Origin of the sequence: Pseudomonas sp. PS02290, assembly GCF_029960075.1 — a bacterium.
Classification (GTDB): Bacteria; Pseudomonadota; Gammaproteobacteria; order Pseudomonadales; family Pseudomonadaceae; genus Aquipseudomonas.
The window spans coordinates 1-55,790 of the sequence record NZ_JASCOY010000030.1 but is presented as its reverse complement, the minus strand read 5'-3'; the positions used below and the strand labels follow the sequence as shown (position 1 = coordinate 55,790).

At 62.3% G+C, this 55,790-nt stretch carries 51 protein-coding genes and 3 pseudogenes (1 of these 54 running past the window's edge); 17 read left to right on the top strand and 37 right to left on the bottom strand.

Features of this window, described 5'->3' with window-relative positions:
* Both QMX88_RS15290 and QMX88_RS15285 read right to left on the bottom strand, forming a co-directional pair.
* On the bottom strand, positions 1-341 hold the 5' portion of the coding sequence (locus tag QMX88_RS15290; RefSeq protein ID WP_282370703.1) for a dTMP kinase. It extends 316 nt beyond the left edge of the window; only the first 341 of its 657 coding nucleotides appear in the window; the start codon lies at positions 339-341; its stop codon lies off the left edge, out of view.
* 122 nt (positions 342-463) lie between these two features.
* Positions 464-1,009, bottom strand: a complete 546-nt coding sequence (locus QMX88_RS15285; protein WP_282370701.1) for a glutathione peroxidase — start codon at positions 1,007-1,009, stop codon at positions 464-466.
* Positions 1,010-1,291: 282 nt separating this feature from the next.
* On the opposite strand from QMX88_RS15285, the gene QMX88_RS15280 reads away from it, so the two are divergent.
* The 3 genes from QMX88_RS15280 to QMX88_RS15270 all read left to right on the top strand — a co-directional run bounded on the left by QMX88_RS15280 (position 1,292) and on the right by QMX88_RS15270 (position 3,796).
* The gene (locus QMX88_RS15280) at positions 1,292-2,875 is read left to right on the top strand and encodes a putative bifunctional diguanylate cyclase/phosphodiesterase (protein WP_282370699.1); all 1,584 of its coding nucleotides are present in this window, start codon (positions 1,292-1,294) and stop codon (positions 2,873-2,875) included.
* A 197-nt stretch (positions 2,876-3,072) separates the two neighbouring features.
* Entirely contained in the window at positions 3,073-3,234 is a 162-nt protein-coding gene (locus tag QMX88_RS15275) for a hypothetical protein (protein ID WP_282370697.1), read from the top strand.
* 265 nt (positions 3,235-3,499) lie between these two features.
* A complete protein-coding gene (locus QMX88_RS15270) occupies positions 3,500-3,796 on the top strand; it encodes a phosphate-starvation-inducible PsiE family protein (RefSeq protein ID WP_442969462.1) in 297 nt (98 codons plus the stop codon).
* A gap of 144 nt (positions 3,797-3,940) precedes the next feature.
* Here QMX88_RS15270 and QMX88_RS15265 read toward each other — a convergent pair whose 3' ends face one another.
* The 3 genes from QMX88_RS15265 to QMX88_RS15255 all read right to left on the bottom strand — a co-directional run bounded on the left by QMX88_RS15265 (position 3,941) and on the right by QMX88_RS15255 (position 7,119).
* Positions 3,941-5,026 carry a Gfo/Idh/MocA family protein gene (locus tag QMX88_RS15265; RefSeq protein WP_282370695.1) on the bottom strand — a complete coding sequence of 362 codons (1,086 nt, stop codon included), beginning with the start codon at positions 5,024-5,026 and terminating at the stop codon, positions 3,941-3,943.
* 196 nt (positions 5,027-5,222) lie between these two features.
* Entirely contained in the window at positions 5,223-6,134 is a 912-nt protein-coding gene (locus QMX88_RS15260) for a LysR family transcriptional regulator (protein ID WP_282370693.1), read from the bottom strand.
* A gap of 55 nt (positions 6,135-6,189) precedes the next feature.
* Positions 6,190-7,119, bottom strand: coding sequence for an AraC family transcriptional regulator (locus QMX88_RS15255; protein WP_282370691.1), 930 nt, complete (start codon positions 7,117-7,119; stop codon positions 6,190-6,192).
* Between the two features lie 291 nt (positions 7,120-7,410).
* Here QMX88_RS15255 and QMX88_RS15250 point away from each other — a divergent pair, with 291 nt between their 5' ends.
* The 3 genes from QMX88_RS15250 to QMX88_RS15240 all read left to right on the top strand — a co-directional run bounded on the left by QMX88_RS15250 (position 7,411) and on the right by QMX88_RS15240 (position 10,507).
* Positions 7,411-8,724: an ABC transporter substrate-binding protein gene (locus QMX88_RS15250; RefSeq protein WP_282370689.1), complete on the top strand. Its 1,314-nt coding sequence runs from the start codon at positions 7,411-7,413 to the stop codon at positions 8,722-8,724.
* A gap of 55 nt (positions 8,725-8,779) precedes the next feature.
* Positions 8,780-9,553 carry an L-iditol 2-dehydrogenase gene (locus QMX88_RS15245; protein ID WP_282370687.1) on the top strand — a complete coding sequence of 258 codons (774 nt, stop codon included), beginning with the start codon at positions 8,780-8,782 and terminating at the stop codon, positions 9,551-9,553.
* A 171-nt stretch (positions 9,554-9,724) separates the two neighbouring features.
* On the top strand, positions 9,725-10,507 hold the full coding sequence (locus QMX88_RS15240; protein ID WP_282370685.1) for a YkgJ family cysteine cluster protein: 783 nt from the start codon (positions 9,725-9,727) through the stop codon (positions 10,505-10,507).
* A 34-nt stretch (positions 10,508-10,541) separates the two neighbouring features.
* On the opposite strand, the gene QMX88_RS15235 is transcribed toward QMX88_RS15240, so the two are convergent.
* A complete protein-coding gene (locus tag QMX88_RS15235; RefSeq protein WP_282370683.1) occupies positions 10,542-11,498 on the bottom strand; it encodes a threonine dehydratase in 957 nt (318 codons plus the stop codon).
* Positions 11,499-11,595: 97 nt separating this feature from the next.
* On the opposite strand from QMX88_RS15235, the gene QMX88_RS15230 reads away from it, so the two are divergent.
* Positions 11,596-12,414 (top strand): helix-turn-helix transcriptional regulator, encoded by an 819-nt coding sequence (locus tag QMX88_RS15230; protein ID WP_442969461.1) that lies wholly within the window; start codon positions 11,596-11,598, stop codon positions 12,412-12,414.
* Between the two features lie 22 nt (positions 12,415-12,436).
* Here the strand turns inward: QMX88_RS15230 and QMX88_RS15225 are convergent, their stop codons facing one another.
* Both QMX88_RS15225 and QMX88_RS15220 read right to left on the bottom strand, forming a co-directional pair.
* Entirely contained in the window at positions 12,437-13,063 is a 627-nt protein-coding gene (locus QMX88_RS15225) for a glutathione S-transferase family protein (protein WP_282370680.1), read from the bottom strand.
* 17 nt (positions 13,064-13,080) lie between these two features.
* Entirely contained in the window at positions 13,081-13,296 is a 216-nt protein-coding gene (locus QMX88_RS15220) for a DUF6434 domain-containing protein (RefSeq protein ID WP_282370678.1), read from the bottom strand.
* Positions 13,297-13,484: 188 nt separating this feature from the next.
* On the opposite strand from QMX88_RS15220, the gene QMX88_RS15215 reads away from it, so the two are divergent.
* The 3 genes from QMX88_RS15215 to moaA all read left to right on the top strand — a co-directional run bounded on the left by QMX88_RS15215 (position 13,485) and on the right by moaA (position 17,054).
* Positions 13,485-14,834, top strand: coding sequence for a cation:proton antiporter (locus QMX88_RS15215; protein ID WP_192174651.1), 1,350 nt, complete (start codon positions 13,485-13,487; stop codon positions 14,832-14,834).
* A gap of 319 nt (positions 14,835-15,153) precedes the next feature.
* Positions 15,154-15,981 carry a formate/nitrite transporter family protein gene (locus tag QMX88_RS15210; RefSeq protein ID WP_282370676.1) on the top strand — a complete coding sequence of 276 codons (828 nt, stop codon included), beginning with the start codon at positions 15,154-15,156 and terminating at the stop codon, positions 15,979-15,981.
* A 74-nt stretch (positions 15,982-16,055) separates the two neighbouring features.
* The gene (gene moaA, locus QMX88_RS15205) at positions 16,056-17,054 is read left to right on the top strand and encodes a GTP 3',8-cyclase MoaA (RefSeq protein ID WP_192174649.1); all 999 of its coding nucleotides are present in this window, start codon (positions 16,056-16,058) and stop codon (positions 17,052-17,054) included.
* Positions 17,055-17,143: 89 nt separating this feature from the next.
* Here moaA and QMX88_RS15200 read toward each other — a convergent pair whose 3' ends face one another.
* The 20 genes and pseudogenes from QMX88_RS15200 to QMX88_RS15115 form a co-directional block, all read right to left on the bottom strand.
* Entirely contained in the window at positions 17,144-17,965 is an 822-nt protein-coding gene (locus QMX88_RS15200) for an alpha/beta fold hydrolase (protein WP_282370673.1), read from the bottom strand.
* A gap of 774 nt (positions 17,966-18,739) precedes the next feature.
* Positions 18,740-19,339, bottom strand: a pseudogene (locus QMX88_RS29735) (methyl-accepting chemotaxis protein); the annotation flags it as partial.
* 525 nt (positions 19,340-19,864) lie between these two features.
* Positions 19,865-20,488, bottom strand: a pseudogene (locus QMX88_RS29730) (PDC sensor domain-containing protein); the annotation flags it as partial.
* A 397-nt stretch (positions 20,489-20,885) separates the two neighbouring features.
* Positions 20,886-21,635, bottom strand: coding sequence for a phosphonate metabolism protein PhnP (gene phnP, locus QMX88_RS15190; protein ID WP_282370669.1), 750 nt, complete (start codon positions 21,633-21,635; stop codon positions 20,886-20,888).
* The gene (phnN, locus tag QMX88_RS15185; protein WP_282370667.1) at positions 21,626-22,192 is read right to left on the bottom strand and encodes a phosphonate metabolism protein/1,5-bisphosphokinase (PRPP-forming) PhnN; all 567 of its coding nucleotides are present in this window, start codon (positions 22,190-22,192) and stop codon (positions 21,626-21,628) included. Before phnN ends, phnP begins: the two co-directional genes overlap by 10 nt.
* Positions 22,192-23,355, bottom strand: a complete 1,164-nt coding sequence (locus QMX88_RS15180) for an alpha-D-ribose 1-methylphosphonate 5-triphosphate diphosphatase (protein ID WP_282370665.1) — start codon at positions 23,353-23,355, stop codon at positions 22,192-22,194. The genes phnN and QMX88_RS15180 overlap by 1 nt, the downstream gene beginning before the upstream one ends.
* Positions 23,349-24,098: a phosphonate C-P lyase system protein PhnL gene (gene phnL / locus QMX88_RS15175; RefSeq protein WP_282370663.1), complete on the bottom strand. Its 750-nt coding sequence runs from the start codon at positions 24,096-24,098 to the stop codon at positions 23,349-23,351. The genes QMX88_RS15180 and phnL overlap by 7 nt, the downstream gene beginning before the upstream one ends.
* A gap of 22 nt (positions 24,099-24,120) precedes the next feature.
* A complete protein-coding gene (gene phnK / locus QMX88_RS15170; RefSeq protein ID WP_133775369.1) occupies positions 24,121-24,951 on the bottom strand; it encodes a phosphonate C-P lyase system protein PhnK in 831 nt (276 codons plus the stop codon).
* The gene (locus QMX88_RS15165) at positions 24,948-25,841 is read right to left on the bottom strand and encodes an alpha-D-ribose 1-methylphosphonate 5-phosphate C-P-lyase PhnJ (RefSeq protein ID WP_282370660.1); all 894 of its coding nucleotides are present in this window, start codon (positions 25,839-25,841) and stop codon (positions 24,948-24,950) included. The genes phnK and QMX88_RS15165 overlap by 4 nt, the downstream gene beginning before the upstream one ends.
* Entirely contained in the window at positions 25,838-26,911 is a 1,074-nt protein-coding gene (locus QMX88_RS15160) for a carbon-phosphorus lyase complex subunit PhnI (RefSeq protein ID WP_282370658.1), read from the bottom strand. Before QMX88_RS15160 ends, QMX88_RS15165 begins: the two co-directional genes overlap by 4 nt.
* A complete protein-coding gene (gene phnH, locus QMX88_RS15155; RefSeq protein WP_282370716.1) occupies positions 26,911-27,528 on the bottom strand; it encodes a phosphonate C-P lyase system protein PhnH in 618 nt (205 codons plus the stop codon). The genes QMX88_RS15160 and phnH overlap by 1 nt, the downstream gene beginning before the upstream one ends.
* Before the next feature lie 26 nt (positions 27,529-27,554).
* On the bottom strand, positions 27,555-28,037 hold the full coding sequence (phnG, locus tag QMX88_RS15150; protein WP_282370656.1) for a phosphonate C-P lyase system protein PhnG: 483 nt from the start codon (positions 28,035-28,037) through the stop codon (positions 27,555-27,557).
* 14 nt (positions 28,038-28,051) lie between these two features.
* Positions 28,052-28,771 (bottom strand): phosphonate metabolism transcriptional regulator PhnF, encoded by a 720-nt coding sequence (gene phnF, locus QMX88_RS15145; protein ID WP_282370654.1) that lies wholly within the window; start codon positions 28,769-28,771, stop codon positions 28,052-28,054.
* A gap of 38 nt (positions 28,772-28,809) precedes the next feature.
* Entirely contained in the window at positions 28,810-29,598 is a 789-nt protein-coding gene (phnE, locus tag QMX88_RS15140) for a phosphonate ABC transporter, permease protein PhnE (protein WP_122535792.1), read from the bottom strand.
* A 90-nt stretch (positions 29,599-29,688) separates the two neighbouring features.
* On the bottom strand, positions 29,689-30,693 hold the full coding sequence (gene phnD / locus QMX88_RS15135) for a phosphonate ABC transporter substrate-binding protein (protein ID WP_282370651.1): 1,005 nt from the start codon (positions 30,691-30,693) through the stop codon (positions 29,689-29,691).
* Positions 30,694-30,760: 67 nt separating this feature from the next.
* The gene (gene phnC / locus QMX88_RS15130) at positions 30,761-31,594 is read right to left on the bottom strand and encodes a phosphonate ABC transporter ATP-binding protein (protein ID WP_282370649.1); all 834 of its coding nucleotides are present in this window, start codon (positions 31,592-31,594) and stop codon (positions 30,761-30,763) included.
* An 837-nt stretch (positions 31,595-32,431) separates the two neighbouring features.
* Positions 32,432-33,196 (bottom strand): methyl-accepting chemotaxis protein, encoded by a 765-nt coding sequence (locus tag QMX88_RS29725; protein ID WP_407073227.1) that lies wholly within the window; start codon positions 33,194-33,196, stop codon positions 32,432-32,434.
* A 93-nt stretch (positions 33,197-33,289) separates the two neighbouring features.
* Positions 33,290-34,324 (bottom strand): annotated as a pseudogene (locus QMX88_RS29720) (HAMP domain-containing protein); the annotation flags it as partial.
* A gap of 365 nt (positions 34,325-34,689) precedes the next feature.
* Positions 34,690-35,361, bottom strand: a complete 672-nt coding sequence (locus tag QMX88_RS15120; protein ID WP_192172203.1) for a response regulator — start codon at positions 35,359-35,361, stop codon at positions 34,690-34,692.
* Positions 35,336-38,737, bottom strand: coding sequence for an ATP-binding protein (locus QMX88_RS15115; RefSeq protein WP_282370643.1), 3,402 nt, complete (start codon positions 38,735-38,737; stop codon positions 35,336-35,338). Before QMX88_RS15115 ends, QMX88_RS15120 begins: the two co-directional genes overlap by 26 nt.
* A 261-nt stretch (positions 38,738-38,998) precedes the next feature.
* Between QMX88_RS15115 and urtA the strand changes: the two genes are divergently transcribed.
* The 7 genes from urtA to QMX88_RS15080 all read left to right on the top strand — a co-directional run bounded on the left by urtA (position 38,999) and on the right by QMX88_RS15080 (position 45,692).
* Positions 38,999-40,243 (top strand): urea ABC transporter substrate-binding protein, encoded by a 1,245-nt coding sequence (urtA, locus tag QMX88_RS15110; protein WP_282370641.1) that lies wholly within the window; start codon positions 38,999-39,001, stop codon positions 40,241-40,243.
* A gap of 154 nt (positions 40,244-40,397) precedes the next feature.
* On the top strand, positions 40,398-41,315 hold the full coding sequence (gene urtB / locus QMX88_RS15105) for an urea ABC transporter permease subunit UrtB (RefSeq protein WP_282370640.1): 918 nt from the start codon (positions 40,398-40,400) through the stop codon (positions 41,313-41,315).
* A gap of 23 nt (positions 41,316-41,338) precedes the next feature.
* Positions 41,339-42,520 carry an urea ABC transporter permease subunit UrtC gene (urtC, locus tag QMX88_RS15100; protein ID WP_282370638.1) on the top strand — a complete coding sequence of 394 codons (1,182 nt, stop codon included), beginning with the start codon at positions 41,339-41,341 and terminating at the stop codon, positions 42,518-42,520.
* Positions 42,517-43,278, top strand: coding sequence for an urea ABC transporter ATP-binding protein UrtD (gene urtD / locus QMX88_RS15095; protein WP_192172207.1), 762 nt, complete (start codon positions 42,517-42,519; stop codon positions 43,276-43,278). The genes urtC and urtD overlap by 4 nt, the downstream gene beginning before the upstream one ends.
* A gap of 10 nt (positions 43,279-43,288) precedes the next feature.
* Positions 43,289-43,978: an urea ABC transporter ATP-binding subunit UrtE gene (gene urtE / locus QMX88_RS15090; protein ID WP_282370635.1), complete on the top strand. Its 690-nt coding sequence runs from the start codon at positions 43,289-43,291 to the stop codon at positions 43,976-43,978.
* Between the two features lie 59 nt (positions 43,979-44,037).
* Entirely contained in the window at positions 44,038-45,267 is a 1,230-nt protein-coding gene (gene fmdA / locus QMX88_RS15085) for a formamidase (protein WP_282370633.1), read from the top strand.
* A gap of 77 nt (positions 45,268-45,344) precedes the next feature.
* Positions 45,345-45,692, top strand: coding sequence for an FmdB family zinc ribbon protein (locus tag QMX88_RS15080; RefSeq protein WP_192172210.1), 348 nt, complete (start codon positions 45,345-45,347; stop codon positions 45,690-45,692).
* A gap of 70 nt (positions 45,693-45,762) precedes the next feature.
* Here the strand turns inward: QMX88_RS15080 and QMX88_RS15075 are convergent, their stop codons facing one another.
* The 9 genes from QMX88_RS15075 to QMX88_RS15035 form a co-directional block, all read right to left on the bottom strand.
* Complete coding sequence (locus QMX88_RS15075; RefSeq protein WP_282370630.1) at positions 45,763-46,746, bottom strand: oligopeptide/dipeptide ABC transporter ATP-binding protein; 984 nt, start codon at positions 46,744-46,746, stop codon at positions 45,763-45,765.
* Positions 46,743-47,783, bottom strand: a complete 1,041-nt coding sequence (locus tag QMX88_RS15070; protein WP_442969460.1) for an ABC transporter ATP-binding protein — start codon at positions 47,781-47,783, stop codon at positions 46,743-46,745. Before QMX88_RS15070 ends, QMX88_RS15075 begins: the two co-directional genes overlap by 4 nt.
* The gene (ddpC, locus tag QMX88_RS15065; protein ID WP_192172213.1) at positions 47,780-48,679 is read right to left on the bottom strand and encodes a D,D-dipeptide ABC transporter permease; all 900 of its coding nucleotides are present in this window, start codon (positions 48,677-48,679) and stop codon (positions 47,780-47,782) included. Before ddpC ends, QMX88_RS15070 begins: the two co-directional genes overlap by 4 nt.
* 1 nt (position 48,680) lies before the next feature.
* A complete protein-coding gene (locus QMX88_RS15060; protein ID WP_282370624.1) occupies positions 48,681-49,697 on the bottom strand; it encodes an ABC transporter permease in 1,017 nt (338 codons plus the stop codon).
* Positions 49,698-49,820: 123 nt separating this feature from the next.
* Positions 49,821-51,377, bottom strand: coding sequence for an ABC transporter substrate-binding protein (locus QMX88_RS15055; protein WP_282370622.1), 1,557 nt, complete (start codon positions 51,375-51,377; stop codon positions 49,821-49,823).
* Positions 51,378-51,586: 209 nt separating this feature from the next.
* Entirely contained in the window at positions 51,587-52,141 is a 555-nt protein-coding gene (gene ddpX / locus QMX88_RS15050) for a D-alanyl-D-alanine dipeptidase (protein ID WP_282370621.1), read from the bottom strand.
* Between the two features lie 89 nt (positions 52,142-52,230).
* A complete protein-coding gene (locus QMX88_RS15045; RefSeq protein WP_282370620.1) occupies positions 52,231-53,082 on the bottom strand; it encodes a MurR/RpiR family transcriptional regulator in 852 nt (283 codons plus the stop codon).
* 283 nt (positions 53,083-53,365) lie between these two features.
* Positions 53,366-54,679, bottom strand: a complete 1,314-nt coding sequence (locus QMX88_RS15040; RefSeq protein ID WP_282370618.1) for a hypothetical protein — start codon at positions 54,677-54,679, stop codon at positions 53,366-53,368.
* A 277-nt stretch (positions 54,680-54,956) separates the two neighbouring features.
* A partial coding sequence (locus QMX88_RS15035) for a thiamine pyrophosphate-dependent enzyme (RefSeq protein ID WP_282370616.1) occupies positions 54,957-55,790 on the bottom strand: 834 nt, incomplete at its 5' end.

Below are 55,790 nucleotides of genomic sequence, written 5' to 3'. Positions count from 1 at the left end.
TCGGCAAACGGGACGAGCCGGCGAAACGCGGCGTCCGACGGATACCAGCGATCGATCAGGATGATGCTGTCGGCGGGCTGCTGGGTCAGGACGTGCCGGGAGATCCAGGCACGGCTGTCGGCGAGGCGCTCACACACCTCAAACTCCAGATCGCGGTCGGGATGCCTGGCGAGTTGGTTGACGAGGGCCATTATTTCACCCCGGTGGGGATCACTTTTGCTCTCGCTCAGCCGGATCACCTTCTTGCCATCGGCCCTCAGCGATTTCGTGACGGCCTCCAGCAGCGTGGTTTTCCCGACGCCCTTGGGCCCATCCAGAGATACAAAAAGCGCAGGGTTCATGCTTCACACAACAATTCGATAGACAGCCTTGTTTGCCCTGCCCGCTCACAGCGGCCGCTGCATGCGCCGCTGTGACTCGGGTGCTGGACGCTGGCGCTCAGGCTGGGCGCCCGGCTAAATCCTCAGGCGCTCAGGGCTTCGTCAATGGCCGCGGTCAGCCGTGGATCATCCGCCGTCACATCCGGCGCAAAGCGGCCAATCACCTTGCCGTCTCGCCCGATCAGGAATTTCTCGAAATTCCACAGCACGTCGGTGCCTGCGCCGCTTTCAATGCCGTAGCCCTTGAGGCGTTCACGGAACGGCCCGTCGCCGGTGGCAGCGGGCTGGGCGGCGGTCAGTTCGCGGTAGAGCGGGTGAGTGTCGTCGCCGGCAACCGAGATTTTCGAGAACAGCGGGAAGTGCACGTCATAGGTGGTCGAGCAAAACGACTGGATGTCGCTGTCACTGCCCGGCTCCTGTTCCTTGAAGTTGTTGGCCGGAAAGCCCAGCACTTCAAGTCCGGCGTCCTTCTTGCTCTGATACAGGCTTTCAAGCCCTTCGTATTGCGGCGTCAGCCCGCATTTGGACGCCACGTTCACCACCACCAGCACTTTGCCCTTGTACTGGCCCAGAGTGGCCGGCGTGCCATCGATTTGCTTGAGGGGAATGTCGTACAGAGAATCCGTCATGGGTGGCTCCTGCTTGCTGGGTCGGGATGTCTGGACCAACCTCATCGGTCAGCCTTTAGGGACACCTTAAAGCATGCTGCCGATGATTCGTTGATGTTTTTCGCCCTCCTCCCAAGGCTTTGTCAGAGAGGCAGTACATGGTTCGGCCCTTTCCTCGTTTCCGGTCGAGCGGAGATACCGTTCAGCGTCCCGGGCGTAATTCTTCGATCAACGGTCAGAACCTATGTGAAAGTATGGCAGTCTGACATCACATATTATTTTCTCGGCCCTGCGAGGCCTGACATGAATGACCTGCACCGCCGCAACCCGTGTCGCCTGCCTGTACTGCTGTTGATCACGCTGTCCACGGTGATCGCACTTTCCATCGTGTGGGAATTCGAGCTCGAAGCCTGGGTGATGCGCTGGCTCGCCTTGCCCTATGACGCTGACTTTGAAGACGCCGAAAGATGGCGATTCGTCCTCACTGTCACAGGGTTTTCCCTGATCTCGTTGATCATCCCGACGATCCTGCTCAAACGCCTGATCGCCAACGCCCAGTCCAGCTTCCGCGGACTGAAACAGGCACAGGCGCAGACTGAAACCCTGGCCACCTATGACTCGCTCAGTGGGCTGATCAACCGGCGCATCTTCATGGACATGGTTCGCAATCAGCTCGGTTTGAAGCGGCCTGCGGCAGTCATGCTCATCGATCTGGACCACTTCAAGGCGGTCAATGATCAGCACGGCCACGCCGCCGGCGATACGGTGCTCGTGGAAATAGCGCGCAGGCTCGAAGCCATCGCCGACGATAACGGCGGCGTGGCGGTGCGCCTGGGCGGTGATGAGTTCTGCCTGCTGTTTCTCACGTTCAAACACCAGGCCGAGCTCTGCCAGATCGCCGAGGCGGCTGTGTCCGGGCTTGGCGCGCCATTGTCCGGCGCCGTCGAACCTTCAGCGTTGGGCGCCACCATTGGCATTGCACGCTCGTGGACCGACGCACAGGAGGCTTCGGCGTTGCTGCACTGCGCCGACACGGCGATGTACCGAGGCAAGAAGGACGGGCGTTCCACCTACAACTTCTACGACAGCGAATACGAAAAGCAGCGCCGGGCCCAGGCCGACCTTGAACTGGCACTGAGACGGGCGGTTGAAGCAGACGAAATCGTGCCCTACTTCCAGCCCATCGTGGCGCTCCCTTCTCAGGAGGTTGTGGGGTTTGAAGTCCTCGCACGCTGGCTCAAGCCCGACGGCAGCGCCGCCACACCGGCCGAGTTCATTCCGGTGCTGGAGCGCCTGGGATTGATCCCGGCCATGACCCGCTCGCTGATCAGCCAGGCCTGTCGCGCCGCGAATCGCTGGGACGATCACCTGCGCTTGTCCATGAACGTCAGCGCCGCCATGGTGACCGACGCGCTGTTTCCCGATCAGTTGCTGGAGCAACTGCGGCAAGAGCAGTTTGCGTTTCACCGCTTCGAAGTCGAAATCACCGAGGAAGCCCTGGTCGGCAATCTGGACGTGGCGCGGCAGAACCTGAGCAAATTGCACGAGCACGGCATTACGGTGGCGCTGGATGACTTCGGTATCGGTTATTCCAGCCTGTATCACCTGACCCGCCTGTCCATCGACAAGATCAAAATAGACCGGTCGTTCTTTGAACCCGGGCAAACCGATCACCTGCCCATGGTCGAAGCTATCCTGGGCATGGCGCGCAGCCTGAAAATGCAGGTCACGGCCGAAGGCGTCGAGGAGTTCCACCTGCCCCATCTGCCGTCCTGGCTGGCCAACAGCGGATGCGATTATGCCCAGGGCTACCTCTACGGCCGCCCGAAGCCTGCTTCGAGTCTGTTCTGCTACAACCACCCATCGTTTGCCCAGCTGGCAGGCTGAGGCATCGTCGGCACGTGCGCGGGTCTTAGCGTCTGCGCTTCCGGGTCTTCGCGGGTCAGTCGGCGCGGCTCAGTCAATGCGGTTTGAAATGCACTGAACGCTGGCGCCGGCCTTGACTCCAAATCTTGCCCCGACGCTCACGGCCAACGTGTCGCGTCGGCGAGCATTCGAATCATCTGCCAGATCAAGGAATTCCCATGACCGATCCACGCAACGTCGCCCACGACAAAAAAGTCCAGCAAGAAAAGAAGAACCACGGCGAAGAAGTCGCGCCGGATGCCGTGCGCGCACCGCAGCCAGGCATGAAGCCCGCGCTCAAGCACGACGATGATGCTGCAGAGCAAGACGAACAGGCGTGAATCAGGCGTTGAACCGAGCTTGATATCAGCGTTTGGCGGCGCTGACTGACGTCAGTTGCCGCTGTATTTCCTCTTCCCCTTGTCATTATTCGTAAGTTCCCCCGCACAGCCCCTGCACTTGGCTATCATCTGCCTGAAAGCATGACAGGGCACCACCTCCTCTTGAAAGCATCGGCGCGGTCCCTATCTTGGGCTTCTGTATTCGGTTTGAACCGGACAGGAGCCAGTCTCCTGCTGCCTGCGAGAGAGAGAAGGAGGCCAGATCATGCGCGGCAATGCCGTCAACCACCCAAAATCCGACTCATCTTCCGTCAAGCATTCGGGCGCCCAGTGGCGGTTGATGAGTGCCTACGAGCGCTTCGAGCAACTGGTGGTCATCGCCCTCAGTTTGATCATCGCCGTGGTGATTCTCATCGCGCTACTGGCGCTGAGCCGCAAGTTCGTCATTCTCGACACCCTGACCACGCCGGCGTCGACCATTGCCGCGCTGGGCTTCGCGACCCTGGTGCTTGGCGTGGTCTGCTGGTTGCTGGGCAAACGAGACCTGTCGGCGCAGGATTAGCGGCCTGGCATCCCGGCAGGACTGCCCTCCCATGCCTTTGCCGATGGGTTGCGTGAACACTTCCCCGCGTTGCACCCCAGGTGGTTCAAAGCTGACTGACACAACCGACTGGCCGGAAGGCGCCGATGAGTAGCGGCCTTGGGTTCACCCGTTGAAGAACGTCCGGTACGCTTCGGTGATCCGGTCGATCAGGCGATGCTGGCGGAGGGCGTCTTCAAAGCGGGTCGCGTTGCTGGAACCCGTGGCTTTGTCCTCGGCATAGGCGGCGTAGAGGTAGGCCACGTCCTGCGCACTGGCATCGAGGTGCGTCACGTCAAGGGTCTGGTACCGCGCAGGGATCGGCAATTCCACGAACCTTTCGCTGCCGCCGGTCATCGACGCAATAGCATTGTCGTGAGTGTTCTGGAAACCGCGCGGATTGGTGATCCGCAGCGCGCCCTCCGTGCCGGTGATGTCGATCTGCAGGCCGGTTTTGTGGTCCTGGCCTCCCTCAAGCTGAACCGAGAACAAGCCGCCCCCAGGCAGCGTGCCGATGATCATGACTTCGTTCGGGGCGTCATAGGGAATCTGCTCGCCGGTTTCCTCAATCGTGGTGACCGGGAATTGAGTCTGCGCAACCGCCGCGAGCATTTGTGGGAAGCCAACGCCATGAAACAGCATGTCGTGAAAGTGCCCGCCGTAGATCGACAACAGGTGGGTGAAGTTTTCGGTGTTGACCGCCCACTTGGCAAATGCCGGCATGACCGCACCGAATGCGTCCACGCCCACCGACATTCGCACCGCCCTGATGCTGCCGATGTGACCCTGCCGGATCAGGTCGTGCCAATACCGCGAGCTCGGCGAGAAGCGGCGCTGCAGGCCGATGATATGGCTGATGCCCCTGGCGTTGGCCATTTCCAGGATCTGCTCCGATTGCGCGGTGGTCGTGGACAGTGGCCATTCGCAGTACACGTCTTTGCCCGCCTCGATCACCTTTTGGGTAAGCCGACCGTGTTCGGGCGTGGGCGCCAGCACCACCACAAGGTCAACGTCGGGGTGGCTGACCAGTTCATCGGCGTTGTCGAACGCGTGGCGGATCTTGAAATCATCGGCATAGCCGCGCACCTTTTGCAGGTCACGACCGGAAAGCGCCACCACCTCGAATGCGTCAAGGGATTGCAGGGCAGGAATGTGTCCGTAGCGCCCCCACCCGCCGGTGCCGATGATGCCGACGCGGATTTTATGAGTCATTGAGCGTTCCTCTGTTCATGAAAGTGACGAGCGAGGCACCTCGCGAGTCCTGCATTGCCGGAGCGAGCGGGAGATCGCGCAGAGGTACACCGCGCTGGTGAAACAGAGTAGGCGTTCTCAAATAGACGATTAAGAGGGTCAAGCGTCCATGCATAGGTGACGAATGTGTCCGCAATGGGTAAAGAAACGGCCGGGCTTAGCCAGCCTTTTCAATCACCAGGCCGCGGGCAAAATGAGCGACGACGAAGTCCACGAAAACCCTGACCCTGGGCGCCATTTGCCGGCTGCTCGGCCAGACAATATGAAAGGTGCTCGCGCCTGTCAGGTGCGTTGTCAGCAACGTCTGAAGCTGCCCGTCTGCCAATGCGTCCCGGACCGCGAAATCGGGCAGACACGCAATCCCGCGACCCGCTTTGGCCATGTACAGCAAGGCAGCGACATCGCTGCAGATCATGGCGACGGGCAGTTGACCGACGGTTGACCGGGCGGCGGTCTGCTTGAAAGGCCATTGATACAGCTTTCCCGAATTCTGCCAGCGGTAGTGAAGGCACGCATGGTCCAGCAGGTCTGCGGGGCTGGACGGCACACCGTGAGCGTTGAGGTACCCAGGCGCGGCGACGATGCAGGCGCGGTACGGGCCCAAAGGCCGGGATTTGAGCCGGGAGTCGCTTAGATCGGTGCCCCGGATGACGACGTCGAACCCCTCCTCGATCACATCCACCATCCGGTCAGTAAAGTCCAGGTCCAGCTCGATCTCAGGGTAGGCCTGCATGAAATCGGCGATAACCGGCAGCGGCAGCCCTCCCGCCAGGGCCAGCCCGACGCGCAACCGACCTCGCGGGCGCCCGGTCATCGCGGACATGTGGTCTTCGGCGGCCTGGACTTCGTCGAGGATGCGCCGGCACCGCTGCAGAAACTCCTCGCCTTCCGAGGTGAGGCGAACGGTGCGAGTGCTCCGCTGAAACAGCCGCACTCCCATCCGCGCCTCCAGCCTGGAGATGCTTTTACTCACCGCAGAAGCAGAAATGCCCAAACTGCGTCCGGTGGCAACAAAGCTCTGGCTTTGTGCTGTCTGGACAAAAATTTCCAGCCCGCCCAATGCGTTCAATCTGTCCAACAGTGCCTCGCTTGCGACATTCGATAGAAGGTGTGATGAAGAATAACTAAGACGCCTTCGACGTGTTCAAGTTGAACAACGTCGCCGCCGTGCCTCTTCGGTAGTCGGTCGGCGTCTGGTTCATCTCGTAACGGAAGTGTCGATTGAAGTTGGACAGGTTGATGTAACCCACTTCAAAACAGACATCGGCGATGGACATCTGTGTCTGCAGCAACAACCGGCAGGCCTTCTGAATGCGCAGCTTGCGCATCAGGTCGATAAACCCGTGGCCCGTCGCGCGCTTGAAGAACCGCGAGAACCCCGGTTCGCTCATGTGCAGTCGCTCGGCGATCACCGACAGCCTGATATCCCCCGTCAGCTCCCGTTGCAGGTAGTCGAATGCCCGGTGAACGCGCTCGGCACTTTTGGCATCCAGAGCAGGCGCGTAGCACGAACTCGCCAGCGTGCGAGCTTCACGGGCAGGCGCCGTGCTCAGGGTGTTGAGCAGATCGAGAAACAGCAGCAGGCGCGGCAACCCCTGCGCCATGCCGATGCGTTCAAGCAGCTCGGCCGCCTGAATTGCTGTACCGTCGGTAAATTCCAGCCCGCGGCGGGCGCGGTCAAACAACCCCTGCAATTCACCCAGTTCAGGCAGCGTTTCGCGCAGCGCCAGCAACGTAGCACCGTCGAATTGCAGCACGACGTCCCGGCCTTGCAGGTGCTCCCCCGGCGCCAGATCGCCCATCCAGTCATGGGGCAGATCAGGGCCGATCAGCGCGACATGGCCGGGGCCGAAAGCGCCGATGTAATCGCCCGCCACCAGTTTGCCGCTGCCTTTGCGGATCAGATGGATTTCGTACTCGGGGTGATGATTCCAGCGCGCGAGCGGATAGGGATAGTCGTGCTCGTACCAGCGAAAACTCTGCTGGGGCGCCGGCAGGATGATTTCCAGCTCGGCAGGCAGCTGCTCGAATAAGGCGGTTCGGCTTTCAGGCATGTCTGCCCCTTTTTTGTCGTTGTTGGCGCCAGCGTCCACACACCATACCCCTCTTGCTTCCCCCTGCTCCACCTCGCCTGTCACTGCGCGCTGATACTTTTTTAGCCGGGCGCACGGCTGGGCTGCACGGTTAAAAAAGCATCAGTGGGACATCCTCAGCGTGTTTGTTGCAGGGCGTGCGAGCTGCTGTAATCGGCACGCCACTGCCCCTAAGTGAGACGTCAGAGGGACCGGCAGTGCTCAAAAACAACAATAACGATTCCGCGCCACCGGCGTGGAATGGAGATCACCATGAAGATCACCCAACACGCGCTGCTGTTGTCTGCCGGTCTGTCCCTGGCGGGCGTCAGTCAGGCTGCCGAGACGATCACCATCGCCACCGTCAACAACAACGACATGATCCGCATGCAGCGGCTCTCCAGGGTATTCGAAGAGCAGCACCCGGACATCAAGCTCAATTGGGTGGTGCTCGAAGAAAACGTCCTGCGCCAGCGGCTGACCACCGACATCGCCACCCAGGGCGGCCAGTTCGATGTGTTGACCATCGGCACCTATGAGACGCCGTTGTGGGGCGCAAAAGGCTGGCTGGAGCCGATGAAGGATTTACCGGCCAGCTACGACCTGGACGACATCATCCCGTCCGTGCGCCAGGGCCTGTCGGTCAACGACACCCTGTATGCATTGCCCTTCTATGGCGAGAGCACGGTGACCTATTACCGCACCGATCTGTTCAAACAGGCCGGGCTGAGCATGCCCGAGCGCCCGACCTGGACCCAGCTCGGCGAGTTCGCCGCCAAACTGCATCACCCCGATCAAGGTCAGTACGGCATGTGCCTGAGGGGCAAGGCCGGCTGGGGCGAGAACATGGCCTTGCTGACGACGATGGCCAACGCCTTTGGCGCCCGCTGGTTCGACGAACAATGGCAACCTCAGCTGACCCGCCCCGAGTGGACGGCCGCTGCCAACTTCTACGTCAATACGCTGAAAAACTACGGCCCGCCCGGCGTCTCCAGCAACGGCTTCAATGAAACCCTGGCGCTGTTCAACAGCGGCAAATGCGCAATCTGGGTCGATGCCAGCGTGGCAGGCTCGTTCACCACCGACAAAGAACAGAGCCGGGTCGTGGACAGCGTGGGTTTCGCCCCGGCGCCCGTCGAAGTGACCGACAAGGGTTCGTCCTGGCTGTACGCCTGGTCCCTGGCGATCCCCGCGACCTCCAAGCACAAAGATGCCGCCAAGACGTTCACCACGTGGGCCACCTCCAAGGAATACATCCAGCTGGTCGCGCAGAAGGATGGCATCACCAACGTACCGCCTGGCACCCGCACCTCCACCTACAGCGACGCGTACCTCAAGGCCGCGCCGTTCGCCAAAGTGACACTGGAAATGATGAAGCACGCCGACCCGACGCACCCGTCGGCCCAGCCTGTGCCCTACGTCGGCATCCAGTACGTGACCATCGCGGAATTCCAGGCGATCGGCACGTCCGTGGGCAAACTCTTCTCGGCCGCGCTCACCGGCCAGACCACTGTCGAGCAAGCCCTGGCGGCCGCGCAGTCGACGACGGAGCGGGAAATGAAACGCGCCGGTTACCCGAAAAAATAAATGCCCTGTCGGCAGCCCCCTGCCGCCTCTTTCTGGATGACGGATGACTCTTTCAATGAAACGACTCGAAGGTAAAAGCGCACTGATCACAGGTTCAGCCCGGGGTATCGGGCGGGCCTACGCCGAAGCCTACATTCGCGAAGGCGCGACGGTGGCCATCGCCGACATCAATCTGGAGCGTGCGACCCAGACGGCCAGCGAACTGGGCGCCAGTGCCTACGCGGTGAGAATGGATGTCACCGATCAATCGTCCATCGACGCGGCCATTGCGGCAGTCGTCGCCACCACCGGCAAGCTGGATATCCTGATCAACAACGCTGCATTGTTTGATCTGGCACCAATAACCGAGATCACTCGCGAGAGTTACGAGCGCTTGTTCTCGATCAATGTGGCCGGCACGTTGTTCACCCTTCAGGCGGCGGCCAGGCAGATGATCGCCCAGGGTCATGGCGGCAAGATCATCAATATGGCGAGCCAGGCCGGCCGGCGCGGCGAGGCACTGGTGGGCGTTTATTGCGCGACCAAGGCCGCGGTCATCAGCCTGACCCAGTCAGCGGGACTGAACCTCATCAAGTACCGGATCAACGTCAATGCGATCGCCCCGGGCGTCGTCGACGGCGAGCACTGGGATGGTGTGGACGCGCTGTTCGCCAAACACGAGGGCCGGCCGCTGGGCGAGAAGAAGCGGCTCGTCGGCGCCGAAGTGCCCTACGGCCGCATGGGCACTGCCCAGGACCTGACCGGCATGGCGATCTTTCTGGCGTCGGCTGAGAGCGATTATGTCGTCGCCCAGACCTACAACGTTGATGGCGGTAACTGGATGAGTTGAGCCCAAGGAGTGACCTCCAGGATATCGGGCATTGCTTTGCATCGGGCCTTACGCGACCCGGTGGAATTGAATATACCGAGACCGGCCTCTTCCCGGCTGAAGCCGACTCCACTGACTGATCGCGCACATCCCGTTATGATTGACCGCTCAATGAAAAGGGACGCAGGTCACATGGACATCAGAGAATCAGGCGTCATCGCCACAGCCAATGGCCTCGCGATAGACGCCGACGTGCGCTTCGAATGCGTCGGCTGTGGGGGGTGCTGTCGCGGCCGCTTCGTGCCCTTGACCCTTGGCGAAGCCGTGACCTGGCTGAAACGCGGCGATCCTGTGGGGGTATTGCTTGAGGCATTCGACGATTCACTCTGGCCGGTCGACTCACCCGAATATGCCTACAACGCCGGGCGATCCGCGCCGGTCAACGGCGGTTCGGGTACGCTGCGGGTGACGGTGATTCTGGCGGCAAACGCGATTCCTGAATGCCCGAACCTTCAAAAAGACGGGCTCTGCTCGGTGTATCTTGAGCGGCCGCTGGTGTGCCGGATCTACCCGATGGAGATCAGTCCTTTCATTGAGCTGAAACCTGAAGCCAAGGACTGCCCGCCGGAAAGCTGGCAACAGGGCAGCCTGCTGGCCTCGGATCAGGGGTTGGCGATGCTGGTCCAGCAATCCCGCCAGACCGACCGCGAGGATGCGCGGCGCAAAGTGGCAGTGTGCGAAAGCCTGGGCCTGACCGTCGCCGGCTGGAAAGGCAACGGTCTGGTGATTCACCAGCCCTCGGTCGAAACACTGCTCGCCGCCTGCGAAAGCGCTGAGGTCAATGCCGGCCCCGCTGCTCAAGCCTGGCAGATCAAGGCAGAAGACCCGGCGTTGAGGGCTTATCTCCACGCTCAGTCCGTCCCCTTGGCCGACTCACCCAGCGACGATTACATCTTCCACCCACTGCCCCGCTGAACGGCCGCCGCTGAACCGCTTGCAGCTTGCCGCCTCAGCCTATTACCCGCGCATACACCGCCCGGTCCACATTCCCCCCGGACAGAATGACCCCGACCTTCTTCCCTGCCATGGCCCGGCGTTCCTGGATGAGCGCCGCCAGTGCAGCGGCCCCTGCGCCCTCCGCGAGGTTATGGGTGTCGGTGTAATAGACGCGCATGGCCTCGGCGATTTCTTCCTCGCTGACGGCGACAATGCGCTCCGCCCCGGTTCGATAGATCGCGAAGGCCGCAGGAATGGGTCGGCGCACGGCGAGGCCGTCGGCGAAGGTGTTCGCCGACGGGGTCTGCAAAATAGTGCCTTCCTCGAACGACCATTTGGCGGCCGCTGCCTCGGTGGAGACCACACCGACCACCTGGGTCTGCAGGCCCAGCGCGTCACGGGCGGCAATGACGCCGCAAATGCCCGACCCACAGCCGATCGGCACGTAAACCGTGTGCAGATCCGGCGCGGCCATGAACAACTCCAGCCCATAGGTGGCCACGCCCTTGAGCAACTCGATGTGGAATGGCGGGACCAGGTAGTGCCCATGCAGATCCGCCAGCCGCGCGGCCTCTTCCCGGGCTTCGTCGAAATCCCGGCCGCATTCGATGACGGTGCCGCCAAGTGCACGCATGGCGTTGTTCTTCTCCGGCGAGTTGCCTTCTGGCACCACAATCGACGCACGCAAGCCCAGCGCGGTGGCGGCCAGCGCCAGGCTCTGACCGTGGTTGCCCCGCGTCGCCGTGACGATGCCTCTGACGGTCGGGTACGTGCGCTTGAGCCAGTGCATGAACGTAATTCCGCCGCGCACCTTGAACGCTCCGGTGGGCGTGTGGTTTTCGTGCTTGACCCACACCGTGCTGTTCAGCCGCTCGGCCAGTAACGGCCACGGGTATTGGGCGGTGGGCGGCATGACCTCGTACACCTGGCGAGCGGCCTGTTCGATATCGTCCCGTGTCAGTCCGTGCATGGGCTGTCTCCTCGAAAATGTGGCCCAGTCTAGGCAGACGCTCACCCCGCCGGCTTTCAAAAAACTGACCTGACTTTTGCTGAATCACTTGATTACTATGAGGGCCATGAACCCGACAAAACGCCCGCCTCACCCGCTCCCGTCTGAACCGGTTCGCCGTGTCGAAGCAGGCCCGTGGATGATCGAATTGCTGCCTGCCGCCGGTTATGCCACGCGCTATGTGGCGACCCAGGCGGCGATCGGCTTTGCCTTCGAAAGCCAGCGTGGTCTGCACGCCATCGGCAGCGACCGGGTGCAGCCCTTCGACGCAGTGCCCAACGGCCTGGCGTTCGTGCCCGCCGGGTGCGACGTGTTATCGGAGTCGCCCGCGGGCGGTGAATACCTGCGGCTGCTGCGCACCGACGGGCTCGCTCTGAAGGGGGATCACGCTTTCAACAACCGCATTGATGCTCAGTCGATCACCCTGGCCATGAGGATGCGCGCGGCATTGTTGCAGCGCTCGGCGGCGGATGACTGGGAGGGCTGGGCGCTGGCCCTTGCTGAACGGGCCGAGAACAAGAGCGGTTTCGACGCGCCGCTGCAAGGCTCGATCAACGGCAGCCGGATGCGCAGACTCGATGAGTTCATTGACGCCGGCATCGACGGCCCGCTGGGGGTGCAGGCCATGGCGCAGATGCTGGGGTTGTCCGAGGGTTATTTCATTCGAGCGTTCAAGCACACCACGGGCAAGAGCCCGCACAGTTACTTGATCGACCGGCGTCTGGCGAAGGCCCGGGCCCTGATGCGCGATTCAAGCGCGCGACTGGCGGAGATCGCCCACGCCTGCGGCTTCAGCTCCCAGGCGCATATGGCAACGGCGTTTCGGCTGCGCATGGGCATCAGCCCGGCGAAGCTGCGCAACCAGTCGTCGTTGTGATTCATCACCCGCTGATCTCACCTCACCAGCCGTGCCGCTGCAGCACCGCCTTGATAACGGGGTGATGATCGACGACTTCCAGGGACCCATAAAACTCGGGGCGGGATGCCCGGAGGTGTTCCCGCGCCCCACTCCACTGGCTGACCACGCAGGCGAGGATTTCGACGGCGCCAGGCGCATGGGGATGCCAGGCTACCGAGTTGTAAAACACATCGGCGAGCACGTCCCACTGGCTGTGCAGCTTGCTCCGGGTGCCTGCGACCAATCGGTCTAATTGGCCAGGCTCGGCGTCAGGCAGCCACCGCTCCGGATAATCGATCAGGCCGATGGACGCATAACAATTGGTGGTGAGGTACGCCAGGGCCCGGAGTTGCTGGGCACGCTCAAGGGTCTCTGAAGACAACAGGCCGGACAGCGGAAAGGCCAGGCCCAGGTGCGTGAGGATGGCCGCGCTCTCCGTCATCACTTCGCCGCCGGGGATGACCAGCGTCGGCACCTGCATCAACGGGTTCAGACGCTTCAGTTCGTCCTGCCCTGCACCGGCTTCCCATGAACTTGCGCCCATCAAGCGGTAATCGGCGCCGCACAGCGTGAGCGCGATCTCAATAGCGGCCGAGCCGGATCTGTCGGCCCCGAATAATCTGAACATGCTGTCTCCCGCTCTCATCAGGCTTTATTGCCGTGGCGCCGCTGCCATTCATCCGCAACATCGCCCAGGGTCTTGGCGCTGTCGTTGCGTATCCAGGCCATGAAGTCGCGGTCGAACTTGAAGGCCGGCCCACACTGCGCGGTCATGAACCGGCGCACGTTCTGGGTGTTGCGGTAATCCTGGGTGACAGGGGTGTCTCGGGAAAGGGATTCGCTGTGCCAATCGAAGGCCATGGGGACTTGGTCCAAGTAAGGGGGGGCGCCGCACAGTCTAGTCGGGAAATACGTATGGGTCAGACCGAGCGACAGGCGCCAGGCAAGGCAGTGCGCCGGTCGCGGGATCCATTCCACATTTATTTCAACTATCCCCCCCTCTCACAGTCACACAGTCATTCCCGCCCATTGACTGATGATGTATCCGCATGAGTTTCATTCTTTGCATGACCGTCTTCGGTGTCCTCCTGATGCTGCTGGCGCTGACTTCTTCTTACCTGCGCTGGCTGCCGGTCACGACGTCGGCGGTGTGCCTGGCGTTTGGCGCCGCGATCGGGCCCTGGGGCCTGGACATCGCGCAGCTCGACGTTCGCGACGCACGCCACTGGCTTGAACGCCTGACTGAAATCGCCGTGCTGTTTTCCCTGTTCAACACCGGCATCAAGCTGCGCCTGCCCCTGCACCGTGGCGCCTGGCATTCGGCGTATTTGCTGGCCGGACCGGTGATGCTGGCGACCATTGCCGGCGTCAGCCTGACCGCCCATTACCTGTTCGGCCTGTCATGGCCGATCGCGCTGTTGCTCGGCGCCATGCTCTCGCCCACCGACCCGGTGCTGGCGGGGCTGGTCCAGGTCAACAGCGCCCAGGACCTGGACCGGGTGCGCTTCGGCCTGTCCGGTGAGGCCGGGCTCAACGACGGCACCGCGTTCCCCTTCGTGATTTTCGCGCTGATGTTCATCACCCACGGTTTTTCGGATTTCGACTGGACCCAGGGCTGGCTGCTGAAAAACATCATCTGGGGAGTGCCCGTCGGGCTGATGCTGGGTTACGGCTTGGGCCGTGGCGTCGGCCATTTGATGATCTACCTGCGCATCAAGAACGCCGACAGCACCCTGTCGCCGAATGACTTCCTCGCCCTGGCGCTGATTGCGATTGCCTACGTCACTGCCGAAGGCCTGGGCGCCTACGGATTCCTGGCGGTGTTCGCGGCGGGCATTGGCGTGCGTCACGCCGAGTCCAACACCACCCAGTCGGAAGTGCCGTCGGAACACGTGGCCATTCCGGTGGTGGGACACACCCACAGCGATCCGGAGTCGGCGATCATGGGTGACCGTGATTCACTGTCCGACAGTCAACTCGCCGCCGGCGTGATGATGGGCGACATGATGGTGTTCGGCAGCCTGGTGGAGCGCGCCATGGAGGTGCTGCTGATCACCCTTCTCGGCGCGGCCCTCGCCAGTTACTGGGACTGGCGCGCCGTCGGTCTGGGCCTGGCGTTGTTCTGCGTGATCCGGCCCTTGAGCGTGTGGCTGCTGATCAGTGGCAAATTGCTCACTCGGCCGCAGAAAGCGCTGGTGGGCTGGTTCGGCATTCGCGGCATCGGCACGCTGTATTACCTGTGCTATGCGCTGACCCATGGCCTGCCGACCGAGGCGGTCCACACCACCATCAGCCTGACGCTGTCGGTGGTTGCGCTGAGCATTCTTTTGCACGGGATCAGCATTCAGCCGCTGCTGGAGCGCTACGAGCGCAGCATCACCAAAGACAGCAAAGACTAGCGCAGGGATCGCGACCGCATTGATTTGCAGAGCTGGCCTTGTGACTAAAACCCTCGTGATAGACAGCGTCGATCACCCTATCGGAACAAGCGATTGGACGCTCAAGACCCCGATCGGTAGCGTGCTCACTAATTGATCAGGCCTTTTGGGCGCCCTCTGCCATGCGGTTTAACGTCGCAGCGGCACGCCCATCAGAGATCGGCGCCGTGTCGGCTGACACCCCCGCGCACCAAGACTGGATGCTTGAACCCCTCCTTCGTTTTCGCGTCACGGCTCACTCAGTCGTGGCGCGGTTCATTGCTTGCGAGCCTGAAAGCCTATGTCCATCAATACACCGCAGCAGATCGCCGAAATCACCATCGAGGCTGGCGTCAAGAAGTCCCATCTGCCGACCCCGGCGATCTTGGTGCTGGGCTTTCTCGCCGGGGCGTTCATCGCCCTGGGCTTTTTGCTGGACATCCACGTCAGCACGATGATCCCGCCGCAGTGGGCCTCATTGGGCAACCTGCTGGGCGCGGCGGTGTTTCCGCTGGGTCTGATTCTGGTGATCCTCGCCGGCGGCGAGCTGCTCACGGGCAACATGATGAGCCTGCCGACGGCGATGTTTGCCGGTCGGGTGCCGCTGTCGGCGGTGGCTCGGAACTGGGCGCTGGTCACCTTCGCCAACCTGCTGGGCGCGCTGTTCGTCGCCTACTTCTTCGGCCATGTGCTGGGCCTGACGGAAGGTGCGTACCTGGCCAAGACCCTGGCCATCGCCAAGGCCAAGGCCAGCGCAGATTTCAGTCAGGCGTTTATTTCCGGCATTGGTTGCAACTGGCTGGTGTGCCTGGCGGTCTGGTTGTCATACGCCAGCAAAGATGTGACCGGAAAGGTCGTTGCCATGTGGTTCCCGATCATGGCCTTCGTCGCCATCGGCTTCCAGCACGTCGTCGCCAATATGTTCGTGATCCCGGCGGCGATCTTTGCCGACGCCCTGAGCTGGACCGATTTCGTTGAAAACTTCGTCGCGGTGTTCCTGGGCAACGCCGTGGGGGGTGCAATTTTCGTCGGGCTCGCGTATTACGTGTCCTATTCGAAAGCCATTCAGGCTTCGGCCACCGGCGTCGCTGCAGCGAGTATCGAGCAGCAGACCGGTCGCCAGATTTAACGCTGCAGCCGCGCGCTTCGTTGCTGCAGGCGCGCACCCTGTTTCTGCCACGCGTCACGTTGTGAGAGTAATCAATGTCAGATCGAGTCCTGATGGACAGCTATTCACGCAAGGTCGATTACGTCCGCATGTCGGTCACGGATCGCTGCGATTTTCGCTGCGTGTATTGCATGGCCGAGGACATGACGTTCCTGCCGCGTCAGCAGATTCTTTCCCTCGAAGAAATCCATCAACTGGCCGAGCGCTTCGTGGCGCTGGGCACCAAAAAGATTCGTCTGACCGGCGGTGAGCCACTGGTGCGCTCCGGCATCGTCGGGCTGGTTCGCAGCATCGCCGCCCTGCCCGGCCTGCGCGAACTGTGCATGACCACCAACGGCTCGCAGCTGGACAAACTCGCCGTGCCGCTGTTCGAAGCTGGCCTCAAGCGCCTCAACATCAGCCTCGACAGCCTGGACCCGGCGCGCTTCAAGGAATTGACCCGCACCGGTGATCTGAGCAAGGTCATCGCCGGGATCGACGCTGCCAATGCGGCGGGTTTCGAGCGCACCAAGCTCAATTGCGTGGTGATGCAGGGTCGCAACGACCACGAGATTAATGATCTAGTCGCCTTCGCCATCGATCGCGGCGTCGATATCACCTTCATCGAAGAGATGCCGCTGGGCACGATCAGCGAGCACAGCCGCGCCGAGTCGTTCTACTCCAGCGAGCAGGTGCGCGAACGCATCGCCGAGCGCTACACCCTGGTGCACTCGACTGAAACCACGTCCGGGCCTTCGCGTTACTGGCGCGTGGCTGAAGCGCCCCACATCCGCATCGGCTTCATCTCGCCCCACAGCCACAACTTCTGCGCAACCTGCAACCGTGTGCGCGTTACGGTGGAAGGTCGTTTGCTGTTGTGTCTGGGCAACGAGCATTCGGCTGATCTGAAAGCCGTGCTGCGGGCCAATCCGGGTCAGCCGGACAAGCTCGAGAAAGCCATCGTCAACGCCATGCAATTGAAGCCGTGGAAGCACAACTTCGAGCTCAACGATGACGTGCAGGTGGTGCGCTTCATGAACATGACCGGCGGCTGAATACGCCCTTGGTGCTGAGCTGTCAGCGCCTCATGAAACGCCTGGCAGCCTCCAGCCCCGAGACTGCCAGTCCTTGCCGGACAGGCTGATCAGCCCTTGATGAAGCCCAGCAGGATCTCGTTGATTTCTTCCGCCTGAACCGTGCACATGCCGTGGGACCCGCCCTTGACCACGTGCAATGTCGAGCCTTCTACCAACTCGTGACTCTTGTAGCCGGACGCGACGATCGGGACGATCTGGTCGTCATCGCCGTGCAGGATCAGGGTTGGCACGTCGATCTTTTTCAGGTCTTCGGTGAAGTCGGTTTCCGAGAATGCCTTGATGCAATCGAATTCGCCTTTGACGCCGCCGAGCATGCCGATGGACCAGAACGAGTCGATGGCGCCCTGAGAGGTTTTGACGCCGTCGCGGTTGAAGCCGAAGAACGGCACGGCCAGATCCTTGAAGAATTGCGAGCGGTCGGCGGTGAAGCCGGCGCGGATGCCATCAAACACGTCGATGGGCAGGCCTTCGGGGTTTGCGTCGGTTTTGAGCATGAGCGGTGGCACGGCGCCGATGAGGACGGCTTTGGCAACGCGGGCGGTGCCGTGGCGGCCGATGTAGCGGGCGACTTCACCGCCGCCGGTGGAGTGGCCGATCATGATGGCGTCTTTGAGGTCGAGGGCGTCGAACAGTTGGGCGAGGTCGTCGGCGTATGTGTCCATGTCGTTGCCGTCCCAGGTCTGGCCGGAGCGGCCGTGGCCACGGCGGTCGTGGGCGATGACGCGGTAGCCGTGCTGGCCGAGGAAGAGCATTTGTGCATCCCATGCGTCGCCGTCGAGGGGCCAGCCATGGGAGAAGACGATCGGCTGGCCGGTGCCCCAGTCTTTGTAGAAGAATTCGGTGCCGTCTTTCAGGGTCAGGGTGGTCATGGGATGCGGTCCTCGGGATAGGGTGCGGGGGAAGGTTGAGCGTAGTCGCTCGTGGCGGGGCTGGATTGGAGATATGTGCTTAATTGCCGCGGCCAGACTTGAAACCAAATCGAGATCTAGAGCCAGATCAAGATCAAGGGCGTCTGCCTGGGGGCAGACTATTTCGCCTTCGGCGAGTTACTTGGAAAAGCACCCCAAGTAACCAAGGGTGCCTGCTCCTGGTTGGGTTCCTCCTTCGTCGGAATACCCTCACTCCGGTCTCGCTCCGTGGGCCCGCGCCGAACGGACATCCATGTCCTGACGGCGCTCTCGCCGCATCCATGCGGCTCGGCCCACTCCACGAGACCTGCGTTCAGCCTGCACCCAAGTCGCGATTGGCGGTGACTGGGCTTTTTGCGTACGAAGATCAAAAGCAGATCAGACGCAGATAGATGGCGCTGTTGGTAGGACACGCTTTAGCCGGGAAAGCCCAAGGCGTCACGCAGCAAATCTTGTGGTGTTCAAACTGGCCTCTTCCCGGCTAAAGCCGGTCCTACAGGCCGCATCTCTGATCGTGCCTACGCTCTGCGTTCAGACCCGGTTAAAACCGGTCTCACTGACTGTACGCGCTGCTGTTAGTGGGACCGGCTTTAGCCGGGAAGAGGCCGGTTTGGACGCCGTCTATTTCCTGGCAAACACAATCCCTGTGGGAGTGAGCTTGCTCACGAAGACGGCGTGTCGGACGCCGAAGATTTGATCGTGCTCGCGCCCGGCCTAACCAGCGCGCAAGATGCCTCAGCCCTGGCTGCCTCCGCGGCTCAACGCACCCAGACGACCGGAGATCGACTGCATGCCTTTGCCCAGTTCGCGCAAGGTGCCGGCATCCCGGGCGCCTTGTTCGCTGGAGGCGTGGATGCGCACCGCCAGCTCATTGATTTCGTGAGTGACGTGGCTCTGCTCCTGGGCGGCCACGGCGATTTGATGGGCGCGCTGGACGATGTCGTCGAAGCTGAAGACGGTGGTGCCCAGTGTGGCGGCAACATTGACCGCCTGCTGCACCGACTCACGGGTGCGATGGGCGCCGTTCTGCATCGTCGAGACCGCCGCACTGGAGGCCTGACGCAGTTGCGAGATCATCTCTTGAATTTCGTTCGCCGAGGCCTGGGTTCTCCCGGCCAGCGTGCGCACCTCATCAGCCACCACCGCAAAGCCGCGCCCTTGCTCACCTGCACGCGCCGCTTCGATCGCGGCGTTCAGGGCCAGCAGATTGGTCTGTTGGGAGATCGATTTGATCACCTCCAGCACGCTGCCCACGCGCTCGATGTCATCGCCCAATTGGGTGATAGCGCCCGCCGCGCCGGCAATGTCCGTTGCCAGCACTTCGATGGACTGGCTGTTGCTGTTGACCTGATCCTGGCTTTTCTGCGCATCGCCCAGGGAACGGCGGGCGGTGTCGGAGCAGTCGGTGGTGTTCTGGGCGACTTCGTTGGCACTGGCCGACATCTCGGTGATTGCGGTCGCCAGTAAGGTGTTGTCCTGACGCTGGGATTCGGCCCGCTCGGCGACGCCTTGGGACAGCTGCGCCAGCTCGTTGGCCTGGCGTTCCAGAGACACCGACTCCTCGGCGATGCGGTGCAGCATGTCGCGCAGGGAACCGGCGTAGCGGTTGACCGACTCACGCAACGCACCGATCTCGTCGGCCCGCACGATGGCCAGTTGAGTATCGATCTGACCGCCCTGCCCCAGACTCGATATCTGCGCGGTGGTTTCCTCCAGCTGCGCCAGCAGGCGCTTGCCGGCCAGCCAGGCCAGACCCAGCAGCACGCCAAGCAGCGGCAGCAGAAACAACAGAATCTGTCCGGTGAGGCGGTTGGCCAGGCCGACGACGCGGGCTTCCGGGGTCACCAGCCCAATGCGCCAGCCCGTGCCGGCCATGGTCGCCAGGGTGACGTAGGCCGGGCCGTTGAGCCGACCGTCGTGCTCAATCCTCAGGGTCGAGAGGGCCGAGGTGTTGCTCGCAAGCTGATCAGCCACCGGCTTTAACCAGGGTTGTTCCTGGCTCAAACCGGTAATGGTCAGCAGGCCCTTGGTGCCCTTCGCATCGGGGAAATACAGCAAATTCCCCGAAGGATCGACCGCAAATGCGTAGCCGTCCGTAACGCCGCCTTTCTCTTTGAGGAAAGCTGCCAGACCATCAAGTTTCAAATCGATGGTCGCGACACCGGCGAACGCGCCCTGCGCCCGATAAGGGACGCTGCAGGTGGTCATTGCCACGCCGCTGACCGGGTCCTGATAAGCATCGGACCAGACGCAACGTCCCGCCGGTGCGGACTTGGCCCCGGTGTACCAGGATTCAGCCTGATAAGGCGGCGTTTTGGCCTGATTGTATTCGTCCGAGAAGCCCAGTCGGTTGCTGGCGTCCCGTGCCCAGAAAAAACTGCGACGTTCGGTGCCTGGGGAAAAGGCATTGGGCTCCGGCCACACGCCGCCACCGGCGATGGCGGAATCCCCCTGGCTGTCGATCAAGCCGGGGAAATTGCTCATGTACAGGGTTTCTTCGTGGGGCAGTGTCTCGGCCAGCAGCGCCATGGCGGCAGCGGTCCCCTCGATGCGGCTCAATGGCAACGCCAGCTGACGGGTAATGGCGCTGGCTGACTGCTCCGCCGACTCGGTGCCGGCGGCCACCAGTTGGGGTTTGCCCCCCAGGGTCATGACCGCGAAAATCGCGACGGCCGTGAGAATCAGCAATGTCAGGATCCCCAAGGTCATTCGTCCAGCAATACGGCGGGGAATCAACGACATGGTCAAGCTCCGAAGGAAATGTAGGGCTACATTTGCAACGGCCGTGACAGGGAAAAGTTGAAGCCGGACCGAGGTTTAAACGACATGGGCGACAGGAGGTTATAGGACGACTGGCCAAACGACTCCCCGCCCGCCCCGTTCAGACCTCCATTGCGTCCCGCGCCACCCGAATGTGGTCGGGCAGCTCCGCGGAATGCTCCAGCAACCACGCATCCAGCGTATGCCCGACATGGGTCAGCACGGCCTGATCGGGCTTCACCGCTGCAATGATCTGCAGCGCCACATTCACATCATTGTGGTTGCGCGGCGTCTGCGGTTGCGGCGGCATGGAGCAGTCGAGGACCAGCACATCCAGCGCCTGGCGCTGCAAGAAGGTTTGGGTGTCGTGGGGCAAACCGACGGTGTCGGTGAGATAGGCGATGCGGCGGCCACCGCCTTCCAGCAGGTAACCCAGCGTCGGCTTGGAGTGCAGCAGCGGCAGCGCGGTGACTTGCAGTTCGCCCAGGGCGCGGCTTTCGAACGGCATGAAGGGCTGACTGAAATCGAGAATGCCGGGGTGTTTGTACAGGTCCGACAGCCCTTCCGGGTCCACCGGGCCGTGGACCGGGATGACCAGACCCTGGCCCCAGCGCAGGTGCAACAGGCCCTGGGCATGGTCGGCGTGGTAGTGGGTTTGCAGGATGCCGCTGAGGCTGCGCGGCGGGAAGCGTTCAGTCAGGTCGGGCAAGCCGCTGTCGATCAGCCAGCGTTGCTCCCCTAGTTCCACCAGCGCGCAACACGGGCGGCGGCGCAAGCGTTGGTCGGCGTAGGCGGCGCGACAGGCCGCGCATTCGCAGCCGTAAACCGGGACCTGCCGCGCATCCCCCGTGCCCAGCAGGGTCAGGCGCATGCGGGGTTTCGCTCCAGTCGCTGCAACAGTCGGGCGACGGTTTGTTCCAGCGCACCGGAGTTGTCCAGCACGATCAGCGCGGGGTCATTCACCTGCAAATCGTCAGCAAACTGGGCATTGCGCGCCAGCCGGGTTTCGATGTCTTCGGCCGATTCCCGTGCCCGGCTGAGCAATCGATCCCGCAGCACCGATTGATCCACTGTCAGCAACACCACCCACAGCGACGGATAGCGCGACCGCGCTTGGGCCAGATGGCCGCGCGAGCCGTTGACCAGCACGTCGTGCCCGTCGGCCAGCCATTGATCGATCTCTTTCGGGATGCCGTAATGCAGGCCGTTGGCGAACCAGTCGAGTGCAAACGCCCCCTCGGCCTGCAGCGCCTCGAAGCGCTCGACGCTAACGGCCTGGGCCGCTTCGCCCTTGGCTTCCGCCGAACGGGTGATGACCCGACGCACGATGCGGCAGTCCCGCGCAGCCAACGCCTCGCGGGCCGCGTCCAGCAGGCTGTCCTTGCCCGAACCCGACGGCCCGATGAGATAGATCAACCTGCCTGCCATCAGAACACCCTCTTCGCTTGTCGCCAGACTTGTTGAATGATTGGCAGTGTGCCGATAGCCCGGGCGTGGATCAGGTCGGCGCGCAGGCCGACGCGAATCTCGCCGCGATCGTGCAAGCCCGCCGAACGGGCCGGTGCCAGGCTCACCGTGGTCACGGCACGCGCCAGTCCGGCGCCTGTCGAGTCATCCGCTGCATCCAACTGGGCGCCCAGGGTGAATGCCGCCTGCAACAGGCTGGCCGGATAGTAATCGCTGGAGAGAATATCCAGTAGCCCTTCTTCGGCCAGTGTCGCCGCCGCGATGTTGCCCGAGTGCGAGCCGCCGCGAACGATGTTCGGCGCGCCCATCAACACGCTCATGCCCAGACGCCGGCAGCCCTGCGCGGCCTCGAGGGTGGTCGGGAACTCGGCGATGCTCATGCCGTAGGCCGCCGACTCCTCGACGTGGGCCAGTGTCGCGTCGTCGTGACTGGCCACCGACAGGCCGCGGGCCAGGCAGATGTCGACGATGGCCCGGCGATAACGGTCGCTGTAGGTCTTGGAGTTGGCGACCTGCTCAACGATGAATTCGTCCATCTGCTCAGTGCTCAGGTGGTATTTACCCATGTAGTACTCACGGTACTTGGATTCCAGGGCGAACTGGCGCTGGCCCGGCGAATGGTCCATCACCGACACCAACTGCACCAGCGGCTGCTCGACCAGGTCGCGGAACACGCTGAGGGTGTCGGGGTGGCAAACCTCGCAGCGCAGGTGCAGGCGGTGCTCGGCGCGGGTCATGTCGGCGGCGTTGGCCTTGGCGATCGCGTCGACCATGCCCGGCAGTTGCTGCATGCGCTTGCCCTTGGGATTGACGTCGCCGATGGACAGCGCGTCGAACACCGTGGTGATGCCCGCCGCGATGATTTGCGCGTCGTGGCTCATCACCGCCGAGGCCGACGGCCAGTCCACACCGGGACGCGGGCTCAGGTGTTTTTCGAGGTTGTCGGTGTGCAGCTCGACCAGCCCCGGCAGCAGGTAATCGCCGTTGAGGTTTTGCGCCTGGGACAGCTGGCTGATGCTGTCGTCTATCTCGCTGATCAACCCGTCGCGCAGGACCACGGTGCCGGTGAAGACCTGCTCGGCGGTGACGATCTTGGCGTGGGTCAGGATCTGTTCGTTCAGCATTGTTCGGTCTCCTTCGGGCTCGATGCCATGGATGCCAGTGAGGCCTGCGGATCAAGGTCGGGCGGGGTCATGTCCAGATGACGGTCGGACACCGCTTCCCGGGCCAGTCGGTCGTGGAAGATGCCGATCACCGCAGCGCCGGCGCTCTTCGCCTCATTGATCAATTCGAGGACCACCTGGCGATTGCCGTCGTCCAGCGATGCGGTCGGCTCGTCCAGCAGCATCACCGGCCACGGCACCATGAAGCCGCGGGCGATGTTGACGCGCTGCTGTTCGCCACCGGAAAACGTCCCCGGCGCCAGTTGCCACAGGCGCTGCGGGATGTTCAGCCGGGCGAGCAGATGCTCGGCGCGGGCCTGGGCGTCTTCGCGCTTCCAGCCACGGGCCAGGGCCGGTTCCATGACCACGTCGACGGTGGCGACGCGAGGAATCACCCGCAGAAACTGGCTGACGTAGCCGAGGGTGTGCTGGCGCACTTGCAGCACCTCCCGGGGCGCAGCGCCGACCAGTTCCAGCCATTCGCCCTGATGCTGCACGCGAATGCTGCCGCCTGCCGGCAGGTAGTTGCCGTACAGGGTGCGCAGCAGCGTGCTTTTGCCCGCGCCGGAATGGCCGTGGAGCACCAGGCATTCGCCGCCGCTGACGGAGAAATTCAGGCCGCGCAGCACGTTGAGCACGACGCCGTTCTGCTGGTGCAGGGTGAAGGTTTTCGAGAGGTCACGGACCTCGATCAGCGTGTTCATTGAAGGCATCCCGAGAGGCGGATCATGGCTGCAGCACCGAAGACACCAGCAGCTGCGAATACGGATGTTGCGGGTCGTCGAGGATCTGGTCGGTGAGGCCGGTTTCGACGACGTGGGAACGGCGCATGACCATCAGCCGATCGGCGAGCAAGCGGGCCACGGCCAGGTCGTGGGTGACGATCACCACCGCCAGGTCCAGCTCGCGCACCAGGCCGCGCATCAGGTCGAGCAAGCGCGCCTGCACCGAGACGTCGAGGCCGCCGGTGGGCTCGTCCATGAACACCAGCCGTGGGCCGGACACCAGATTTCGGGCGATTTGCAGGCGCTGCTGCATGCCGCCGGAAAAGGTCCGCGGCAGGTCGTCGATGCGCGCCGGGTCGATCTCCACCTGATTGAGCCAGTCCAGCCCTGCCGCCCGCAGCGCCTGATAATTGCGCACGCCCTGGGCCATCAGCCGCTCGCCGATATTGGCCCCGGCCGACACCGCCATGCGCAGGCCGTCCCGAGGGTTCTGCTCGACGAAGCCCCATTCGGTGCGCAGCAAGGTGCGCCGCTCGGCCTCGCTGGCGCTGTACAGGTCCAGCCACTGGCCGGCGCTTTTGTGGGTGTCGGCGAGGCGGTAATCGATGACGCCGCTGTCGGGCGGGCAACGGCCGCTGAGCAGTGACAGCAGCGTCGACTTGCCCGAGCCGGACTCGCCGACAATGCCCAGCACCTCGCCGGGATAGAGCTCGAAGCTGACGTCCTGGCAGCCTTTTTCAGGGCCGTACAACTTGGTCAGGCCGCGCACTTTCAGCAGCGGCTGGGTGCGATCGCTGACGGCATCGCGGTCGATCTGTTGAGCAGCGTTCATTGCGTGGCCCTCCCCTGACTGACCCGTTGCGCGCAGTAGTCCGTGTCCGAGCAGACGAAGCTCTGGGTGCCCTGGTCGTCGAGGATCAGCTCGTCGAGGAACGAATCCTGGCTGCCGCAGATGGCGCAGTGGTGGTCCCACTTCTGCACTTCGAAAGGGTGATCTTCAAAATCGAGGCTGGTGACGCGGGTGAACGGCGGCACCGCGTAAAGACGCTTCTCGCGACCGGCGCCGAACAGCATCAATGCCGGGCTCATGTCCAGCTTGGGGTTGTCGAATTTGGGGATCGGCGACGGGTCCATGACGTAGCGTTCGTCGACGGTCACCGGGTAGGCGTAGGCCGTGGCGATGTGGCCGAAGGTGGCGATGTCTTCGTAGAGCTTGACGTGCATGACGCCGTAATCATTCAGCGCGTGCATGGTGCGGGTCTCGGTTTCCGACGGTTCGATGAAGCGCAACGGCTCGGGGATCGGCACCTGATAGACCATGATCTGGTCGGCGTGCAGCGGCGTTTCCGGGATGCGGTGGCGGGTCTGGATGATCGTCGCTTCGGGGGTGCGCTCGGTGGTGGCGACGCCGGCGGTGCGGGCAAAGAAACGGCGGATCGACACCGCGTTGGTCGTGTCGTCGGCGCCCTGATCAATGACTTTGAGCACGTCCTCGGCGCCGAGGATCGCAGCGGTCAGTTGCATGCCGCCGGTGCCCCAGCCATAGGGCAGCGGCATTTCACGGCCACCGAAGGGCACTTGATAACCGGGAATTGCCACGGCCTTGAGCAGGCCGCGACGGATCATGCGTTTGGTCTGTTCATCCAGATAGGCGAAGTTGTACGCCTCATCTCTCGGCGTCGATGGTAATGGCTGTGGGCGTGGCGGCGTGGCGGCATTCATTGGGCCTGCTCCCTGGAGGGCGTGCGCAGTTTGCGGATCAGTTCCAGTTCGGCCTGGAAGTCCACGTAGTGCGGCAATTTCAAGTGCGAGACGAAACCGGCGGCTTCGACGTTGTCGCAGTGGGCCAGGACGAATTCTTCCTGCTGGGCCGGCGAGACGATTTCCTCGCTGTATTCCCCGGCGCGCAGCGAGCGGTCCACCAGCGCCATGCCCATGGCTTTGCGTTCGGCGTGCCCGAAAGCCAGGCCATAGCCGCGGGTGAACTGCGGCAGCTCGGTGGCGGACCCGACGAACTGGTTGACCATTTCGCACTCGGTCACTTCGATGGCGCCGATGGAGATCGGGAAACCCAGCTCTTCCGGCTCGATCCACACCTCCACTTCTCCCACCCGAATCTCCCCGGCAAACGGGTGGTTGCGGCCGTAGCCGCGCTGGGTCGAATAACCCAGCGCCAGGAGAAAGCCTTCATCGCCCCGGGCCAGCGCCTGCAGACGTTCGGCGCGGCTGGCCGGGTACTCCAGCGGCTCGCGGGTGATGTCGGCGACTGGCGCGCCGGTGTCCTGTTCTTCCTTGATCAGGCCTTCTTTGGCGAGCAGCCCCAGCACCCGCGGACAGTCTTGAACAGCGGCGTCCGCCAGGGCTTCAGGGCCGGGAAATTCGCCTTCTGCCAGCAAGGTGAAATCCAGCAAACGGTGGGTGTAGTCGAAGGTCGGGCCCAGCAGTTGCCCGCCGGGGACGTCCTTGAACGTGGCCGACAGACGACGGTTGAGCTGCATGGCCGAGGTGTCGATGGGCAGACTGGCGCTGAAGCGGGTCAGCGTGTTGCGGTAGGCGCGCAGCAGGAAAATCGCTTCAACCAGATCGCCTGCCGATTGCTTGATCGCCAGCGCCGCCAGTTCGGCGTCGTACAGCGAGCCCTCGGTCATCACCCGGGCGACAGCGAGCGGCAGTTGCTGGCGGATCTGTTCCACGCCCAGCTCGGCAACCGAGGTGTCGCCCCGACGCTGTTTCGCCAGCAGTTTGTGGGCATTGTCGATGGCCTGTTCACCACCCTTGACGGCGACGTACATCAGGCCACCCCTCTTGACGGCTGAGGCTTGAACAGCACCTGGGTGCTGCGCGGCAGGCCGAGCAATTCGCTGCCGGCGACGAAGAACACGTCGATGCCCCGGGGGAAGTCATTGCGCGATTCGCGCTCCTGCCAGAACGCTTCCTGCAACGGCAGGCTGACGTGGTTTTTGCTTTCGATGCCCGGGCCACGCCAGGCCAGTTGCGTGCCGCCCTGCAGACTCGGCAGCTGGACCAGCAGCGTGCAGGACTGGTCGGGATAACGGTCATTGCCCAGGTCGAAACCGCTGAGATCGTGCAACTGGCTGTCGTCGAGCAGCGCGAAGCGGGCGTTCTGCCGGTCGCTGACGATCGGGCAGCCACAATGGAAGGTCAGGTTGGCGCGAATGGCCTGGGTGTCGAACGCCGGCGCGAGCCACAGCGGCGTGTCGATGTCCAGCAAGGCCAGGCACAGGGCGTGGCTGGCCGCAGCAAGGCCTTCGAGGTGCGGCGGGGTTTGCGTGGCGAGCAGGCTTTGCGCGACACCGGGACCGGCCAGCGCCTTGAGGGCGGCGCGAAAACTGCGCTGGGCATCCAGCACCGGATCGGCGAATGCCGGCTGCAACAGCGAAGCGGGCAAGGATTGAGTGGCGAGAGAGGTGCTCATCAGTTTTCTCCTCTGACCAGGGTGAAGAAGTCCACTTTGGTCGCGGCGGTTTCGGCTTGTTGTTGGGCCCGGCGCAGGTCCTGCGCGCGGGCCAGGGGGGCGATCAGGTCAGTCATCCAGTGCGCCTGTTGGGCGCCCTGCAAATGCGCGTCGGCCAGGGCGGCGAGTTCGGCGTGGGCCTTGTCGCGCCCAGCCAGGTAGCTGAAGCCGGTGCGGCCGTCGGCCAGGCGCACCACGCAGCGGGTCACGGTCATTTCGCCAACGTTGAACGGCGCACCGCTGCCGCCCATACGGCCGCGCACCAGGGTCATGCCGATTTCCGGCGCACGGATCAGTTGGTAGTCGGCGTCACGCAACGCGGCTTCGTGGGCCTGCAGTTCGGCGCGGCGACTGCGCGAGAGCACGCCGATCCAGTGCTGGCGGGCAGCGTGGCCGGGTGTCTGGGCGTCTGGCGCGCTGGAAGAAACGGGTGTGGCAGTCATCGAGGGCATCTCCGTCAGGTGACGATCTGATACTGGAAGCGGTCGGAGCGGCTGGTGGAATGGGCTATCTCCACCGGGTTTCCGTGCGCATCGTGGGAAAGGGTCAGCACCGTCAGCGCCGGCAGGTGACGCGGCATCAGCAGCACGCTGGCCTCTTCGCGACTGGGCAGGCGCGCGCCGATCAGGCTGAAAGTGCGGGTCAACGGCAACTGCCGCTCGGTGAGGAACTGGCGCACCGAGCCGCTGACGTAGTCGGCGATCAACGACGCGCGGGTGGCGCAGTAGCGGTGGCGAATCAGGCAGACCGGCTGGCCGTCGAGGCGGCGCAGGGTTTGCAACTCGATCAGCGGCGCATGGGGTTCGAGGCCCAGATGCCCGGCCTCTTCCGCTGTCGCCGTGCAATGCCGGCGTTGCAGCAGCACCGCTTCGACGCCATGGCCCAGCGCCGCGAGGGATTCGCTGTACGCGCTGCCGGCGGCGACCGGGTACACCAGCGGACGGCCCAGCACCTGGGTGCCTTTGCCCTGGCGGCGCAGCAGGCTGCCTTCGCGCACCAACTCGTCGATGGCCCGGCGCACGGTGTGCCGGTTGACCTCAAAGCGCGCCGCCAGCTGGATTTCGGCGGGCAGGTATTCGCCGGCGGTGTAGCGGTCGAGTTCACGGCGCAGGGTTTGCGCCAGTTCGAGGTACATGGGTTCTCGGTGAAGCGGTTCGGATTGTCTAGACAACTGCATGGCTAAAAAAGGGTTCGCACCCTCTCCTGTCGTGGTCATTAGATGAACTGCTTGCGCAGGCGCTGGGAGAAGATGTCGATGACGCTCACCACCACGATGATCACCAGCAGCACCGAGCAGGTTTGGGTGAACTGGAAGGCGCGGATGTTTTCCCAGAGGATCACGCCGATCCCGCCGGCACCGACCATCCCCACCACCGTCGCCGAACGCACGTTGGATTCGAAGCGGTACAGCGCGTAGGAAATCCACAGCGGCATCACCTGCGGGATGACCCCGAAGATCACTTCCTGCAGGGCACTGGCGCCGGTGGCTCGCACGCCTTCGACCGGGCCGGGATCGATCGCTTCCACGGCTTCAGCAAACAGCTTGGCGAGCACGCCGGTGGTGCTGATCCACAGCGCCAGCACGCCCGCAAACGGGCCGAGGCCGACCGCCACCACGAAGAGCATGGCGAAGACCATTTCGTTGATCGAGCGGAACGAATCCATGACCCGGCGCAGCGGTTGATGAATCCACCACGGCGTGATGTTGTCGGCGCAGAGGATGCCCAGCGGCACCGAGCAGACGATCGCCAGCAACGTGCCCCACAGGGCGATCTGCACCGTGACGATCATTTCCTTGAGGTACGCGCGCCATTCGTGAAAGTCAGGCGGGAAGAAGTCGGCGGCGAAAGTCGCCATGTTGCCGGAGTCGCGGTACAGGGCGAGCGGGTTCATTTCCGCGCCGTGCCAGGCCCAGGCCATCATTGCCAGGAACAGGCCCCAGCCCAGGTATTGCGGCCAGCTGCGCTTGCCAGCGGCCTGGATGTAAGCAGCGTGAGTGGTCATAAAAAGTCCGGTTGCGATCGGGTGAGGCGTCATGACTGGCGCGCCGTGCCTGCACGGGGCTTACCCCCACAGGCAGGCGTGCCCCGTGCATCAACCCGCCTTGGCGGTGCCTTGTTTTTCCAGCTCGGAAATACGGTCCTGCAGCTTCGCCAGACCAGCGTCGATGTCTTTCAGGCGGGTGGCCTTTTCGTCGGCGCTGAGGGTGGTGCTGGCGGTGGTTTCAGTCTTCTGCTTGAACAGCTCGAGCTGGCGAATGGTCAGCAACTGGTCATCCGAAGACTTGAGGAACTTGCCCATCTGCATGTTCTTCAGCACGGCCTTTTCTTCGTCGGTGTCGCCGTAGTTGGCGAAGAAGTCGCGGATCTTGTTCTTCTCCGCGTCGGACATGCCCTTGCGCCAGACCATCGGGTCGGCCGGGATCAGCGGCGACTTCCAGATCACCTTGAGCATCGCAGCCTTGTCCGGCTGGGTGACTTCCAGGCGGTCCCAGCTTTCGGTGTTGAAAGTGGCGACGTCCAGTTGCCCTTTGGCCACGCTGAGGGCGTTTACTTCATGGCTGGAGTTCAGCGTGCGTTTGAAGGCGGTGGCGGCGTCGACGTGGTTTTGCGCGAACACGTAGTAGCCCGGCACCAGGTAGCCCGAGGTGGAGTTCGGGTCGCCGTTGCCGAAGGTCAGTTCCTTGGCGTGCTTGAGCATGTCCTCGACCGAATTGATCGGGCTGTCCTTGCGCGCAATGATCACGCTCCAGTAGCCGGGTGCACCGTTGGCGGCGGCGGTCTGGGCGAAGATCTCGCCGCCGGAACGGTCCACCGCTTCCATGGCCGCCTTGTTGCCCAGCCAGGCCACGTCGACCTTGTTGAAACGCATGCCCTGAATCAGGCCGGCATAGTCGGAGGCGAAGGTGGCGTTGACTTTAAGCCCGGTCTTTTTCGACATGTCGTCGAGGAACGGCTGCCACACGCTTTTCAGGTTCTGCGACGACTCGGTGGACATGATGCCGAAGTTGATGACGTTGTCGTCGGCCTGCGCGTTGCCCAGCAGGCAACCGGCAACGACAGCGGCAGACGCGAACACGCGCCCGATACGGTTCAACATGGGAAACTCCCAGAGCTGGTTTTGGGTGTGGGGTTGGGTGTTGTCTGTTACCGGTGCCGCCACCGAGTCAGGCGCGAGCCATCATCAGTCGCGACGGTCGTTCGGTGTCCCGCGCGCTGCCGTCGAACATCAGGCTGGTATCGGCGTCGGCGCCATACAAGTCGTTTAGGAACTGGCTGTTGAGCTCGGCGCCGTTGCCGTCGAAGTGAATCCGTCCGCCCTTGAGCGCCACGGCACGCGGGCAATAGCGCACGGCGTAATCCACCTGATGCAGGGTGACGACGACGGTCTTGCCGTCCCGGCGATTGATGTCGGCGAGGATTTCCATGACCTTGCGCGCCGACTCGGGGTCGAGGGAGGCAATGGGCTCGTCGGCGAGAATGACTTCGGCCTGCTGGGTCAGCGCGCGGGCGATGGCCACCCGCTGCTGCTGGCCGCCGGACAGGGTCGAAGCCCGCTGCGGCGCCAGATCGGCAAGGCCGACGCGATCGAGATTGGCCATGGCCCGGGCCTTTTCCTCGGCGTTGAACAGGCCCAGGCTGCCACGCCAGCGAGGCATACGGCCCAGACAGCCGAGCAGGACGTTGTCGAGCACGCTCAGGCGATTGACCAGATTGAACTGCTGAAAGATGTAGCCAATGTCAGCCCGCAGGCGGCGCACTTTGCCGTTCAGCCGGCCCGAAGCCTGCACTTCCCGACCCAGCACCTGAACGCTGCCGCCGTTGCTGCGATCACAACAGGCCAGACCGGCCAGATGGCGCAACAGCGTGGATTTGCCGGAACCGGAAGCGCCGATCAGCGCAACCATTTCCCCGTGTTGTATAGACAATGCAAGGTCAACCAAAGCGGTCTTTCGGGCGAATGTCTTGTTCAAGCGGTCGACGTGGATGGCTGCGGTCATGGGCTTCTCTGGTGTTGTGATTCCAGCGTCCTGCCGGGGATGAATGATCAGCCGCACGACCGTCCTTGGCCGCGTTCGGTGCGAGTGACATTAGGGGTAGGCTGTGGCAGTTCCATGAATCGACGATGACGACGGCGTTTCACTTCGGAGACGGTTTGATGCGGGAGTTTTCGGGGGGGTTGTGGACATCACGAGGTTAACGGGCGGTCTAGCGGCGGTGCGGGCTAGACAAGTTGGAGGGTTGTTGAGGATTCAGTGGAGGGGATTGCGGAAGGGCTGAAACAAATAATTCGTGCCGTTGGTCCGTTGGCAGAATGCGATGCCGCTAGTGGTGCCGGCTTTAGCCGGGAAAGCGTCGGATGTCGGGCCGCAGAATTGAGGGTGTGCAGGCTGGCCTCTTCCCGGCTGAAGCCGGTCCTACAAGAGCACCGCATCCCGTCAGTGAGACCTGTGACGCGGAGCGTCAGGGGATGCATTCCCACGCGGAGCGTAGGGAACGATCACCTCGTACCTAGTGGGACCGGCTTCAGCCGGGAAGCTTTTGATCTTGATTTGCTTTTGATCTTCATACGCAAAAGGCTCAGTCACCGCCAATCGCGACTTGGGTGCAGGCTGAACGGAGGTCTCGCGGAGTGGGCCGAGCCGCATGGATGCGGCGAGAGCTGCCCCCCGCCATGGATGGCGGATGGCAGCGGGCCCACGGAGCGAGACCGGAGTGAAGGAACCCTGAGGAACGAAGGGCCCAACCGAGAGCAGGCACTTTTGCTTACTTTTGGTGCTTTTCAAAAGTAAGTCGCCGAAGGCGAAACAGTCTGCCCCCAGGCAGACGCCCTTGATCTAGATCCGGAAAGTGCCGACCAGATGCTGCAGCCGTGCCGTCTGATGCTCCAGATGCGCACAAGCATCCAGAGTAGATTTCAGGTTATCGACGCCCTCCTGATTCAGCGTATTGATCTCCGTAATGTCGACATTGATCGACTCCACCACCGCCGTCTGCTCCTCGGTCGCGGTCGCCACCGACTGGTTCATGCCATCGATCTCACTGATCCGGCGGGTCACGCTATTGAGCCGTTCGCCCGCCTGATTGGCGATGGTCACACTGTTCTCGCTCTGGCGCTGGCTCTCGGTCATGTTGATCACCGCATCGCGCGCGCCGACCTGCAACTCCTCGATCATGCCCTGCACCTGCTGCGCCGAATCCTGGGTGCGGTGGGCCAGGTTTCTCACCTCGTCCGCCACCACCGCAAAACCACGCCCCGCTTCCCCTGCCCGCGCCGCTTCGATGGCGGCATTGAGCGCCAGCAAGTTGGTCTGCTGAGAAATACCGGTAATCACTTCCAGAATCTGCCCGATGTTGGCGGTCTTGTTGTTCAGCGTTTCGATGTTGGCGCACGACTCGCTGATCTTCTCCGACAGCTGATTCATCGCCGTGATGGTCTGGCTGACAACGCCCTGCCCTTCGCTGGCCAGTTGCGTGGCCTCGCTGGAATGCTGCGACGCCAGCGCGGCGTTCTGGGCGATTTCCTGAGCGGCGGCGCCGAGCTGGTTGATCGCGGCGGCCACACTGCTGGTGCGGCTGGTCTGCTGATCGGAATTGCCCATCGACGAGTTCGAGGCACCGACCACACGGGCCGCGACTTCACCCAGCTGCCCGGCGGTGGAGGCCACTTCGCGGATCGAGCCGTGAATACGCTCCACAAAACGGTTGAACGACTGCGCCAGCGCGCCAAACTCATCCTGGGACACGATGGCCAGACGCATGGTCAAGTCGCCTTCTCCGTCGGCAATGTCCTGCATCGCCCGGCCCATCTGGTGCAACGGCTGCATCAGCACGCGGATCAACAGGCCCAGCAGCACCATGATGATCGCCACAGCGATAACCATCGCGAAGATCGCCGAAGAGCGGAATTCGCTCAGCATCGAGTAGGCCGCGTCGCGGTCAAGCACCAGCGCCACGTACCAGTTCGCCGACGACAGCCCCTCCACCTTGGTAAACGAGATGATCTGCGCCTTGCCGCCGGACTCGATTTCCGCCACGCCCGGCGCGATGGTTGGCGCGCCGTTCGGGTAGGCTTCGCTGACGTTCTTGAGGATCAGCTTGCTGTCCGGGTGAATCAGAATCTTGCCGTCGGCGCTGACGATGTACGCATAACCGTGGCCGCCGAAGTTCAGCGAGTTGATGGTCTTGCTGATGGCGTCCAGGGAAATGTCCGCACCCGCGACGCCGATCATCTGCCCTTGCTGGCGGACCGGCGTGGCCAGTGTCACCACCAGCTTGCCCGACGAAGCTGCGATGTACGGCTCGGTGACGATAATGCCCTGCGCCGCGTCGGCCGCCTTGTACCAGCCACGGGCCCGCGGGTCATAGTCGGCCGGGCGATTGCCCGTCGGCACGGAGAACATCACGCCGTCCTTGCTGCCGAAATAACTGAGCTGGAAATTGTCCGGATACACCGGCAAACCGATCGCCCGCTGCAAGCTGCCCTGGGCCGGACCGTCGACCGCGATCTGCTGGGCCATGGAGTTGAGCAACTGCGTGCGGCTGTCGAGCCAGGTTTGAATGTTTTGCGTGGTCAGACTGCCCATCTGTTGAAGTTCGGAGGCGACGCTGTTCTTCAGGGTTTCGCGCTGGCGATAATCGTTCACCAGAATAAAACACGAGAAAGCAACTACCACGATGAGTGCAGCGGCCAGCAAGATCTTTTTGCTGAAACCCAGACGTTTGATCATATGCGTGTGTCCATAACAGAGATGACAGCGACAAGAGTGCGATGCCGATAGGTGCGCTGCGCTTTGCACGGGTGCTGCAGGAAAGAGAAGGCACGGCCTGAAAGATGTTTCGGCAGCGAACCCGGGGAATTTAGGGCCGGTTGTCGATGAAAGTTGAGTGCTGTTCTATGAGGGGAGAAATAGTCCAACTTCAATTCAATTGCGGGGCATTACTTCAAGTAGTGGATCCAATAAAGACCGTTAGTTATATAGGGCTTATATAACCGAGTTAAATACTGGCAGGTTTAATAGCCAATCTGTTTGCGCAGCCGATTGCGACCGACTCCGACGGTAAGACCGGCTTCAGCCGGGAAGCTTTTGAGGGATCACACCCGATCGGTCATCGCTGCCATGGCCACGGAGGTGGCGGCGGTACGGGTTTCGACGCCAAGTTTGATGTAGATGTGTTCCAGGTGTTTGTTCACCGTTCGCGGGCTCAGTTGCAGGATGTCGGCGATGTCTTTGTTGGTTTTGCCGCAGGACACCCAGCGCAGCACTTCGATTTCCCGGTCGGTGAGCTGGAAGCGGCGGGACAATTTGCCGTAGGCGGATTTGTCTTCGAACGTCACCGGCTGCGACGCCGTGCGGGCGGTTTGCAGGATGCGCGCGGTGCGCAAATGTGAAGCGACCCGGGCCAGCACTTCGGCGCACTCGATCGGCTTGGTGACATAGTCGATGGCGCCGGCCTCGAAACCCTGCACCACGTGCTCGCTGTCGGTCAGCGCGGTCATGAACAGCACGGGTATGTTGGCGGTGTCGGGTTGCGCCTTGATCTGGCGGCAGGTGTCGAAGCCGTTCAGGCCGGGCATCATCGCGTCCAGCAGAATCAGGTCCGGACGCCGACGCTGGATGCGGGTCAACGCACTGTGCCCGTCCAGCGCCACCAGCACCATGTACCCCGCCTCGTCTAGCGCATCGGACAGCAGCGCCAGGTTATCGGGTACGTCATCGACGATCAGGATGACGCCGTTTTCAGCGGCTCGGGTCATGGCGTCCATTAAGGGCCTCCTTCAGTTGAAGACTGAGTTCATCCAGGCGAAAACCGGACGCCAGGGTTCGCAGGCGGGTGACGAAACCGGCGCTGTAGGTGTTCTCGCGCTCGATGGCGTCGAGTTTTTGTTGAATGCCACGGATGTAGCCCAGGCCGCACAGTTCATACAGCTCTTCCAGATCCTCCCGCGACGGCAACACCCCCGGCGTCTGCACGAGCAACGGGGCGCTGCGCAAACGCCGCTGCCAGGTCAGTTGCAGATGATGCTGAATGCGGTCCAGCAGTTGCGGCAAATGCAGGGGTTTGGCCAGGTAGTCATTGCACACCTGCAGGCTGCGTTCCTTGTCATCGGCGAAGGCATTGGCGTTGGCCGACAGCACGATGATCGGCGCCAGGGACAGCGCGTTGCGGCGGATCATCCGACTGGTCGCCCAACCGTCCATGTCCGGCATGGACAGGTCCATCAGGATCAGGTCCGGGTGCAGCAGCGACACCTGCCTGACCGCCTCTTGCCCGTTGGCCGCCTGCGCCACGTCAAAACCCAGCGGCATGAGCATGCCGCTGATGACCTTGCGGTGCTCGATGTGATCGTCCACCACCAGAATCAGCCGCCGCGGACCGTCGTAACCGATGACGTCGTGGTTGACGTCGATGATCGCCTTGGGCACCCGCACTTCGGACAGGAACAGCCGCACCTGAAACCGCGTCCCTTCCTCGGGCTGGCTGCTGACGGACAGGGCGCCGCCCATCAACGCCGTGAGCATCCGCGTGATGGTCAGCCCCAGCCCCACGCCGTTGTCTTGCCGTACCAGCCCGCCCCGTTCGAACGGCTGGAAAATCCGTTCGATCTGTTCCGGCGCGATGCCGATCCCGGTGTCGATGATGTCGAAGGTCGCTGTTTCGCGCCGATAACTGACGCGCAGGCAGACTTCTCCGCTGTCCGTGAAGTTGATAGCGTTGCCCAGCAGGTTGATCAGAATCTGCCGCACCCGCTTCTCGTCGCCACGCACCACTTCCGGCATGCGTCCGATCAGCTCCAGGCGAAAGTGCAGGCCTTTCTCCCGGGCCGTGCTGGCGAACATTTTCTCCAGATCGTCGAGAAACTCCTGGAACAGGATTTCCGTCGGCTCCAGCCGCAGCTTGCCGGCTTCGATCTTGGCCACGTCCAGCAGGCCGTCGATCAGCGACAGCAAATGCGAACTGCTGCGCATGATGGTCGCCAGGGAATCGAGGTGTTTACTCGGGGTGGCGACGTCCCGCTGCAAGATCTGGGTGAAACCGAGAATGCTGTTGAGCGGCGTGCGCAGCTCGTGGGAAAGCCCGGTGACGTAGCGACTCTTGGCGGCGTTGGCGGCCTCCGAAGCTTCCTTGGCCTCCTGCAGCGCCTGATCGGTTTTGTGGTGCGCCTCGATTTCCTGCATCAGCAACGCTGTCTGCCGCTCGGATTCTTCCAGGGCCACGCGCCGGCTCTCCCGGGTCAGCACCACCCACCAGGCCAGTACGCCGGCGAACACGCAAAAGGTCAGGAACGCTTTGAGAAACGCCAGCATCAGGGTGTGATGCACCTGCGGTGATTGATCGATCAGCCCATGTGAGACCTGGCTGTAAATCATCGTCAGCGCCCCGGTCAGGGTCAGCACCAACACGGTGAGCAGGCCCAGGTAGTGCGCCAGCCGGGTGTGCAGGTACTGGCGCGGCAAGCGGGGCAGCAGGCGGCCGATCAGGTCCTCGAATTGCATCGACAGCCGCGAGCGGGTTTTGCATTGATCGCCGCAACGGGCGTCCAGCGAACAGCACAACGAGCAGATGGGCGAACCGTACGCCGGGCACCAGGCCATGTCCGGGGTTTCGAAACGGTTGCTGCACACGCCACAGCGCAGGCTGGTCTGGCGGCCGAGGGGGAACAGCAGACCGGGGTCGCTTTCCCGGGCGATGTAGTAACGGCCTTTGGTCAGCCAGGCGATCAGCGGCGCCGCGATCAGGGCGCTGGTCAGGGAAATCAGCGGCGGCGCAGCCCGCGCCACCTCCCCCAGCGCACCGAAATGGGCACACATCGACAGCAATGAGGCAATAAACATCGCGCCGACGCCCACCGGGTTGATGTCGTAGAGGTGCGCACGCTTGAATTCGATGTGTTTGGGTGACAGCCCCAGCGGTTTGTTGATCACCAGATCGGCCACCAGCGCGCCGATCCAGGCGATGGCGACGTTGGCGTACAGGCCGAGCACTTCCTCGATGGCATCGAACACGCCCAGTTCCATGAGGATCAGCGCGATAGCGACGTTGAACACCAGCCAGACCACCCGGCCCGGATGGCTATGGGTGACCCGGGCAAAGAAGTTCGACCAGGCCAGGGACCCGGCGTAGGCGTTGGTCATGTTGATCTTGATCTGGGAAATGATCACGAACAGCACCATGGCCGCCAGCGCCCATTCCGGTGAGGCAAACACATCATTGAACGCCACCAGGTACATCTGCGTCGGCTCGGCCGCGCGCTCGATGGGCACTTGATGTTGCAGGGCGAGGAAGGCCAGAAAGGCGCCGGCCATGATTTTCAGGCCGCCGGGGATGACCCAGCCGGGCCCGGCCATCAGCACCGCGGCCCACCAGCGCTTGCGGTTGCGGCGGGTTTTCTCCGGCATGAAGCGCAGGTAGTCCACCTGCTCGCCGATCTGCGTCACCAGGGACAACGCCACGCTGAACGCGGCACCGAACAGCAGCAGATTGAACGTGCCGCCCTCGCCCTCCCGGCCGGCAAAGGTGGTGAGGTCGGACAGCGCGTCGGGGTTTTTCCAGATCACGAACACGTAGGGCACGATCAGCAACGTCAGCCACAACGGTTGCGACCACATTTGCAGGCGACTGATCAGGGTGATGCCGTAGGCCACCAGCGGGATGACGATGATCGAGCAAATCACGTACGCCAGCGCCAGCGGAATGTGGGTGTACAGCTCCAGGGCCAGCGCCATGATGGCCGCTTCCAGGGCGAAGAACAGGAAGGTGAAACTGGCGTAGATCAACGAGGTGATGGTCGAGCCGATGTAGCCGAAGCCGGCGCCACGGGTCAGCAGGTCCATGTCCAAGCCATAGCGCGCGGCGTAGTAGCTGATGGGCAGCCCGGTGAGAAAGATCACCACCGTCATGGCGATGATGGCCCATAAGGTGTTGGTGAAGCCGTAGCTCATCACCAGCGCGCCGCCAATGGCTTCCAGTGCCAGGAACGACACAGCCCCGACAGCCGTGTTGGCGATGCGGAATTCCGACCATTTGCGAAAGGACTTGGGCGTGAAACGCAACGCGTAGTCTTCCATGGTCTCGTCGGCGACCAGACGATTGTAATCGCGGCGCACCTTGATGATGCGTTGAGAGCCGGAGGGTCGCACTGAGGGTTTCCTGATGAGAGAGAGCGAATTCGCCACTCACCGTCCTTGCTGGCGCGAAACTGAGAACTGTGTTCAAACAGCAACTTCTGTGCCGCGGGCGCAATCATGCCTCGGTCCGGCGTTCCCGGCCCTACGTCAAATGACGTACGCGCATACGTCACGCTGCGTATACCTCGATTCCCGCGCCCGCCTCATCCTTGCTCGCAGCTCGCGACGGACCCTCACCCGGCCGCCGCGAATCACCAGCACAGGAGCGGGAACATGGATTCACGACTGACAGGCCCCACGCGCTTTTTCCCCCGACGCCTGGCATTGGGGGCGGCAGCCCTTTCGCTGATCGCCGCCAGCGTGTTCAGCCAGATGACCCTGGCCGACAATGTCAACACCACGGGTCTGGCCGTCACGCCGACCGAAGTGACCGTCGGCCAGCTGCACTCGGCCACCGGCACCATGGCGATCTCCGAAACCGGTTCGATCCAGGCCGAACGCCTGGCCATCGACCAGATCAACGCGTCGGGCGGCATCCTCGGTCGCCAGATCAAAATCGTGCAGGAGGACGGCGCGTCCGACTGGCCGACCTTCGCCGAGAAAGCCCGCAAGCTGCTGGTCAACGACAAGGTGGCCACGGTGTTCGGCTGCTGGACCTCGGCGTCGCGTAAAGCGGTGTTGCCGGTGTTCGAGAAAGAAAACGGCCTGTTGTACTACCCGACCTTCTACGAAGGGCTGGAACAGTCGAAAAACGTGATCTACACCGGGCAGGAAGCCACCCAGCAGATCCTTGCCAGCCTGGACTGGATCGCCAAGACCAAAGGCGCCAAGACCTTTTACCTGATCGGTTCGGATTACATCTGGCCGCGCACCTCGATGAAGATCGCCCGCAAGCACATCGAAAACGTGCTCCACGGCACGGTCGTCGGCGAAGACTACTACCCGCTGGGCAATACCCAGTTCGGCTCGCTGATCAACAAAGTCAAATTGAAGAAACCTGACGTGGTGTTCGCCGCAGTCGTGGGCGGCTCTAACGTGGCGTTCTACAAGCAGCTCAAAGCCGCGGGTGTCGATTCCACCAAGCAGACGCTGTTGACCCTGTCGGTCACCGAAGACGAACTGCTGGGCATTGGCGGCGAGAACATGAAGGGCTTCTACGCGTCGATGAAGTACTTCCAGAGCCTGGATAACCCCAACAATAAAGCGTTCGTCGAGGCGTTCAAGGCCAAGTACGGCAAGGATTCGGTGATGGGCGACGTGACCCAGGCCGCCTACCTCGGTCCGTGGTTATGGAAAGCCGCGGTGGAGAAAGCCGGCAGCTTCGACGTCGACAAAGTGGTGGCGGCGTCCCCGGGCATCGAGCTGAAAACCGCGCCCGAAGGCTACGTGAAGATTCACGAAAACCACCACCTGTGGAGCAAGACCCGCATCGGTGAAGTCCAGGCCGATGGCCAGTTCAAGGTGGTTTACGAGTCGGACTTGATTGAGCCGAATCCGTTTCCGAAGGGCTATCAGTAGGCCGCTGCGCGGTAGCTGTAAGTGGTTAGCTGCAAGCGGCAAGTAAAAGCGGATGTGCGTTGCTCTCGCTTTTACTTGCCGCTTGAGGCTTACAGCTTGCAGCTGGTCCCGACCCCCAATCCTAAACCCACACGCTTCCCGAGGAGGGACCACCATGGAATGGCTATCGGAATTTGGTGCCATCGCGGCCATGCAGGGGTTCAACGGGCTTTCCGTGTTCTGCGTAATGTTGTTGATGGCCCTGGGGCTGGCGATCATCTTTGGTCAGATGGGCGTGATCAACATGGCCCACGGTGAATTCCTCACCATCGGCGCCTACACCACTTACCTGCTGTCGACCCTGGTGCAGACCTATTGGCCGTGGATGCAGCCGTACTATTTCTTCTTTGCCATCGCGTTGTCGTTCGTGGTGGCCGGTGCCGTGGGTTGGGTGGTGGAGTGGGTGATGATCAGTCGCCTCTACCACCGACCGCTCGACACCCTGCTGGCGACATGGGGCCTGTCCCTGGTCATGCAGCAAGCGTTCCGTTCCATCTTCGGCGCCCGTGAAGTCAGCGCCAACCCGCCCGAATGGCTGATGGGCGCGGTCAACCTCACCGAATCCATCGAAATCCCGCGCAACGGCCTGTTCGTCATGGGCCTGACCGTGCTGATGACCGGCGGGATTTTTCTCATGCTGTACCGCAGCCGCTGGGGGTTGCACGTCCGCGCCACGGTGCAGAACCGCATCATGAGCCGAGCGGTGGGCATCAACACCCGCAAAGTCGACCGCATGACCTTCGCCCTGGGCTGCGGCGTTGCCGGGGTCGCGGGCGCAGCGTTCACCACCATCGGTTCCACCGGCCCCACCGCCGGCTCCCTGTACATCGTCGACACCTTTCTGGTGGTGGTTTTCGGCGGCGCGGCCAGCCTGTTCGGCACCATTGCCTCGGCGTTCGCCATTGCCCAGACCCAGTCCCTGTCGGAGTTCTTCATGAGTGGCTCGATGGCCAAGGTCCTGACCCTGTCCATCGTGATCCTGATCCTGTTGATGCGCCCCCAGGGGTTGTTCGCCAGCAAGGTTCGTAAATAAGTGTGCGCCAGAGAGGTAGCCCCATGAACGCGCTAAATAAAATGCTCGGTGGACGCCAAGGCGTGGTCGGCCTGCTGATCCTCGCGACCCTGATCCTGGTGGTCTTCCCCCTGACTCTGGACGCCTTTCGCCTGAACATGGTCGGCAAATACCTGACCTACGCGTTCGTCGCCGTGGGACTGGTTTTGTGCTGGGGGTACGGCGGCATTCTCAGCCTGGGGCAAGGGGTGTTCTTCGGCCTGGGCGGCTACTGCATGGCGATGTTTCTCAAGCTGGAAGCATCTGATCCGGAGAGCACCAAAATCCAGTCGACTCCGGGCATTCCGGACTTCATGGACTGGAACCAGATCACCGAACTGCCGTGGCTGTGGGTGCCGTTTCACAGCTTCACGTTCACGGTGATGGCGGTCATCGTGTTGCCGGTGCTGCTGGCGTTGATCATTGGCGTCGCGCTGTTCAGACGCCGGGTGGGCGATGTGTATTTTTCCATCGTCACCCAAGCCATCGCGTTGATCCTCACGGTGCTGATCATCGGCCAGCAAGGCCTGACCGGCGGGATCAACGGCATCACCGATCTCAAGACCCTGCTGGGGTGGGACATCCGCAGCGACAGCGCCAAACTGCTGTTGTACTTCATCAACGCAGGCCTGCTGTTCGCCTGCATCCTGTTCGGCAAATTCATCCTCCATTCCAAACTCGGCCGGCTGCTGATGGCCATGCGCGACAAGGAAGAGCGGGTGCGGTTTTCCGGTTACGACGTGGCGGCGTTCAAGGTCTTCGTGTACTGCGTCGCGGCGTGTTTCTCGGCCATCGGCGGGGCCATGTTCGCCTTGCAGGTGGGGTTCATGTCGCCCTCGTTCGTGGGCATCGTGCCGTCCATCGAGATGGTGATCTTCGCCGCCGTCGGTGGGCGCATGTCGCTGCTGGGCGCCGTGTACGGCTCGCTGCTGGTGAACTACGGCAAGACCTATTTCTCCGAGTCGTTCCCCGAATTGTGGCTGTACCTCATGGGCGGGCTGTTCATCGCTGTGGTCATGTATTTCCCCAACGGCCTGGCCGGTTTGTGGGAGAGCCACGGGCGCAAATGGTTGGCGGGCTTCACGCGCAAGCCGGCACCGGTGATTGCCTCCCCGGCCCCGGTCATCACGCCACCCCCCGCCCCCGCCGACAAGAAAGCCGCCAGCCCGCTGGAGATTCAGCCATGACCCGCCCGACAGGCTTTCAGATGAACAAACCGGTCCTGGCCATTGAGGGCCTGACCGTGTCCTTCGACGGTTTCAAGGCGGTGGATGACCTCAACCTGTACATCGACCGCAACGAGGTGCGGGTGGTCATCGGCCCCAACGGCGCGGGTAAGACCACGGTGCTCGACCTGATCTGCGGCAAGACCCGGGCCACGGGCGGCAGCATCCAGTTCAAGGACCGCGAGCTGACCACCATGAACGAGTACGACATCGTCCGTGCCGGGGTCGGGCGCAAGTTCCAGACGCCATCGATCTACGACAACCTGAGCGTGTTCGAGAACCTGGAGATGTCGTTTCCGGCGGGGCGCTCAGTGTTCGGCGCGCTGTTCTTCAAGCGCACCCAAGAGGTGCTGGACCGGGTCAATCAAGTGGCCGCCGACATCTTCCTCGGTGACCGGCTGCAACAGCAGGCGGGTCTGTTATCCCACGGCCAGAAGCAGTGGCTGGAGATCGGCATGTTGCTGATGCAGGACCCGGAACTGCTGATGCTCGACGAGCCGGTGGCGGGCATGAGCGTCAGCGAGCGGGCGCAAACCGCCGACCTGTTGAATCGCATCAGCCAGGGCCGCTCGGTGCTGGTGATCGAGCACGACATGGAGTTCGTCAAGAGCATCGCGCACAAGGTCACGGTGCTGCATCAGGGCAAGGTGCTGGCCGAAGGCAGCATGGAGTCGGTGCAGAACAACCCGAAAGTCATCGAAGTCTATCTGGGCCATTGAGGAACGCAGCATGTTCAACATTCAGCAGCTGGCGTGTGGTTATGGCCAGAGTCAGGTCCTCCACGACCTGAGCCTCTCGGTGCAGAAGCAGGAAATCGTCGCGGTGATGGGCCGCAACGGTATGGGCAAGACCACGCTGTTCAAGAGCCTGATGGGCATCCTGCCGCAATGGGGCGGCCAGGTTCAGCTGGACGGCGTGGACGTGTCCGCCATGGAAACCCACAACCGTGTCGCCGAGGGCATGGCCTACGTGCCCCAGGGGCGGATGATTTTTCCGTCGATGAGCGTGCTGGAGAACATCCAGACCGGCCTCCCCGCCTCGGCTGGCGGCAAGGTCCCGGAAGACCTGTACGCGCTGTTCCCGGTGCTGTTCGACATGCGCGGCCGACGCGGCGGCAACCTGTCGGGCGGCCAGCAACAGCAGTTGGCCATCGCCCGGGCCCTGGCGACCAATCCCAAGGTGTTGTTGCTCGACGAGCCTACCGAAGGCATCCAGCCGTCGATCATCAAGGACATCGCCCGCAGCCTCAAAGAGATCCGCACCCTGCGCAACCTGACGATCATCGTCTCGGAGCAGGTGCTGTCCTTCACCCTGGAAATCGCCGACCGCTTGCTGGTGATCGAGAAAGGCCGCTTCGTCATCGAAGAAACCCGCGCCAATGTCGATGAAGCGACGATCAGTCGGTATTTGTCGGTGTAGCAAGGCCCGGAGACATGCAGCGTCATTAGCACCTACCGAGAACCCAAGGAGAACCCCCCATGACCGATACCTTGATCAAAGTCGACCTCAACCAGCCTGTCACCGAAAACGAGCAGATCCACAACCGCTGGCACCCGGACATCCCGATGGCCTGCTGGGTCAAGCCGGGGGATGATTTCATCCTCGAAACCTACGACTGGACCGCTGGCGCGATCAAGAACGACGACGATGCCAGCGACGTGCGCGACGTCGACCTGACCACCGTGCATTACCTGTCTGGGCCGGTCGGTGTGCATGGCGCCCAGCCCGGCGACCTGCTGGTGGTGGAGCTGCTGGACATCGGCGCCAGAGCCGATTCGCAATGGGGCTTCAACGGCTTCTTTTCCAAACAGAACGGCGGCGGCTTCCTCACCGAGCATTTCCCCCTGGCGCAGAAATCGATCTGGGATTTCAAAGGCATGATGACCAGCTCCCGGCACATCCCCGGCGTCGAGTTCGCAGGCTTGATTCACCCCGGTCTGATCGGCTGTCTGCCGGACCACAAGATGCTCGCCGAATGGAACCGCCGCGAACAGGAACTGATCGACACCGACCCGGACCGCGTCCCGGCACTGGCCTGTCCGCCCTGCGCCAGCACGGCGCACCTGGGTAAACTCAAAGGCCCGGCCCGCGACCTGGCCGCCGCCACGGGCGCACGCACCGTGCCGCCCCGTGAGCACGGCGGCAACTGCGACATCAAGGATTTGTCCCGGGGCTCGAAAGTGTTCTTCCCGGTCTACGTCGACGGCGCGGGTCTGTCCGTGGGCGACCTGCACTTCAGCCAGGGCGACGGCGAAATCACCTTCTGCGGCGCCATCGAAATGGCCGGCTGGGTGCACATGCGCGTCGAGCTGATCAAGGACGGCATGGCCAAATACGGGATCAAAAACCCGGTGTTCAAGCCCAGCCCCATCGTGCCGAACTACAACAACTACCTGATCTTCGAAGGCATCTCGGTCGACGAAGCCGGCCAGCAGCACTACCTGGACGTCAACGTCGCCTACCGCCAGGCGTGCCTGAACGCGATCAACTACATGACCAAGTTCGGTTACTCCCCGGCCCAGGGTTATTCGCTGTTGGGCTCGGCACCGGTGCAGGGTCACATCAGCGGCGTGGTCGACATCCCCAACGCGTGCGCCACCTTGTGGCTGCCGACCGAGATCTTCAAATTCGACATCAACCCCAACGCCAATGGCCCGACGAAATTCATCGACGGCACCGTGGACTTGCCGATCGCGCAGGATAAATAACGCCGGGCTGACTCCCGACCTGCAGGCGCGAATGAATCCGCGCCTGCAGAACCCACGCCGATTAAAGGATTTGAGCCATGCCCCTGTACGAATACGACTGCCCTGACTGCGGGGATTTCACTTCGCTGCGGCCCATGGCCGAGAGCGCGCTGCCGTGCGAGTGCCCGGCGTGCGGCGCATCGAGCCTGCGGGTGATTCTGTCCGCGCCGGGGCTGAGCACGATGGCCGGCAACACCCGCACCGCCATCGCCCGGAACGAGCAAAGCGCCCACGCGCCAAAAACCATGGACCAGTACAAAGAGAGCCGGGGGCACCCCAGCGGCTGCAGTTGCTGCGGCCCGACGAAAAGACTCCAACCCACCAAAGCCAATCCCCACGCCCTGAAAGGCAAGCCGGCGGGCCGACCGTGGATGATCAGCCATTGATCGACTCATGGGGCCAATTGGCCCCTTCACGTCAGGTAAAGGGGGCAGTAAAGGGGCGAGCGGCCGCGCATCAGTGCTGCGACACCAGATGACAGCGCACCGATTCCCCAGCGCCTTTTGCCGGTAGTAATGCTTGCGGCTTTTCACAGCCTTGGGTGGCTTTCGGACAACGATCCCGAAAAAAACACCCCGTCGGCAGCGTCCGATTGCCCGGCAGTTCCGTCGGCGCCGACACCTGGGCGTCGTCCACCGTCACCCCGAGACGCGGCACCGCCTCCAGCAACAGCTGCGTATACGGATGACGCGGCCGCTCCAGCACTTCCGCCGCCGTACCCAACTCCACAATCTGCCCCAGGTACATCACCGCCACCCGGTCAGCCATGTGCCGCACCACCGAGACGTTGTGAGAGATCAGGATGTAGGTCAGGTCGCGACTGCGCTGCAGCTCGGCCAGCAGGTTAAGGATTTGCGCCTGCACCGAGATGTCCAGTGCCGAGGTCGGCTCGTCCAGTACGATGATGTCCGGGTTGGACGACAAGGCCCGGGCAATCGCAATCCGCTGACGCTGCCCACCGGAAAACTGATGAGGAAAGCGATCAAGGTATTCCGTGCGAATGCCCACCTGGGCCGCCACCTTCTCCGCAATGCCACGCATCTCGTGGCGCGGCGCCGAACGCTGGACGAACAGCGGCTCGGTGATGACTTTCCACACCGGCAGCCTGGGGTCGAGGGACGACTGCGGGTCCTGAAACACAATCTGCACGTTGCTGCTGCGTTCCTTGTCGCTGTTGTAGATCCAGTCGAGTCGCCCGGATGTTGGCTTGATCAAGCCCATCAGCAACTGCGCCAGGGTGCTTTTGCCGCAGCCGGATTCGCCGACCACGCCGAGGGTTTCGCCGGCACGAACCTGCAGATCGATTCCATTCAGGGCATGGGCCAAAGCCTTGGGACGACCGAGCCAGTCCTTGCCCATCGGGTAATGCACGCGCACATCTTGCAGACCGAGGATGGTCGGGCTCTCGCCAGGCGATGTCTGCAGGGCTGAATGGATCATGGCCGCGACTCCTGTGGGGTGGCGTGTAAGGGCGCGCTCAACCAGCAGGCGCTTTTGCGGTCGGCGGCGGCGTCGATGGTCTGCATCGGTGGGCGTTGCAGGCATTGCGCCGTGGCATGGGCGCAGCGATCCAGGAACGTGCACCCTTCCGGCAACGCCGACAGATTGGGCACTTGGCCGGGAATAGTCATCAGGTCCTGGCCCGGTTCGACTTGCTCCGGCAATCCGCTGAGCAGGCCCTGGGTGTACGGATGCCGGGGGTCCGCCATCACTTGCGCGGTGATGCCCTGCTCCACCACTGCGCCGGTGTACATCACGTACACCCGGTCGCAGAACTGCGACACCAGCGCCATGTCATGGGTGATCAGCAGAATCGCCGTGCCCCGCGCCCGGGCCTTTTCCCGCAGCAGCAACAGCACTTGCCGCTGCACCGTGACGTCCAGCGCGGTGGTCGGTTCGTCGGCGATCAGCAATTGCGGATCGCAGGAGAATGCCAGCGCAATCATCACCCGCTGACGCATGCCGCCGGAAAGCTCGAAGGGGTAGCTGTTCATCACCTGCTCGGGGTCGGCGATGTGCATGTCCCGCAGCAACGCGATGGCCTTGGTCTTGGCGTCGGCCTTGCTCAGTCGCTGGTGATGAATGATCACGTCAAGCATCTGCCGACCGATGCGGCGGGTCGGATTGAGCGCGGTCATGGGTTCCTGAAAGATCATCGCAGCGTCGCGGCCACGCACGCTCAGCAGGTCTTTCTCTTTGGCGGTGAGCATGTCGCGGCCGAGAATGCTCAGGCTGCCACTTTTCACGTCATAGGAACGCTCCGGCAGCAGGCGCAGGCTGAGCATCGCGGTGACCGACTTGCCGGAGCCTGACTCGCCAATCACACCGACGATCTCGCCGGGATTGACGTGCAGCGACACGCCGTTGAGGGCCTTGACCGTGCTTTTGTACGCCGGGAACTCGATGCGCAGGTCGTCGATGACCAAGACCGGCGCTTGCGCCGCAAGGGGTTGTTGAACGGAAGCCTGCATGGTCATTTCCCCTGCTGCCGTGGGTCGAGCAAGTCACGCACGCCGTCGCCCAAAAGGTTGAAACCGGTGGCGGTGATCAGAATCGCCACGCCGGGAAAGGTCGAGTACCACCATTGATCGAGGATGTAGTTGCGCCCGGTCGCGACCATCGCGCCCCACTCCGCCGTCGGCTGTTGCGCGCCCAGGCCAATGAAGCCCAGGGCCGAGGCCATGAGGATGGCGCTGCCGATGTCCAGGCTCAGTTGCACCAGCAACGGCGGCATGGCGTTGCGCGCCACGTGCCAGATGACCATGTGCCAGCGCCCGGCGCCGAAGGTTTCGGCCGCCTTGACGTAACCCATCTGGCGGATGCTCAGGGCCTGCCCCCGGGCCAAACGCACGTAGAAGGGAATCCGCACCAGCGTGATCGCCAGCATGGCGTTGAACAGGCTCGGGCCCAGCGCCGCGGCCAGGGCCATGATCAGCACCAGCGAAGGCACCGACAGCATGATGTCCATCAGGCGCATGATCAGGCCGTCGAAACGCCCGCCGATGATGCCGGACATGCAGCCCAGCAAGCCGCCGGCAAAGCACGAGGCAAAGGCCACGAACAGACCGACGCCGACGGATTGGCGGCTGCCGTATAACACGCGGCTGAACAGGTCCCGGCCCACTTCGTCGGTGCCGAACCAATGGGCGGCGGACGGCGCGGCCAGGCGCTGAGTGAGGTTCAGCGCATTCGGATCATGGGACGCGAGCCAGGGCGCGAAGGCCATCACCAACAGCACCATCACGGTAATCAGCAACCCGGCCATGGTCAGGGGACTGCGGCGAATCTGATGGGCCAGGTAGGCCCATTTGTCCTGCCAGCGCGAGGCGGCCGGCAGTGGCGCCACGGCGGGCGCGGTGATCGGAGTCGTCATGTCAGTTGACCTCGCCAATGCGCGGATCGATCAGGCGGTACAGCAGATCGATCGCCATGTTCAGCAGCACGTAAATGAAAGAGACCATGATCGCGAAGCCCATGACCGCCGGGAAATCCAGCGACTGGATCGACTTGACCACGTAGGCGCCCATGCCCGGCCAGGCGAACACGGTTTCCGTGAGCACCGCGCCATAGAGCAAGTCGCCCAGGGTCAGGCCCAGTACGGTGACCGAGGGAATCAGCGCGTTGGGCAAGGCGTGACGCAGAATTACCGCCCACTTCGACAGCCCGTAGGCCCGGGCGGTGCGGATGTAGTCTTCGCCAAGCTGGTCGAGCATCGCCGAACGGATCTGCCGCGCGACGACGCCGAGGTTGACGAAGCCCAGGGTGATGGCCGGCAGAATCAGGTGCTGCACGGCGTTGAAAAACAGCCCGGTGTCGCCCGCCAGCAGCGTGTCGATCAGGTAGAACCCGGTAACAGTTCGGGGCGGGTCCAGCCCTTCGTCAAGACGACCGCTGCCGGGCAGCCAGTTCAAATGGCCGTAAAACAGCACGATCAGGCCCAGCCCGAGCCAGAACGCCGGGGTCGAAATCCCGGTCACCGCCAGGGTTCGCGCGAGCTGGTCGATGAAGCGGTTGTGGTACACCGCCGAGAGCACACCCAGCGGCACGCCCACCAGAATCGACAGGGTCAGCGCCGCCAGCGCCAGTTCCAGCGTGGCCGGGAAGAACGCCTGCAAATCTTCGAGGACCGGGCGATGGGTGCGAATCGACGTGCCCAGGTCGCCGTGCAGCAGGTCGAGCATGTAGCGGCCGTATTGTTGATACAGCGGCAGGTCCAGCCCCAACTGATGGCGGATGTTTTCGACGATGGCGTCGGTGGCGCGGTCCCCGGCGATCAGTCGCGCGGGGTCGCCCGGAATCAGGTGCGAGATGGAAAAGGTAATCAGAGAAACGCCGAACACCACCAGCAGCAGGTCGCCCAGGCGTTTGCGCAGCATATTCAGGAAGGCCATGGGGCACCTCGGTCACGCAGTCGATCAATAACGCGAAACAGCTCGCGGACACAGCGCTGCTTCACAGGACCCCGCCTCCCTTGCAGGGCCCTGTGAGTCACAGCGATTTACGGGATGCAGCGCTTACTTGGTGATCGTGCCGACGTTGAACACCTGTTCCAGCATCGGGTTGAACACGTAGCCCTTGACCTTCTCGCTCATCGGCAAGGTGTAGGCCTTCTGATAGAGGTAGGCGTAGACGCTGTCGTTGAGCACGATCTTCTGCGCCTGCTGATACAGCTCGGTGCGCTTGGCCATGTCGTTGGTGGTCGCCGATTCACGAATCAGCTTGTCCACCGCCGGGTTGTCGTAGAACGAACGGTTGCCGGCCAGGCCTTTCAGCTTCGAGTCGAAGAAGAAGTTCATGAACATGTACGGGTCGGCGAAGTCCGGGCTCCACGAGCCGATGGCGATGTCGAAATCACCGGTGCCCAGGCGCTCACGCATGCTGGCGTTGGCGAGTTTTTCCAGCTTGAGGTTCACGCCCAGCGGTTGCAGGCCGGCTTGCAGGGTCAGGCCAATCGGCTCCCAGTTCGGGTCCTTGTCGGAGTACATGAACGTCAGGTTGCTGACCTTCGGCGACACTTTCCCAAGATCGGCTTTGGCCTTTTCCATGTCCTGCTTGAACGCCGGCAGCTTCTCGTCGTAGGCCCACATGCCTTGGGGGATCGGCCCGTTCAGCGGCTTGGCTTTGCCTTTCAGGATGCCGTTGATGATGCCGTCGTAGTCCAGGGATTCGACGATCGCGCGCCGCGCATCGGGGTTGTTCATCGGCGCTTTCTGGGTGTTGAGGTACAGCAGCGTCACCCGCAGCGACGGGTAGTCGCCGACGACGATGCCGGATTTTTTCGCCAGCGCTTCGAGCTGGTCTTCGGGCATGTCTTCGATGATGTCCAGGTCACCGTGTTCCAGCTGCAGACGACGCACGGAAGCCTCGCCGATGATCTTCACCACGACTTTTTTCAGGGTCGGCTTGGGACCGGCGTAGTAGCTGTTCTGCTCCATGGTCAGGGTCTGGCCTTTCTGCCAGTTGACCAGCTTGAACGCGCCCGAACCTGCGGTGTGGTTGGACAGGTAGGCGTCCGCGCCTTCGGTTTTCTTCGCAACGTCCGGGTTGATGATCGCCGCGCCGTTGTGGGCCAGCGTGGAGAGGAACGGCGCGTAAGGCGCTTTCAGGGTGAAGCGCACGGTCAGCGGATCGACCACCGACACGGCCATGTCCTCGGGGAAGGCGCCGGACGGGCCTTGTTTGAGTTTCATCACCCGGTCGAAGGAGAACTTCACCGCCTCGGCGTTGACCTCGGCGCCGTCATCGAATTTGTTGCCGGGCTTGAGCTTGAATTCCCAGGTCAGGTTGTCCGCCGAGGTGGTCCAGCTGCTGGCCAGCTCCCCTGCCACTTCGGTGCTGCCCTTGCCGTTTTCGACCTTGTAGGTCACCAGCCGCTGGTACGCCGGGTAGGTCACGGTCCAGTCGTTGTTGTCGATGGTCACGGCCGGGTCGAGGGTTTGCGGGTCGGACGGTTTGCCGATCATCAGGGTGTCCTGGGGCACGGCTGCGCTGGCCGATTGCCAGGCGCCGAGGCCCATGGCGGTGCAGAGGACTGCCATCGCCAGCGTGCGTGGGGTAAGGATTGATTTCATGCCGGTTCCTTGATCGTTCGGGGTCTGAAAGTTCGTCAGGTTTGTTATTGAAGCTATACCGGGCAGTTCAAGCTCACAGGCCTCAGGCCTCAGGCCTGCGAAATGACGCGCCCTGCTCTTGCGAGGTCGGGTGACGCCAGATTCAGCCGGGATTCATGGTTGTCCCGGTCGTGTGCGATGTTGCGTGATACGTGATGCGTGATGCGTTTTTAGTGAGCGGGCTGGATCGAGCCGTCGTCGATTAAGGGGTAGTCCTCGGCGTTCGGCAGTTCGTAGTGCCACCACTCGCTGTCGATGTAGGTGAAGCCTGCCGCCAGCATGATCCCCAGCAACAGCAGGCGGTTGCGCTGTATGTCGGCGGGCAGATCAGCGAAGAACTGATGGGACTGCTCGCGCATGTCGTCGAAGCCGGTGCCCATGTCCAGGGCGTTGCCGCTGGCGTCGATCAGGGTCAGGTCCACGGCCACGCCCCGGGTGTGGTGGGAACCCAGGCTGGGGTCGCGCACGTATTCGGGGTTGGGCAGCGCCTGCCACAGCAGGTATTGCGCGTACGCCGGGCGATAGGCGTCGAAGATGCGCAGGCGCAACCCGGACTGGCGCGCCAGGGTGCTGGCCTTGCGCAGACAGCGCTCGGCGTCGCGATGCAGCAGGCAGCGCGGGTCCTGGTAAATCTGCTTGCCGGCGAGGTTGTCGACGCCGGCGTAGATCAGGTCCACCTCGACCTGCAGCGCGTGGGCATCGACTTCGACGAGGGGGCTATTCACGTAACGGCACTCCAGATCAGCGTGTTCATTCATCATGTGTTGGGGGCGATGCTTCCCCCGTAGGACCGGCTTTAGCCGGGAAGCCTTATCTATTCAAACTGGCCAAACAGTTGTTGCAGCTCACGGTTCTTCGCCAGCCTCTGGTCGAGGCGGTCGCCGTATTTATCGGCCACCGCCGACACCATCAAATTGAACAGGCAGGTCAGCGGCGCCAGGGAATCCCAGAACTGCCCCACATCGGAATTGAGCTGCAGCAGATCGCTCGGGTAATCCCTGGCCCATGGGCAGTGAAAGTCGGTGATAAACGCCAGGCCTACGTTCTGTTGATGGGCGACTTCGCAGAAGGTCCGCGTCACGGCGGAATAGGTTCGGAAGTCGGCGATCACGGCGTAGGGATTTTCGAACTGGGAATTCAGTGATTCGGCGTAGGTGCCGGACAAACCATCGACGTAGTACACCTTGGGCCGGATGTACTCCAGGTGACTGAAAAACGCGTTGAGGATGCCGCGGGTGGTCTGGATGCCGACGATGAACACAGCGTCGGCGCTGTGCAGCCGCTCAACGATGCGGGCGAAGGTTTCGCCACGGGCCAGGGCGTAGACCCGCTGGATCGCTTCCAGCTCACGGTTCATCGAGCGTTCCAGTGCATCGCCCTGGGTGTTTTCTTCACGAAACGCGCCGAGCCGATCAGTGATCACCCAAGGGCTGGCGCTGTCACCGCGCAGGCTCTGTTTGACGTCGTCGATATTGCGATAGCCCAGCGAACGCAGGAAGCGCCCGACTGAAATGCCGGTGGTGCTGGTCTGCTGGGCGATGCTGTCAGCGGTCTCGAACGGCAGCTTCTGCGGATTGGCTAGCAGGTAGCCGGCGATGCGCTTACCCGTCGGCGTCAGATCGCTGAACCGCTGTTCCAGTGCATCGAGGAAGGGACGCTTTTCCATGGGAATTCCGCAGAGAGAGCCGGGTTGCGTGGACCAGAATAATGTTATCCGGCGGTCATTTTGCAACAGGATGTTAGCAACATAACATCGTGTTTCGAGATGGCACAATGATTATTTTAAGAGATTGGCGTGGGGGAAAGCGGCGTGTTTCAGGGTGGTGCGAGGTTGCGGAGGATGCGCTTTTTGGGGGCGAAAAACGGCCACCTGTATCTTTCAGAAACAAGGGTTCATCTGCAAAAGCGCACTGCAATCACAAATGAACCCATTTTGAGAGAGTATCTATTTATGCCGCGCTCTCCCCGAAGAATCGGAAAAGCACAGCGCGATCATTAACAGTCTCCCGGAAGAAGGCCTTCAACAGGATATCCACTCCGTTCTGGATGATAAGCTCAGTGGCCGGTCCGATGTTTGGATGGACCACTGAACCGTCTGAACCAAACGCCAAGTCACGATTCCCGTCTTTGAGCAACCGGACCAATCGGACATCAAGCGCTGTTTGATTATATGAGATGACCATGCGCTGTTGATCGTCGACCGCCATCAAGGCAAAGGCCTGGAGCGACGTATCAACTTCACTGACGACCCATGGCTCCCCACCCTGGAACGCTGGATCATACTCGCCGTATTTCGTCAGCTTGATAATCGCCAACTTATCCTTGCCGTCAGTGCTGTCATGAATATTCGCATGAAGCGTTACGCCATCCTCATCCCCGTACCAGACCTTTTTTAACAGGATGCTGGTGACGCCGGGCAACTCAGGAAGATCGATAATTTTGCGACCGCCTGCAAACTGCGTGTCGAGCACGCCGGCCGAGGTATATCGGGAGACAACGCCCAAGGCCCTGCCATTGTTGAAATGACCCGCCAGTGTGACACTGCCGTCGCTGCCCGCTGCGTAGTCTGCCCAAAGATCAGACGTGGGCGGAATCGCTTTAACCCCGTTATCGCCAAAACCCTTAACCGGAAGGCCGTCAACGTCGAATTTTACAAGGTGAAAGGTAGCCACTTGGCTATTGATGAGTCTGCACGGAAATAGGACGCTGCCATCCTGTTGCCGCACGGACGCGCGGACGGAATTCCAAGGGGAGAAGTATTCCTTTGTGGAGGTGTCGGCTTCACCGTCTACCTTTAACTTAAACAACTGCTTGCCGCCTTTACCGAACTTGATATCTGGCTTGCCAGTTGCGAATATCCGAATGGCGGCCGGAACGTTCACCAGAGAACCGGTACCATCTGGCTTCAGGAACTCCGAAACCCCGACGCAGGTGATAGTTGTCTCCTTTTGATCAGTGCTGAAAATAAAACCTTCGCTGTCCAGGACGGTGAAGTAAGGGTCGTCCATAAATGGATACGTGAAGCGCCCCCCATTGCCAAAATCATGATCCAATGTTCCATCCGACTTATGACGGCCGATATTACCGCTCTGGGATCCCCTTTGACCATTTTGAATTTCGTAAAAACCTTGGTCACTCTCACTTCGCGGATCAGACACATATAGTTGATAGGGGTTTAGAATATAACCACTACCGTTGAATTCAACATCTCGATCGCCCGCTTGATGAGCAGCATTGGCAGGATTCGCTTTCTTATCACTCATGATCGTTCTTCCTTGAGGATTTATTGAAACCAAAGACTATCCCCAATCAACATCTCCGTCCACTTAGAGAGATCGTTCATATTTTCAATACAGAACTGAAAATATCGAATACAAACAAAGTGTTAGCATCGGTTATAGCGAATCGCAATTATGCCAACTTCGATTCGATCTAAGCGGCAAATAAATATGACAATAAACAGCAAGTTAGTCATGAAAATCTGCTTTAACAGTAAAGGCGCTGTGCATTGCACACAGCGCCCACTCGACCCGCAGGTGGTTAACGCAAATTAGTCTTCGCCAATTCCAGCACCATATCCGCTTTACCGTTCATCACGGCCTTGAGCATGAACAGGCTGAAGCCTTTCGCCTGGGCGAGCTTGATCTTCGGTGGCATGCCCAGTTCCTGTTTCGCGGTCACGACATCCACCACCACAGGCCCCGGGTGTTCAAAGGCTTTCTTCAGGGCATTCGGCAGGTCCGCCGAGTCTTCCACGCGAATGCCCAAGATCCCCGCGCCGATGGCAATGTTGGCAAAATTGGTGCTGTTGAAGTCAGTGTCATGGGGCACATAACCGCCTGCCTGCATTTCCATCGCCACAAACCCCAGCGAGCTGTTGTTGAACACCACCAGCTTGATCGGCAGGTTCAGTTGGCGGATCGACAGCAAGTCCCCCATCAGCATCGACAAGCCGCCGTCACCGCAGAGCGCCACCACTTGCCGTTGCGGGAACGCCCCTTTCGCGCCCAGCGCCTGGGGCATGGCATTGGCCATGGAGCCATGGTTGAACGAACCCAGCAGCGAGCGCTTGCCGTTCATGGTCAGGTAACGCGCCGCCCACAGGGTCGGCGTGCCGACATCGACGGTGAAGATCGCGTCCGGGTCGGCGTAGGCGTCAACCAGTCGCGTCAGGTATTGCGGGTGAATCGGCTCGCCATGGCCTGACGGCGTGGCCAGTTCATCCAGCTCGTCGCGGGATTTGGCGTAATGATCCAGCGCCTTGTCGAGGAACTTGCGATCGGTGTGTGCCTTGAGGCGAGGCAGCACGGCGTCGAGGGTTTCAGCGACGCCGCCGGCCAGACCGAGGGCCACCGGCACGCGACGGCCGAGGGC

What these genes read in the sequence shown, in the direction of transcription:
- moaA (WP_192174649.1), top strand. Translation starts at nt 16,056, where the DNA reads ATGTCAGATCGAGTCCTGATGGACAGCTATTCACGCAAGGTCGATTAC.
- QMX88_RS29725 (WP_407073227.1), bottom strand. Translation starts at nt 33,196, where the DNA reads ATGGGCAATTCCGATCAGCAGACCAGCCGCACCAGCAGTGTGGCCGCC.
- QMX88_RS15215 (WP_192174651.1), top strand. Translation starts at nt 13,485, where the DNA reads ATGAGTTTCATTCTTTGCATGACCGTCTTCGGTGTCCTCCTGATGCTG.
- QMX88_RS15120 (WP_192172203.1), bottom strand. Translation starts at nt 35,361, where the DNA reads ATGGACGCCATGACCCGAGCCGCTGAAAACGGCGTCATCCTGATCGTC.
- QMX88_RS15270 (WP_442969462.1), top strand. Translation starts at nt 3,500, where the DNA reads ATGCGCGGCAATGCCGTCAACCACCCAAAATCCGACTCATCTTCCGTC.
- QMX88_RS15225 (WP_282370680.1), bottom strand. Translation starts at nt 13,063, where the DNA reads ATGTTCAGATTATTCGGGGCCGACAGATCCGGCTCGGCCGCTATTGAG.
- urtB (WP_282370640.1), top strand. Translation starts at nt 40,398, where the DNA reads ATGGAATGGCTATCGGAATTTGGTGCCATCGCGGCCATGCAGGGGTTC.
- QMX88_RS15060 (WP_282370624.1), bottom strand. Translation starts at nt 49,697, where the DNA reads ATGGCCTTCCTGAATATGCTGCGCAAACGCCTGGGCGACCTGCTGCTG.
- QMX88_RS15230 (WP_442969461.1), top strand. Translation starts at nt 11,596, where the DNA reads ATGAGGGCCATGAACCCGACAAAACGCCCGCCTCACCCGCTCCCGTCT.
- phnC (WP_282370649.1), bottom strand. Translation starts at nt 31,594, where the DNA reads ATGACCGCAGCCATCCACGTCGACCGCTTGAACAAGACATTCGCCCGA.
- ddpC (WP_192172213.1), bottom strand. Translation starts at nt 48,679, where the DNA reads ATGACGACTCCGATCACCGCGCCCGCCGTGGCGCCACTGCCGGCCGCC.
- phnN (WP_282370667.1), bottom strand. Translation starts at nt 22,192, where the DNA reads ATGGCAGGCAGGTTGATCTATCTCATCGGGCCGTCGGGTTCGGGCAAG.
- QMX88_RS15210 (WP_282370676.1), top strand. Translation starts at nt 15,154, where the DNA reads ATGTCCATCAATACACCGCAGCAGATCGCCGAAATCACCATCGAGGCT.
- QMX88_RS15265 (WP_282370695.1), bottom strand. Translation starts at nt 5,026, where the DNA reads ATGACTCATAAAATCCGCGTCGGCATCATCGGCACCGGCGGGTGGGGG.
- QMX88_RS15045 (WP_282370620.1), bottom strand. Translation starts at nt 53,082, where the DNA reads ATGGAAAAGCGTCCCTTCCTCGATGCACTGGAACAGCGGTTCAGCGAT.
- QMX88_RS15285 (WP_282370701.1), bottom strand. Translation starts at nt 1,009, where the DNA reads ATGACGGATTCTCTGTACGACATTCCCCTCAAGCAAATCGATGGCACG.
- urtE (WP_282370635.1), top strand. Translation starts at nt 43,289, where the DNA reads ATGTTCAACATTCAGCAGCTGGCGTGTGGTTATGGCCAGAGTCAGGTC.
- urtA (WP_282370641.1), top strand. Translation starts at nt 38,999, where the DNA reads ATGGATTCACGACTGACAGGCCCCACGCGCTTTTTCCCCCGACGCCTG.
- QMX88_RS15055 (WP_282370622.1), bottom strand. Translation starts at nt 51,377, where the DNA reads ATGAAATCAATCCTTACCCCACGCACGCTGGCGATGGCAGTCCTCTGC.
- QMX88_RS15040 (WP_282370618.1), bottom strand. Translation starts at nt 54,679, where the DNA reads ATGAGTGATAAGAAAGCGAATCCTGCCAATGCTGCTCATCAAGCGGGC.
- QMX88_RS15280 (WP_282370699.1), top strand. Translation starts at nt 1,292, where the DNA reads ATGAATGACCTGCACCGCCGCAACCCGTGTCGCCTGCCTGTACTGCTG.
- QMX88_RS15250 (WP_282370689.1), top strand. Translation starts at nt 7,411, where the DNA reads ATGAAGATCACCCAACACGCGCTGCTGTTGTCTGCCGGTCTGTCCCTG.
- QMX88_RS15255 (WP_282370691.1), bottom strand. Translation starts at nt 7,119, where the DNA reads ATGCCTGAAAGCCGAACCGCCTTATTCGAGCAGCTGCCTGCCGAGCTG.
- phnG (WP_282370656.1), bottom strand. Translation starts at nt 28,037, where the DNA reads ATGACTGCCACACCCGTTTCTTCCAGCGCGCCAGACGCCCAGACACCC.
- phnF (WP_282370654.1), bottom strand. Translation starts at nt 28,771, where the DNA reads ATGCAGTTGTCTAGACAATCCGAACCGCTTCACCGAGAACCCATGTAC.
- fmdA (WP_282370633.1), top strand. Translation starts at nt 44,038, where the DNA reads ATGACCGATACCTTGATCAAAGTCGACCTCAACCAGCCTGTCACCGAA.
- QMX88_RS15075 (WP_282370630.1), bottom strand. Translation starts at nt 46,746, where the DNA reads ATGATCCATTCAGCCCTGCAGACATCGCCTGGCGAGAGCCCGACCATC.
- phnL (WP_282370663.1), bottom strand. Translation starts at nt 24,098, where the DNA reads ATGAACACGCTGATCGAGGTCCGTGACCTCTCGAAAACCTTCACCCTG.
- QMX88_RS15070 (WP_442969460.1), bottom strand. Translation starts at nt 47,783, where the DNA reads ATGACCATGCAGGCTTCCGTTCAACAACCCCTTGCGGCGCAAGCGCCG.
- QMX88_RS15235 (WP_282370683.1), bottom strand. Translation starts at nt 11,498, where the DNA reads ATGCACGGACTGACACGGGACGATATCGAACAGGCCGCTCGCCAGGTG.
- QMX88_RS15220 (WP_282370678.1), bottom strand. Translation starts at nt 13,296, where the DNA reads ATGGCCTTCGATTGGCACAGCGAATCCCTTTCCCGAGACACCCCTGTC.
- phnE (WP_122535792.1), bottom strand. Translation starts at nt 29,598, where the DNA reads ATGACCACTCACGCTGCTTACATCCAGGCCGCTGGCAAGCGCAGCTGG.
- phnP (WP_282370669.1), bottom strand. Translation starts at nt 21,635, where the DNA reads ATGCGCCTGACCCTGCTGGGCACGGGGGATGCGCGGCAGGTCCCGGTT.
- QMX88_RS15245 (WP_282370687.1), top strand. Translation starts at nt 8,780, where the DNA reads ATGAAACGACTCGAAGGTAAAAGCGCACTGATCACAGGTTCAGCCCGG.
- QMX88_RS15165 (WP_282370660.1), bottom strand. Translation starts at nt 25,841, where the DNA reads ATGAATGCCGCCACGCCGCCACGCCCACAGCCATTACCATCGACGCCG.
- phnK (WP_133775369.1), bottom strand. Translation starts at nt 24,951, where the DNA reads ATGAACGCTGCTCAACAGATCGACCGCGATGCCGTCAGCGATCGCACC.
- urtD (WP_192172207.1), top strand. Translation starts at nt 42,517, where the DNA reads ATGACCCGCCCGACAGGCTTTCAGATGAACAAACCGGTCCTGGCCATT.
- QMX88_RS15080 (WP_192172210.1), top strand. Translation starts at nt 45,345, where the DNA reads ATGCCCCTGTACGAATACGACTGCCCTGACTGCGGGGATTTCACTTCG.
- QMX88_RS15275 (WP_282370697.1), top strand. Translation starts at nt 3,073, where the DNA reads ATGACCGATCCACGCAACGTCGCCCACGACAAAAAAGTCCAGCAAGAA.
- QMX88_RS15240 (WP_282370685.1), top strand. Translation starts at nt 9,725, where the DNA reads ATGGACATCAGAGAATCAGGCGTCATCGCCACAGCCAATGGCCTCGCG.
- QMX88_RS15200 (WP_282370673.1), bottom strand. Translation starts at nt 17,965, where the DNA reads ATGACCACCCTGACCCTGAAAGACGGCACCGAATTCTTCTACAAAGAC.
- QMX88_RS15180 (WP_282370665.1), bottom strand. Translation starts at nt 23,355, where the DNA reads ATGCTGAACGAACAGATCCTGACCCACGCCAAGATCGTCACCGCCGAG.
- QMX88_RS15160 (WP_282370658.1), bottom strand. Translation starts at nt 26,911, where the DNA reads ATGTACGTCGCCGTCAAGGGTGGTGAACAGGCCATCGACAATGCCCAC.
- urtC (WP_282370638.1), top strand. Translation starts at nt 41,339, where the DNA reads ATGAACGCGCTAAATAAAATGCTCGGTGGACGCCAAGGCGTGGTCGGC.
- phnD (WP_282370651.1), bottom strand. Translation starts at nt 30,693, where the DNA reads ATGTTGAACCGTATCGGGCGCGTGTTCGCGTCTGCCGCTGTCGTTGCC.